Raw genomic sequence first — 57,671 nt, 5'->3', positions numbered from 1 at the left:
GAACTCCAACTTCTTTGTTTATCGCGTTTTTGAATACGGATTGCTGCCATGATTGTCGACCGGGCCCTTATTGCTGATCTCATCCCCAACCGCGCGCTGTTTTATGGCGGCGGCTGGCATGCGCCGATCGCGGGAGGCAGTTTCGTTTCGACTGACCCGGCCACCGGCAAGGTGCTTGGCGATGTGCCAGAAGGTCGTGCCGAAGATGCCGATGCCGCCATCGCTGCGGCGAAGTCCGGGTTTGCCGCATGGCGCAAGGTCGCCCCGCTGGAGCGGGCGAAAATCCTGCGCGAGGCGGCCCGCATCATTCGCGCCAATATCGACGATCTCGCCCTGATCGATGCAGCCGATGGCGGTAACCCGATCACCAAGGTGCGCGCCGACGTCATGCAGGGTGCCGACCGGTTCGATTTCTTTGCCGGGCTGGTCACCGAAATGAAGGGCGACACCATTCCCGGGCGCGATGGCACGCTGACCTTCACCCAGCGCGAGCCCTGGGGGGTCGTGGCCCGCATCGTTGCGTTCAATCACCCGTTCATGTTTACAGCGAGCCGGATGGCCGCGCCGCTGGCAGCGGGCAATGCCTGCATCGTCAAACCGCCGGAGCAGGCGTCCCTGTCCGGCCTCAAGCTTGCCGAACTGATCGGCCATCTGTTCCCGGCGGGCACGTTCAGCATCCTCACCGGCGGGCGCGAGCTGGGCGAGGCGCTTTCAAGCCACAATGACGTGGCGATGATCGGCCTGGTCGGCAGCGTCCCCACCGGCAAGGCGGTGATGCGGGCTGCGGCGGGCAATCTCAAGCCGGTGTTGCTGGAGCTGGGCGGCAAGAACGCACTGGTGGCGTTTCCCGATGCCGACCCGGATGCGGTGGCCGAAGCCATGATCGATGGCATGAATTTCACCTGGTGCGGCCAGAGCTGTGGCTCCACCAGCCGGGCCTTCTTGCACGAGGACATTCACGACGCGGTCGTTGCCCGTGTGGCCGAGCGAATCGCAAAGGTCCGCCCCGGACTGCCGCTCGATCCGGCCACGACTATGGGCTCTCTCATCAACCGCACCCAATATGACCGCGTGATGGCGTTCATCGCAGCGGGCAGGGAGGAGGGGGCCAGTCTTCTGGTCGGGGGCAAGCACCCCGAAGGTCCGGACCTGGCGGATGGATGCTTTATCGAGCCTACGGTTTTCACGGGCGTCACTCCCGATATGCGCATCGCGCGGGAAGAAATTTTCGGGCCGGTGCTGTCGGTGCTCAAATGGACGGACGAAAACGAGGTGCTTGCCGAGGTCAATGCCCTCGATCTGGGACTCACCTGCGCGATCTGGACCCATGATCTCGCCACAGCCCACCGCATGGCGGCTGCGGTCGAGACCGGCTACGTCTGGATCAATGATGTCTCCAAGCATTTCCCCGGAGCGCCGTTCGGAGGCTACAAGCTCTCGGGCATCGGGCGCGAGGAAAGCCTTGGCGAGCTGTTCGAATTTACCCAGGAAAAGACCATTCACGTCAATTTCTCGGGACGGCGCTGAGCAAATAACGCGCTGATCCAGGGCGGAGGATTTTCGGCGGGCATACCTCGATGGGGTGTGCTCGCCGATTTGCTTTTTACAGAGTACCTGGCTGCAAGGTCCCTGCTTCTTCAGCATTTTGCCATCATTCGGGATTTATCGGCATGAAAAGGGCAGGCGGGCGCCGCCCTGTGTCGGCGTGAGCGCCCGGATTCGCATGTAGTTCAGTCGTTATCAGCCATTTTCGGGATTGCCTGCCATAATGACACGGCTTCTGCATAATTTCTCATAATAAGGGATTTACTTCATAATTTCTCTTGACGCAGGCGGCGGGTTGCGTCCTACTGCGCTCGGAAATCGGGTGGTGGATCTCGTCCGCTGCCCTATTGGGAGGAGACTTATGAAACATCAAGTGAGGATGGGCGGAGCCTTGGGGCTTGCCCTGGCGGCACTATTGGCTGGCAGCCCGGTCTGGGCGCAGGATAGCGTCGAAGATTTCTATCGCGGCAAGTCTATCGACATGATCATCGGCTATTCGCCCGGTGGTGGATATGACCAGTATGCCCGACTCGTGGCGCGCCATCTGGGCAAGTATATTCCCGGCAATCCCGAGATCGTTCCGCGCAACATGCCCGGGGCCGGCGGATTGCTGGCTGCGAGCTTCATGTACAACGTCGCGCCGCAGGATGGCACCATTCTGGGCACGTCGGACCAGTCTCTGGCGGTGTCGCAGGCGATGGGCGATCCGCGTATCACCCTCGATACCAGCGAATTCGGCTATGTCGGTTCTCCGGCCATGGAAAACAACGTTCTGGTAACCTGGCACACCTCCGGCATCGACACGGTCGATGCTGCACGGGAGCAACCCAGTGCTATCGGCGCAACGGGCGGATCGACCTCCTGGCAGTATCCCACGATCATGAACGCCCTTCTGGGCACCCAGTTTGAGATCATCACCGGATATCCCGGCGGCAACGACATCAACTTTGCCATGGAGTCCGGAGAGGTCGACGGGCGCGGTTCGGTGAACTGGGCCTCGGTCAAGCCGCTGGGCTGGGTGGAGCGTGGTCTGGTCAATGTGCTGGTGCAGATCGGCTTGCAGCGCGAGTCGGAATTGCCTGATGTCCCCCTGCTTTTCGAACTTGCCGAAAACGAGGATGACGAGCAGCTCCTGCGCCTGCTGTCCGCCCCAACCGCCATCGGACGGCCGATCTTCACCACTCCGAACGTCCCCGAAGAGCGCCTGAAGGCGCTTCAGGATGCGTTCGACCAAATGGTGGCCGATCCCGAATTCATCGCGGCGGCCGCGCAGGAAAATCTCGGGATCATTCCGGTGTCGGGCGAACAGCTTCGCGCGACGGTTGAGGAAATCCTCGCAATGCCGCCCGAGGTTACATCGCGGCTGGCCGAGTTCATTGCCACTGAATAGCTGGATTGCACGGCGGCGCCCGTTCGCGCCGCCGTTCGCCACTCCAACAGAGAAAGAATTATGAGCCAGAACACGAAAGCGATCGCGGCAGAACAGGTTGCCGCCGCCACGCGCATGCTCGTCATGGAAGGCATTCTCGATTATAGCGGTCACATCGCGGCCCGGCTGCCCGGGGGCGACCGTTTCATGATTCAATCGGCGACGGATTCGCGCGCCGAACTCGATCCGTCCCGCATTCTTGTCGTCGACATGGACGGCAATGTGGTCGAGGGCGGTCTCAAGCCGCCGCTCGAACTGGCCTTGCACCTGGAAATCCTCAAAGCCCGTCCGGACGTGCAGGCGGTTCTGCACTGCCACATGGAACTGGCCATTTCCTTTACGCTGATGCGGGACGTGCAACTGCTTGCCCTGCGCTCGCGCGCCGTGCGCTGGGCTGACGGCATTCCCACGCATCCCGATCCGAGCCTGATCCGTTCGACGGAACAGGGCCAAGCGCTGGCCGAAACGCTGGGCAGCCACAACGCGGCGCTGATCCGTTCGCACGGCATGGTGCTGGTGGCGGAATCGGTTCCGGCGCTGTTTGTCGATGCGGTGCATTTTCTTGAAAATGCGCGCCAGCAGATGACCGTGATGCAGGCCGGACAGGAGCCCGTTCCGCTCACCCCTGAAGAGATCGCGCTGATCGACAGCCCACGCCAGTTCCACATCGACAAGCTGTGGAATTTCTATGTGCGGCAGGGAAAAGCCCGCTCAATCATTCCACAGGACTGGTCGGCGGGGCTTTGAGCCTTCGCCGGATGACCGGTTTTTGATTTTCTGGACACAACTGGACACGTTTGATCATGGACATCAGTGTACTGGGTGCTGCGACCGATGCTCTGATTGCATTGGCGGACCCGTTCCGCATGATGATGCTTGGCCTCGGCGTATTGCTGGGGCTGTTTCTCGGCATCGTGCCGGGCATTGGCGGATTGGCGGGGATGGCCCTGCTGCTGCCGTTTACCTTCACCATGGATTCCTATGCCGCCTTCGCCATGCTGTTGGGCATGTCGGCGGTGACGGGGACCAGCGACACCATTCCTGCGGTGTTGTTCGGCGTTCCCGGATCGGCCGGGGCGCAGGCCACCGTCATGGATGGCAATCCGATGGCCAAGCGGGGCGAGGCGGGCAGGGCGCTGAGCGCTGCCTATACCGCGTCGCTGATCGGCGGACTGGTCGGTGCGCTCATTCTGGCGTTGACCATCCCGGTGCTGCGCCCGGTGATGCTGCATGTGGGCTCGCCCGAACTGCTCGGGTTCTCGGTGTTCGGCATCGCCATGGTCGCGGTGCTGTCAGGTACGGCCCCGTTGCGCGGGCTGGTCGCCGCCGGTCTTGGCATCCTGCTCTCGATGATCGGTGCCGATCCGCAGACCGGTACGCTGCGCTACACCATGGGCAGCTTCTATCTCTGGGACGGTTTGCCCATCGTGCCTCTGGTGCTGGGCCTGTTCGCTCTTCCGGAACTTGCCGATCTGGCGATCAAGCGAATGGCGATCACCGACAAGACTTCGTTTGATACACGCGCCGGCATGCTGACCGGTTTCAAGGACGCGATCCGTAACTGGTGGCTGGTGGTGCGCGGTGGCGCATTGGGCGCTGGCGTCGGTGCGGTGCCAGGGCTTGGTTCCTCGGTCGTGGACTGGATCGCTTATGGCTGGGCCTCGCAGACGGTCAAGGGCGCTGAAAAGACCTTTGGCAAGGGCGACGTGCGTGGCGTGATTGCTCCGGAATCGGCCAATAACGCCATCACCGCCGGTTCGCTTGTCCCCACCATTGCCTTCGGTGTGCCCGGTTCGGCCTCCATGGCCATATTGTTGTCGGTGTTCCTGATCCATGGCCTTGTGCCGGGGCCGGAGATGCTGACCACGAATCTGTCCATGAGCTACGCCATGGTGTGGTCGATCGCCATCGCCAATATCCTTGGCGCGGGCATCTGCTTCTTGTTCTCGGGCCAGTTGGCCAAGATCGCAACCCTGCGCTACACGCTGATCCTGCCTGCGGTGCTGGTGTTTGTGTTCGTTGGAGCCTTCCAGTCCTCGCGTAACTGGGGCGATCTGTATGCCCTCCTGGGCTTTGCCGTTCTGGGCTGGGTGATGAAGCAGCTCAAATGGCCACGCCCACCGCTGATGCTGGGCTTCGTGCTCGGTGCGCTGATCGAACGCTACATGTTCATCTCGACCACACGCTATGGCTTTGACTGGCTGACCCGTCCTCTGGTCATCATCCTGCTCGGTGGTTCAGCGCTGCTGCTCGTCGGTCCGCTTTACAAGCAGGTCAAGCGCTTCGGCGGCGTGCAGGGGCTTGTCAGCCATATCGGCAAGCCGCAGTTCCGCACGGGCGATCTGTTCTACGTCGCGGTGATCGCGGTGGTCGGATATGCCCTCGTGCAGGCTATGGCCTGGCCGTGGGGCGCACGGGTGGGCCCGATGGCAGTCGGTGTGATCACCATCGCCTTCTGCGCGGTGAGCCTCATCAATATCGTGTTTTCCCGGACGATCCTGGAGGCACGCGAAGCGGCTGGCGAAGTGCCCGAAGGGCTCTTCATGGACACCAGCACCGACTATTCGGAGATGAGCCAGAAGACCCTCCTGGCCCGGTCGGGACTTTTCTTTGGCTATCTGGTGCTGTTTCTGGTGCTGATGGCGCTCATTGGACTGTTGCCCACCATCGGGGTGTTCGTGGTCGCCTATATGCGGATCGAAGGACGCGAGAAGTGGCGCGTGGCCCTCGCCAACGCCGTGGTTCTCATGGGCGTCTGCTACGTGGTCTTCGATCAGCTCCTGCGTATTCCGTGGCCTCAGACCGTCATTGGTCAATGGATTCCCGCGCTGACCGTCATTCCCACGGTCTGACGCAACAAAGCGGAGCGGGCCTTGTCCGCTCCACCTCCATCCTCCCCAAAAGGCGCCGGCCCGCGGTTGCGGCCGGACGGGTCGGCGCTGCCTGATTTTGTACGAAAGAGAGCGAAAGATGCAGTATATCGACGCCTTCAACCACTTTTTCCCAAAACCCCTGTGGGAAAAAATCCAGACCTTTGAGGGAGCCGGCAAGAATATCGGCAAGCGCATGCAGAATATCCCCTGCATCTTCGATCTCGACGAGCGCCTCAAGGTCATGGACCGGTTCGAGAATTACCGCCAGATCCTGTCACTGGGCATGCCGCCGATCGAAGCCATGGGCACGCCTGAAGCAACCCCTGAACTGGCCCGGCTGGGCAATGAGGGTTTTGCCGATCTGTGCGCCAAATTCCCCGAGCGCTTCCCCGGCTATCTCGCCGCGCTGCCGATGAACAATCCCGATGCGGCGGTCAAGGAACTGGAGCGGGTGTTCTCGGCCAATGATGGTGCGGTCGGCGTACAGATCCACACCAACGTCAACGGCGCTCCGCTCGATGACGAGCAGTTCTTCGGCATTTTCGAGACGGCGCAGAAGTTCGACCGTCCGGTGTTCCTGCATCCGTCGCGGGGCGAGGACATGCCCGACTACCTCACCGAGGACAAGTCGCGCTACGAGATCTGGTGGACTTTTGGCTGGCCCTATGAGACCAGCGCCGCCATGGCGCGGATCGTGCTCTCGGGCATGATGGACAAGCTGCCCAACCTCAAGATTCTCGCCCACCATCTTGGCGCGATGGTTCCCTATTTCGAAGGCCGCGTCGGGCCGGGGCAGGATCAGCTGGGCAAGCGCACCTCGACCGAGGACCTCTCGCACGTCCTTCCCGGCCTCAAGAAGCGTCCCTTCGATTACTTCAAGGATTTCTATGCCGACACCGCCGTGTTCGGCTCTCGTGCCGCCACCGTGTGCGGCCTTGAGTTCTACGGCGTCGACAAGGTCCTGTTCGCGTCCGACAGCCCGTTTGATCCCGAACGCGGCCCCGGCTATATCCGGGACACCATCGCCGTGCTCAACTCCCTCGACCTGCCCCAGGGCGACATGGAGAAAATCTGCTTCAAGAACGCCCAGGCGCTGTTCCGCATCGAATAGCAGAACCTGCGCAATCAAAGATCGAAGGCCGGCCAATGCGCCGGCCTTTTTGCTTTTAAAAGGGATGGATCAGCAAGAGGACCAGCGCCAGGAAGCCTGAAACAAGCGGCAGAATCCACGAGGATGACAGGCGCACCAGCACGAAGCGCGGCCCAAGGAAGGGTAGTTCGTAGGAGATGACCCGATGCACCGCAAACACCGACCACGAGGCCAGCAGCGCCACCATCTGGGCTTCTCCGGCTCCGGCGCGCCACAGCACCAGCGCCATGGGAAAGGTGAGAATAGGGCCTCCGGGGATGAAGGCACCGAACAGGCTGGCGATCAGCACACCCTGCCAGCCGCTTTCCGCCCCGATATAGGGCACGACATATTCCGCCGGCACGATCAGCGACAAAAACGCTGCGGCCAGCAGGGCAGGGGGCAGGCGCAGGCCGAACATCAGCATCTGGTTGCGCATGTCGACCAGCGCGCCGGGAATGCCCTCGGGCTTGCGCAGTATGGCAATGACCCCCAGCAGGGCGGCAATCGTTGCGATAATCAGCAGGCTCATGGTCATTGGGCGTTTTCCCAGTCGATCCTGAACACGGCAAAACCGTTCGAGAGCCGGTCGGCGAGGAGGCCCGCAATCACCGGGACCGGCAGGCTGGTGATGAAGCGCAGCGCAGCAAATTCACCACCCATGAAAGGCAGTTCCCAGACAAACAGCCGGTGCAAACCAACGGCGGCCCAGGCGGTGAGAAAAGCGACCAGAGCGCCGATAGCCGCGCCCGAACGGCCCAGCGCCAGCACGATGGGAAATGCCGCGAACGGTCCGGCCGGCATCACGGTTCCGACGAAGCTGGCGATCAGAATGCCCTTGATGCCGGCCTGTTGCCCGAGATAGCGCGATACCGCTTCTCTTGGCACCAGCAACGTAAAGAGTGATCCCACCACCACCCCCATGGCGATCAGCGGCAGGATGAACAGCGCGTCGGAAAAGACGATGCCCACCGCCTCGCCGATCGCCGAGGGACCCCTGATCACCACCGCCAGAACGCCCGCCCCCAGAGCGATCGCCGACAAAAACAGAAAACCGCCATCAACAAAGGGTGAGCGTTTGGGGGTGGGAGAGGACATCACGGGACTCCGGGAGAGCAGGGCAGGAGAGAAATAAAATTATCCCGTATTATGGGTTTTTCTGCAATAACGATTCCGCCTATCCGTTCAAAGCGTCCCGATATGATTGCGCGTCCGATCGACGGGGTGTCGATATTAATGTCTTGCATTGTGAGACAAAAATTCTTTATGCCCCTGGCGGCGAGGACTGGCGTCACAGATATGCCGGAATTATCGGGCCACCCCCGCGCGTATGCCCATTGATGCGAACCGAATGGCAGGAGTTTCATTGACCTGCCACACCCCTCTGGCGAATATGGCCCCATGATCAGCGTTGCGTCGTACAATATCCGCAAAAGTGTCGGCACCGACTGGCGGCGCGACCCTGCGCGCATTCTCGACATCCTCAACGAGGTCGACGCCGATATCGTCGCCTTGCAGGAAGTCGACCGGCGCTTCGGCAGCCGCAGCGCGTCGCTGTCGCCGGAGATGATCACCGAACGCACCGATTACAGCGCCATCAGCTTTGGCGTTCGCGCCCAGAGCCTGGGGTGGCACGGCAACACCATCCTCTATCGGCGCGGCATCGAGGTGCTCTATACGCGCTCCCTGACCTTGCCGGCGCTGGAGCCGCGCGGCGCAGTACTCGCTGATTTCCGCATCGGTGAGGAAAAGTTGCGGGTCATCGGCCTGCATCTGGGGCTTGTCGATCTGTGGCGGCGGCGGCAGGCGCAATCGGTGCTCAACCAGCTCGACGTGCTCGATGAGGCGCTGCCCACGGTCATCATGGGCGATCTGAACCAGTGGACGACCGAGGGCGGGTGCCTGTCGCATTTTGCCGCCAGCCACCGGGTCATCGAGCCCGGCCCCAGCTTCCACTCCACCAAGCCCGTGCTCAATTTTGACCGCATCATCACCACCATGGATGTCGAGGTGACCGGGTCTGGCGTGCATATGTCTGATCTGGCCCGCAAGGGCTCCGATCACCTACCGGTCTGGGCGCGCCTCAAGATTGATCAGCAAGCCGCGCAGGTCTCGCGCACGGCATAGCCCGTCCCGCAAGCCGTTCACGCGGTGGGGCTTGCATCGGGCCTCAATTTTCGCCACATCTGGCGGCATTCATCCCTTTCCCCAACCCGACCCGGAATTTTCATGGCCGCGCCACTTCTCGCCCTGCAATCGATTCGCCTCATTATGGGGTCGACCCTGCTGCTGGATGGGGCAGAACTGTCGGTGGGCCCCGGCGACAAGATCGCGCTGGTCGGGCGCAACGGGTCCGGCAAGTCGACGCTGCTCAAGATCGCCGCCGGGATTATCGAGCCCGATGCGGGCGAACGCTTCCTCCAACCTGGCGCCACTGTGCGCTACCTGCCCCAGGAGCCGGACCTGTCGGGCTACGCTTCGACGCTTGATTATGTCGAGGCGGGTCTCGAAGGGGCCGATGAGCCGTATCGCGCGCAATATCTGCTCGAACAGCTCGGCCTCACCGGCGAGGAAGATCCAAAATCGCTCTCGGGAGGTGAAGCGCGCCGCGCTGCGCTGGCGCGGGTTCTGGCACCGCAGCCCGATATCCTTTTGCTCGACGAACCGACCAACCACCTTGATCTGCCGGTCATCGAATGGCTGGAAAGCGAGCTCAAATCCTTACGTTCAGCGCTGGTTCTGATCAGCCACGACCGGCGTTTCCTGTCCGATCTCACCCGCTCCACCCTGTGGATCGATCGCGGCGCGACACGGCGCATCGATCAGGGCTTTGCCGGATTCGAGACCTGGCGCGACGATTTCCTCGAACAGGAGGAAAAGGACCAGCACAAGCTGGCACGCAAGATCGCGGCAGAGGAACACTGGGTCCGTTATGGCGTTACCGCCCGCCGCAAGCGCAATGTGCGCCGCATGGGACTTCTGGCCGGATTGCGCCAGCAGGTGCGCGACTATCGCGGTCCGCAAGGCACAGTGAAGATGACGGTTGCCGAGGGGCGCAGTTCCGGGGCCATGGTCGTTGAGGCCGAAGCCATCTCCAAGGCATTCGGCGATCGGGTCGTGGTCAAGGAGTTCTCCACCCGCATCATGCGCAACAGCCGGGTGGGCATCGTCGGCCCCAACGGCGCGGGCAAGACGACGCTGATCCGCATGCTCACCGGCGATCTGGAACCCGATTCCGGCACGGTGCGGCTGGGCACCCGGCTCGAACTCGCCGTGCTCGATCAGCGCCGGGCCTCGCTCGACCCGGACGCGACCCTCAAGGATGTTCTCACCGGCGGCGGCAGCGATACGCTCACCATCAATGGCGAGCCCAAGCACGTCATCGGCTATATGAAGGAATTCCTGTTCACCCCAGAACAGGCGCGCACCGCCGTGGGCAAGCTCTCGGGCGGGGAGCGCAACCGGGTGACGCTGGCCCGCGCGCTGGCGCTGCCCTCCAACGTTTTGGTGCTCGACGAGCCCACCAACGATCTTGATCTCGAAACCCTCGACCTGCTCGAAGAGATGATCGCCGACTATGCCGGCACCGTGATCGTGGTCAGCCACGACCGCGACTTCCTCGACAAGGTCGCCACCTCGATCATCGTTGCCGAGGGCGACGGGGAATGGGCCGAATATGCTGGTGGCTATTCCGATATGGTCGCCCAGCGGGGCGCCGGGGTATCGGCCCGCCGCGTGGATAAGGCCGCCGCTCCGGAGCGCAGCAAGCCCGCCACGCAGGCGGCCCCGCCACAGCAGCGGCGCAAGCTGTCGTTCAAGGACAAGCACGCCCTCGATACCCTGCCCAAGGAGATGGACAAAGTGCGCGCCCGCATGGCCAAATTGCAGGAAAAACTCGATGATCCGAGCTTTTACACCCGCGATTTCGAAGGGTTCGAAAAGACCACCGCCGAGTTTGTCGCCGCGCAGGAGAGCCTCACGGACCTCGAAGACCGCTGGCTCGAACTGGAAATGCTGCGCGAGGAGCTGGAAGGCTAGGAGCGTTTCCAGCAAAAGTGGACACCACTTTTGCGGTTCGGAAACGTGACACCAGGAACTTTGAGCCTTTCCCGGTCTGGTTCAGTCAGATCAGGGAAGGCTAGCCCCGCACAATGGTAACGAAGTCGCGAGCGCTGATCAGGCTTACCCGATTGTAAACCATTGTCCCGTTATGGTCGGCCCGGAACTTGAGGGTGCTGCAAGCCGCTGTTTTCCCGGGCCTTTTATGGCTCCTTTTCGGATGCGCGTGGATCGCGGGGGACCATCCGGACATCGCCACGCCGTGATGCCCAAAGGCCACACACGGCTCTGTCGGTGCCAGCGAAGGGGAACAATGTCGGCCTGCCACACTTCAGACCTCACGGACATGACCGCCGCGTAACCAAGAAGCAGACAAGAATGACTTCAGCGACTTTCACTCTCCCCCGCCGCCGTTTTCTCGTCGGGGCCGCCAGCCTTTCGGCGCTCGCTTTGGCCGGGTGCTCCAGCACCAGGCCGCAGCCGCAGGTGCCGCCCACCCCGCAATTCGATCCGTTCTACGTCGATATGTACCGGGCCGTATCCGATGGCGGGCACCACATCCCGGCCGTCGATCTGGGCTATGTCGACCCGGTCTATTACCGTCAGGTCGTTCCTGATCCCACGGGCGAGCGCCCCGGCACGATCTATATCGATACCGGCTCGCATTTTCTCTATCACGTGCGCGAGGGCGGGCAGGCGATGCGCTATGGCGTTGGCCTGGGCCGCGACGGGTTCAGCTGGTCGGGGCGCGGCGTCATCCAGTTCAAGCGCGAATGGCCGACCTGGACGCCCCCCTCGGCGATGATCCAGCGCCAGCCGGAACTGGAACAATGGCGGCACGGCCAGCCCGGCGGCATCGACAACCCGCTCGGCGCGCGCGCGCTTTACATCTTCCAGAATGGCCGCGATACGCTCTACCGCATTCACGGCACCCCCGAGCCCTGGACCATCGGCACCAATGTGTCTTCGGGCTGTGTGCGGCTGATGAATCAGGACATCATGGACCTCTACAGCCGTGTCGCTTCGGGTTCGACCCTGATCGTCGGCTGACCGGTTCCGCCCTTCGGGGTATGGATCAAGCACAAGACAACAAGACCATGCCCGTCCGGGTGTCACCGGGCGGGCCTTTTGATTGGGAGCGGGCATGCGCCAATATGATGTTGTGGTGATCGGGGCCGGGGCGGCGGGCATGTTGTGCGCTGCCACTGCGGGACAGCGGGGCCGCTCGGTCCTGATCCTCGATCATGCCGAGGCGCCGGGCAAGAAGATCCGCATTTCCGGGGGTGGGCGGTGCAATTTCACCAATATCAACACCACCCCGCAGGCCTTCCTGTCGCAAAATCCCAAATTCGCCATTTCCGCCCTGCGCCGCTATCGGCCTGCCGACTTTGTCGCGCTCGTCGAGCGCTACGGCATCGCCTATCACGAAAAAACCTTGGGCCAGCTGTTCTGCGATGGGTCGGCGCAACAGATCATCGACATGCTGCTGGCGGAAATGCAGGCTGGCGGTGTCACCCTTGAGCTCAATACTGCGGTGGAAACAATAGAGCACGGTCCCGACGGCTATCGGCTGCGGCTGACCAATGGCGAGGTCATCTGTCGCGCTCTCGTCGTAGCGAGTGGCGGCAAATCCATTCCCAAGATGGGCGCGTCCGGGTTTGCCTACCGGGTGGCCGAGCAGTTCGGCGTCCCCGTCACTGAAACGCGTCCGGCGCTGGTTCCGCTGACCTTCGAGCCGGGCATGCTGGAGCGCATACGGCCTTTGGCCGGGGTGTCGCTCGATGCGCGAGTGAAGTGCGGCAAGACCGGCTTTCGCGAAGCGCTGCTGTTCACCCATCGCGGACTGAGCGGTCCGTCGATCCTTCAGATTTCGTCCTATTGGCGCGAAGGCGAGGCGATCGCCATCGACATGGCCCCCGATACCAATATGGCCGATTGGGTGGCCGATGCGCGATCGAAGCATGGGGCGCAGGCGGTCGCGACCGCCTTGGGCGAAATCCTGCCCCGCCGGGTGGCCGATCTGGTTGTCGAAGAGGCCGAGCTCAAAGGCCGCCTCGCCGATCTCGACCGCAAAGCCATTGCAAGGCTGATCGAGACGGTCAGCGCCTGGCGCATCAAGCCGGTGGGCAGCGAGGGATATCGGACAGCCGAAGTCACCCTAGGCGGCATCGACACCGCCGCGCTCGATTCAGCGGATATGCAGGTGAAGGCGGTGCCGGGCCTTTATTTCATCGGCGAGGCGGTCGATGTCACCGGGTGGCTGGGCGGGTACAATTTCCAGTGGGCCTGGGCCTCGGCCCGTGCCACGGGTCTGAGTCTCTGATCCCGCGAGATCTGCCCCGGCCCGCTGGCGGCGATCGATGAAAACGACCCCATTTCCGAAATTGTTCCAAAGCCCCGTTTTGCGGGGCTTTCTCGTTTTCTGCCGGAACCAAGCAAAGTCGAGGGCGTTCAAAAACCATGGTGGCGGCGACGAAGGGCCCACGCGATTGGCCCCGGCGACACCGCCCGGAAACTTGAAACAAGCGATTTCAGGAGAATTCTAATGTATAAGCTACTTGCCTCGACCGCCTTGGCGCTGGTGCTTTCCGGTGGTGCCTATGCTCAGGACGTGGCCCCCGCTACGCCTATGGCTCCCGCCGAAAACGTCGAAGTGCCCCAGACACCGCTGGTGACCCCGGCAGACCGCGGCATCAACGCCGATGGTTGGCTGGCGACGGAAATCATCGGTGAGACCATCTACAATTCCACGGCAGCCGATGCTGACTCCATCGGTGAAGTGAACGATTTCGTTCTCGACCATAATGGTGAAATCGGTGCCGTCATTGTCGGGGTGGGTGGCTTCCTCGGGATCGGCCAGAAGAACGTCGCCATCAATTGGGACGAACTCGAACTTGCCACGGATGTCGACGGAAACAACCGTCTCGTGTCCAGCATGACCCGCGAGCAGCTTGAAAACGCCGCCGAATTCAATCGCGAGGACTGGCTGGCCAGTGCGTCGGCTAATGCTGTCCCGGCGGCCGAGCCGATGGCGCCTGCCGCCGAGCCGATGGCGCCTGCGGAACCCGTCGTCCCCGCTGCACCCATGGCCCCGGCCGCTCCTGCGCCCGCTGACGGGGCTGTCGTCCCGGATGCGACGCCGGTGGTTGTGGCGCCGATCGGGGACTGGTCCGCCTATCAGGAGGTTGCGACCAGTGAAGTCACTGCTGACGAGTTGACCGGCACCACTGTTTACGGTGCGGGCGACGAGAATATCGGTCACGTGGGCGATATCATCCTGTCCGATGACGGTCAGGTCGATGCTGTTGTGATCGACTTTGGCGGGTTCCTGGGGATCGGAACCAAGCCCGTTGCCGTGGCCTTCGACAATCTGAACTTCCTGCGCAATGAAAATGGCGATCTGGTTCTGCGCATCGCGTTGACCTCCGACCAGCTTGATGCCGCGCCTGAGTACGATGCAGAGGCCTATCGCGCCGCCCCGGACGCAAACAGGCTGACCATCAACTAATCGCTACCAGCACAGATTGAAAAAGGGCCGGCCAAGCGTCGGCCCTTTTGCCATGTGCGGCATCCACACAGGTCAGTTGCGGGAACCGCCAGCGCCGGCATGCCGTTTTCTCCTGTGAAAGGAGAGAGCCATGAGCGAGAAGACCGTTTCGACCTATTTCGATGTCGGCGCCGTGGTGCGCAGCCCTGCGCTGATCGCCAGCGATCCCACTCTTTCCAACGCCCGCAAGATCGAATTGCTCAAAAGCATCAAGGAACATTATTGCGCGCCAGAGCATAGCGGGATGTTGCGCGACGCGGATCTTGAACTGAGCAAGCTGCTGCGCCTCACTTCCCATCCCCAGCAGCATTGATCGTTGAGCGACACCGGGCCACAAAAAAAGGGCCGGTCAGAACAACCGGCCCTTGTCGTGATGAAATATGGGCATCAATCGTGGTTCTGCCGCCCGAAATACCAGCCGGCGGCAATGGCCGCGATGGCGGGCCAGAACATCGGGCCCTTGGCCCGTGAGGCTATCCGCAGGCCGACACTGGCCAGCGAAGCCGTGGTGGCCAGCAGCGCCGTATCGGCGGCGGCGCGGCGGCGTTCCTCTTTCTTCTTGTTGGCCTGGGCGACGACGATGGCCAGCATGATGATGGCCACCGCCAGAAACCCCAGGCCAATGAACAGCGTTGCGGCCAGCGGGCTGGTCGCTTCGGCAAGCCACAGGTAAAGCGCGGCGATGAGAAAGCCTGTCCCGATCAGACTCAGCAGACCGATTGCAGCATAGAGCGCAACCGATTGGCCCATGGACCGCGCAACCGAGCCAGCCCGGTTCGCAGCCGCGGCGAAGGGTGCGGTCAGCGCCATACCGCTGCTCCTACATGATTTTCGAAATGATGTAGCCGACACCCGCGGCGATCAGCACCGATGAGATGGGCCGTTCGCGAATAGCTGCTTTGAGGTCGCTTTCGGCGGATTCGAAGCTGTCCTGTACCGATTCCAGCGCTTCCTCACCTTTGCGTTCCATTTTCTTGCCGATGCGAACGGCTTCGTCCTTGGCATCGCCGGCGCGGTTCTTGACCACGTCGCCCAGGGTGGCGGTGATGGAGGCGATATCTTCGCGCAGTGCGGCGATTTCGGCGTTCAGGTCGTTGGCAGCGTCGTCGCCATTCTCATTGTTGCGCGATGTGGGTGTTGCGGCTCGGGCCATGCTGGCCTCCCATGTTGATGTTGCAAGCCTATCCTAACGCCCTCAAACAAAAGAAGTTCCGGAACGAATGCTCCGGAACTCCCGCAAATCAGGGCTTTTTCGTATATTCAGGCCGCGGGGGAAGTGAAGTTCATCACACCCACCGCCACAGCGTCGGGCCCGAATTCGCCATCGCCTTCCAGCTTGAGGATCACCGCCAACTGGCTGCGCGCCCGGCTCACCCGGCTCTTGATCGTGCCTACCGCGCAATCGCAGATTTGCGCCGCTTCCTCATAGGAAAAGCCCGAAGCACCGACGAGGATAAGCGCCTCGCGCTGGTCTTCCGGAAGCTGGTTCACGGCGCGCTTGAAATCTTCCATGTCCAGCTTGCCCACCTGTTCGGGGTGGCTCGACAGCCGCTCGGCCATCAGTCCCTCGGGATCGGGCACCTCGCGTTTGCGCTTACGCATCTGGCTGTAGAATTCATTGCGCAGGATGGTGAACAGCCAGCCCTTGAGATTGGTGCCCGGCGTAAAGGACGACCGCTTGTCCCAGGCCCGGACAAGCGTTTCCTGCACCAGATCGTCGGCCTTGTCGGCGGCCCCGACAAGCGACATTGCAAAGGCGCGCAGATTGGGAATGACCGCGAGCAACTCTGCTCGGAAATCGTAACTCGACATCGCCTCCCTCCTACTCGGGCTTGGTCTTGTCTTCGTCTTCTCCAAGCTTGCCGAGCAGCTGAAGAAGTCGATCCGGAACAGGCTCCGACACGACGTCGTCGTAAAGTTCACGCAGCTTCAGGCCGATAAACGCCCGGGAGTCCGGGCTCAAGCTGGGCATGCGCGTCTTCTCCGGCGTTTCATCGTCGTGATCGTGGCTATCCATCTTCCTGCTGCTGCTGAGTTGCGTCATTTTTGCCCCATGATGCATCCTGGTATAGTGGCCAAGGGAACGCCGGAGTGCAAAAATAGTTCCGCGATCCGGAACTTATTATCGAAGTTTCGCGTTTAGGGCTCATTGAAGCCGAGCGCGTGCATGGAGCGACCGGCTGTTCGAGGGAGTTTTGTTTTATGAATCTTGCCCAGTTGATTGCGCCGCATATTCCCTATCTGCGCCGCTTTGCCCGCTCGCTGACTGGCAGCCAGACCAGTGGCGATGCGTATGTTTCCGCAACGCTCGAAGCGCTGGTCTCGGACCGGTCCATCTTCCCGGTCGAACTCGATACCAAGGTGGCCCTCTATAAGGTGTTTTCCCAGCTTTGGCGTTCGGTGGATATCAACCTGAGTGAATTGCCCCCCGCGTCCGATGCGTGGGAAGAGCAGGCGCGCCGCAGCCTCAAGGCCATTGCCCCGCTGCCGCGGCAGGCGTTCCTTCTCGTCGCCGTCGAGCGGTTTTCGCCGCAAGAAGCCGCCGAAATCCTCGGGGTCGGGCAGGCCCGGTTCGAGGAGCTGATCGAAACCGCTTCGGTGGAAATGGCGCAGCAGGTGGCCACCACCGTCCTCATCATCGAGGATGAACCGCTGATCGCCATGGATATCGAGCAGATGGTGGAATCGCTGGGCCACACCGTCACCGGCGTCGCCCGCACGCATCGCGAAGCGATCGACCTGTTCAACCGGCGCCGTCCCGGCCTGGTGCTCGCCGATATCCAGCTGGCCGATGGCAGCTCGGGCATCGACGCGGTAAACGACATGCTGCGCACGGTGAGTGTCCCGGTCATTTTCGTCACCGCTTTCCCCGAACGCCTGTTGACCGGCGAACGGCCCGAACCGGCCTTTCTCGTCACCAAGCCGTTCCAGCCCGACATGGTCAAGGCTCTGGTCAGTCAGGTTCTTTTCTTCTCCGAGCAAATGGAGCAGGCCGCATAAAAATGAAAGGGCGAGGGAACCAGGCCGCGCCCTTTTCGTTTTTTCCATGTTCAATCCGGTGGATGGCCGGCTGGTGCTACGCCGCGACACATTTTTCCTGGATCAGGTTCCGATTTTGCTTTTGACGGACCAGTCGTGGCATCGCTCCTCCATCCTCCGGGAAATCGGGCCACCTCGCCAGTGGCCCAAGTGGGGCTCGTGGACTATTCAAGTAAACATGCTTCTCCTATGACTGTGCAGGACAATGGAAGGGCGGGAGGCAACGGTCCGGAACACTCCCGCCGCCTCCAGTTCGCCATGCGCGCTCTGGGCCGCACCGCTGTTACCCTTGGCTATCAGGCGGTGGACTTGACCTATGAGTGGGCCGAGAACCTGCCGCGCGGCATCGATGCGGCCGATGTGATCGGCCATCGGGACGCCAATTTTCTTCCCCCCAGGGCGGCCGAGCGCTTGCAGGTCGCCAAGCAGCAGGTGATGCGCAGCGGCGAAACCCGCCGGATCGAGTTGCCGGTGACCATCGCCGGCGAATTGCGCTGGTTCGACATCTGGATCGACCCGGACACCGGCGAGGATGGTGATGCCGGGGTGATCGGCGTGTTCTCGACCATCATCGATATCAGCGCCCAGAAGCAGCGCGAGGTTCAACTGAGGAACCTGCTGCGTGAGGTCAGCCATCGCTCGCGCAATCTGTTGGCCATCGTGCTGTCGCTGGCGTCGCAGACCGCGCGCAGCGCCACCACGATTCCCGGGTTCATCAGCGCCTTTTCAGGCCGCTTGCAAGCCATCGCCCGCGCGCAGGACCTGATCACCGACCGGGACTGGCAGGGGGCGCTGCTCAGCGATCTCATCTCGCGGCAGGTGGCCCTGTTCCATAAGGACAGCGGCCTGCCGGTCGAGTTGCGGGGCGATGATCTGATGGTTTCGCCCAACGCGGCGCTGTATGTGGGGCTGGCCATTCACGAATTGGCGGCCAACGCCGTGCGTAACGGGCAACTGGCCGCCCCGGACGGGGCCATCGACATCGCCTTTGATCTGGACGCGGATCAGGACGGCAAGCGCAGTATCACCGTCACCTGGTCGGAGCAGCTTGACGATGGCGCGGACGCCGAACCCATTGAAGACCTCACCCGCAAATTCCTCGAAAGCGTCGTGCCGCTGGCGGTCGATGGCGCCGGCAAGCTCACCGTCGATAGCGGGAGCATCGCTTATACTCTCAGGATCGATGGCAGCCACATCACCTAGGCTGCCAATACCCGAAATCGAAGAAAGGCCGAATGCCAGGGGCATCCGACCTTTCTTGTGGTAAACGCGCTTGGGGGAAACACGTTCGCCGCACCCACAATGCGCCCGGGTTGCAATTGGTTCCAAAGAAAAACAAAAAAAGAGGATTGCGAGAAAGCAATCCTCTTCAGGGTCAGGGCTTGGCACGATGAAGGTAGGGGCGCCTTCACCGGCTGTCAGGTAAACGCGCCCGGCGCCGTGTGGTTCCCGCTTGGCGTTTTTTTATTTCGCTTCGGATTTTTCCGCCTGCCAACAGGCGCTTAAAGCAACTGGCAAGCGGATGACACTCGTGTCACACTGGTCGGTCCGAGGGGCGACAGACGTGAGTCATGGATTACAATATGGTGCAAAAGCCGTTCGTTTACGATGCTCCCACGCCCCAGCCCCGGGCCAGCGATGCCGAAACGCTGCGCAATGAAATCGTCGAAAAGCTGACCTATGCGGTGGGCAAGGACCCGATCATTGCCCGCGATACCGATTGGCTGACCGCCACCATCCTCACGGTCCGGGACCGGGTGATCGATCAGTGGATGGAATCGACGCGCGATACGTGGCGCACCTCGAAAAAGCGCGTCTATTACCTCAGTCTCGAATTCCTCATTGGCCGCCTGATGCGGGACGCCATGTCCAATCTGGGTCTGATGGAGACGATGCGCGAGGCGCTGGCCGGGTTCAACGTCGATATCGACGAATTGATCGAACGCGAACCCGACGCCGCGTTGGGCAATGGCGGGCTGGGGCGGCTGGCCGCGTGTTTCCTGGAATCGATGTCCACTCTCAAGGTCCCGGCCTACGGCTACGGCATCCGCTATGTGCACGGGCTGTTCCGGCAGGAGATGAGCGACGGCTGGCAGGTGGAGTTGCCCGAGACCTGGCTCAACCACGGCAATCCGTGGGAGTTCGAGCGTCGGGAAAGCTCATATGAAATCGGCTTTGGCGGCACTGTCGAGCCGCGCTCGCAACCCGATGGCACCGTGCGGCAGGTCTGGCACCCCGCCGAACATCTCAATGCGGTGGCGTTCGATACGCCGGTGGTCGGCTGGCGCGGGGCGCGGGTCAACACGTTGCGGTTGTGGAGCGCCCAGGCCATCGACCCGATCCTGCTCGACCGGTTCAATTCGGGCGACCACATCGGCGCGCTTGAGGAAAGCGCCCGGGCCGGGGCCATCACCCGCGTGCTCTATCCCGCCGATTCCACGCCCGCCGGGCAGGAATTGCGCCTGCGGCAGGAGTTCTTTTTTTCCTCGGCCTCATTGCAGGATATCGTGCGGCGGCATTTGCAGCAGTTTGGCGATCTGCGCAGCCTTCCCGACAAGGTCGCCATCCAGCTCAATGATACCCATCCGGCCATTTCCATCGCCGAAATGATGCGCATTCTGATGGATGTGCAGGGTCTTGGCTGGAAACAGGCCTGGTCGCTCACCCGCCGCACCTTTGCCTATACCAACCACACCCTGCTGCCCGAGGCGCTGGAGACCTGGCCTGTCTCCCTCTTGGAAAGATTGCTGCCGCGCCAGATGCAGATCGCCTATGCGATCAACGCCATGGTTCTGGAGGAAGCGCGGGCGAAAAATCTGGGCGACGATGCGATCAAGGCGATTTCCCTGATCGACGAAAACGGGGGCAGGCGACTGCGCATGGGGCAGTTGGCTTTTGTCGGCTCGCATTCGATCAACGGGGTTTCGGCGCTGCATACCGAACTGATGAAAGAGACGGTGTTTGCCGATCTCAACCGTCTCTATCCGGGCCGCATCAACAACAAGACCAACGGGGTCACGCCGCGCCGCTGGCTGATGCAGTGCAATCCCGGGCTCACCGGCCTGATCGGCGATAGTATCGGGCTGGGGTTCGAGGACGATATCGAACAGCTCATCCGCCTCGACCCTTATGCACAGGATCAGGGCTTTCAGGACCGGTTCGCGGCGGTCAAGCGCCAGAACAAGGAGCGGCTGGCCGCCCTGATCCTCGATCGCACCGGCATCGAGGTTGCCCCCGATGCCCTGTTCGATGTCCAGATCAAGCGCATTCACGAATACAAGCGGCAATTGCTCAATGTCATGGAGGCGGTGGCGCGTTACAATTTGATCCGTGCCCACCCCGAAAGGCCATGGGTTCCCCGGGTCAAGATTTTCGCGGGCAAGGCCGCCCCCAGCTACTGGAACGCCAAGCTGGTCATCAAACTGGTCAATGACGTGGCCCGCGTCATCAACAATGATCCGGCGGTGCGCGGGCTTTTGAAGGTGGTGTTCCTGCCCAATTACAACGTGTCGCTGGCCGAAACCATCATCCCCGCCGCCGATCTGTCCGAGCAGATTTCCACCGCAGGCATGGAAGCCTCGGGGACCGGCAATATGAAGTTCGGCCTCAACGGGGCCATCACCATCGGCACTATGGATGGGGCCAATGTGGAAATGCGCGAACGGCTGGGGCCGGAAAACATATTCATCTTCGGCATGAGCGCCGCGGAAGTTGAGGCCACTCGCATCGACAACCGCTCGCCGCGCGAGACCATCGAAGCCCATCAGCCGCTGCGCGAGGTGGTGGACGCGATCGCGGCAGGGGTATTCTCCCCCGACGACCGCAGCCGGTATCGCGGGCTGATGGAAGGGCTTTACGATCATGACTGGTTCATGGTCGCCCGCGATTTCGAGGACTATTGCCGGGCGCAGGAGCAGGTCGATGCCTGCTGGTCCGACCGCTCCCAATGGAACGCCATGGCCATCCGCAATACGGCGCGCATGGCGTGGTTCTCCTCGGATCGGACAATCCGCGAATATGCCGACGAAATCTGGAACGCAACGCATGTCTGATCAACGGGGCTTGCGTCGGGAAACAATTGTTGTCCTGATGGGCGCATAAGGGGGACGGGAATTGGCAAGGCAGGCTGGCTGGCAGACCGACACCGAACAGGTGACCCGCATCGCCGAGGGCGTGCATGACGATCCGTTCGCGGTCCTGGGCCTGCACCGCAGCGGCGACCGCTGGATCGCGCGGGCGCTGGTTCCCCATGCCGAAACCCTCGAAGCGCATACGTTGGACGGCAAGGCCCTTGGCCGGCTTGAACCGCGCGGCGAGGGGTTCTTTGAAGGCGAGGTCGCGTTGGATACGCGCCAGCCCATCGCCTATAGCGCCGCCAATTCGGGCGGGGAGTGGGACCTGATCGACCCCTATTCCTTCGGTCCGGTTCTCGGGCCGATGGATGACTATTACATCGGCGAAGGCTCGCATCTGCGCCTGTTCGACAAGCTCGGCGCGCATTTCATGACGTTCGAGGGTGTCGAGGGCACCCATTTCGCCGTCTGGGCCCCCAATGCGAGGCGGGTCAGCGTGGTCGGCCCGTTCAATGCGTGGGACGGACGCCGCCACCCCATGCGGCGGCGCACTGATACCGGCATCTGGGAAGTGTTCCTTCCCGATATCCGCCCCGGTGCCCAGTACAAATACGAGATCATCGGCGCGGACGGCACCTTGCTGCCGCTCAAGGCCGACCCGTTCGCCCAGCAATCGGAACTGCGCCCGCAGACCTCCTCGGTGGTCGCCGATCCGACCCCGTTCGAATGGACCGACGCTGCCTATATGGAGGCGCGCAAGGCCCGCGATCACCGCCGCGAGCCGATGACCATCTACGAGGTGCATCTGGGGTCATGGCGCCGCCGCCCCGATGGCGGGTTCCTCAGTTACGATCAGCTTGCCGAGCAACTGGTGCCCTATGTCGCCGATATGGGGTTTACCCATATCGAGCTGCTCCCGGTTTCCGAGCATCCGTATGACCCGAGCTGGGGCTATCAGCCCACCGGGCTCTATGCGCCCACCGCGCGGTTTGGCGATCCGCGTGGCTTCGCCCGCTTTGTGGATGCGGCCCATGCGGCGGGGCTTGGGGTGATCATCGACTGGGTCCCGGCCCATTTCCCCACCGACGCCCACGGCCTCGCCCGCTTCGATGGCACCGCGCTTTACGAGCACGCCGATCCGCGCCTTGGCCATCATCCGGACTGGGACACGGCGATCTACAATTTCGGGCGCAGGGAGGTGTCGGCTTTTCTCACCAACAACGCGCTGTACTGGCTGGAGAAATTCCATATCGACGGCCTGCGCGTGGATGCGGTGAGCTCCATCCTCTATCTCGATTATTCACGCCGCCCCGGCGAATGGGTGCCCAACAAGTTCGGCGGCAACCACAACATCGAGGGCATCGCCTTCCTGCAACGGGTGAACGCGGAGACCTACCGCCAGCATCCCGGCACCTTCACCGCCGCCGAAGAATCCACAAGCTGGCCCGGGGTCAGCGCGCCCACCCATGCCCAGGGGCTGGGGTTTGGCTTCAAGTGGAACATGGGATTCATGAACGACACCCTGCGCTATATGCAGCGCGATCCGGTGCACCGGCGCTTCCACCACAATGACGTGACGTTCGGCCTGCTCTACGCCTTTTCCGAGAATTTCACCCTGCCGTTCAGCCATGATGAGGTGGTGCACGGCAAGGGCTCGCTGCTCGGCAAGATGCCCGGCGACGAATGGCAGAAATTTGCCAATCTACGGGCGCTTTATGCGTTCATCTGGGGCTATCCGGGCAAGAAGCTGTTGTTCATGGGGCAGGAATTCGCCCAGCGCAGCGAATGGAGCGAAGCCCAGGCGCTGGATTGGTTCGTGCTCGATGAACCCGCCCATGAGGGCGTCCGCCGACTCGTTTCCGACCTCAACGTGGTCTATCGCGACCTGCCGGCGCTCCATGCGCGCGATTGCGAGCCCGAAGGGTTCGAGTGGATCATCGCCAACGATCAGGTCAATTCGGTGTTTGCCTGGGTGCGCAAGGCGCCCGGTGTGCCGCCGGTGGTGGTGATCGCCAATTTCACCCCCACGCCTCATGATACCTACCGCCTGCCCATGCCCGCCGCCGGGCGCTGGATCGAGCGCATCAACACCGATGCGCTGTGGTATTCGGGCACCAATATGGGCAATCAGGGGGTTGTGGTCGCCACGCAAGGCAATGAATTCGGTTACCCGGCCACGGCAGAAATCGTCCTGCCGCCGCTCTCGACACTCATCCTGCAATTCGAGCCCGAGGAGGTTCCGCCCGACACATAAAGCGGCCAAAAACAAATTCGTCTGCACAAAAGGCGTTAAAGGAGAGGACCATGTCTGAGAGGATCAACCCGGCACCGCTGGCGCGAGATGCCGTGGCATATGTTCTTGCGGGGGGGCGGGGTACGCGGCTGATGGAATTGACCGACCGGCGCGCCAAACCGGCGGTCTATTTCGGCGGCAAGTCGCGCATCATCGATTTTGCCCTCTCCAATGCCATCAATTCCGGCATCCGCCGCATTTCCGTCGCTACCCAGTATCAGGCCCACAGCCTGATCCGGCACCTGCAACGGGGCTGGAGCTTCCTGCGCACCGAGCGCAACGAAAGCTTCGATATCCTTCCGGCCAGCCAGCGGGTCAAAGAGGACATGTGGTACGCCGGCACCGCCGATGCGGTCTATCAGAACATCGACATCATCGAGGATTATCATGCCCGCTACATTGTCGTTCTGGCGGGGGATCACATCTACAAGATGGATTACGAGATCATGCTGCGCCAGCATGTCGATACCGGGGCCGACGTGACCGTGGGGTGCCTTGAAGTGCCCACCGCAGAGGCGTCCGCCTTTGGCGTCATGCATGTGGACGGGCGCGACCGTATCGTCGATTTTTTCGAAAAGCCCGCCGATCCGCCCTCGATCCCTGACAAGCCGGGCATGTCGCTGGCCTCGATGGGCATCTATGTGTTCCGCACCGAGTTCCTGATGGACCAGTTGCGCCGCGATGCCGCCACCGAAGGGTCGAGCCGCGATTTCGGCAAGGATATCATCCCCTATATCGTTAAGAACGGCACCGCCTGGGCGCACAGGTTCCCGCGGTCCTGTGTGCGCTCCGAGCACGAGGACGTCTCGTACTGGCGCGATGTGGGCACCATCGATGCCTATTGGGAAGCCAATATCGATCTGACCGACATCACCCCCCAGCTCGATCTTTATGACCGCGAATGGCCGATCTGGACCCATGCGGAGATCACCCCGCCGGCCAAATTCGTCCATGACATCGACGGGCGGCGCGGACATGCGATTTCTTCACTGGTTTCGGGCGATTGTATTGTGTCGGGAGCGGAACTGCGCAACGCGTTGCTGTTCACCGGCGTCCGGGTCAATTCCTATTCCGAACTGACCGGGGCGGTGATCCTGCCCCATTGCATGATTGGGCGGGCAGTGAGACTGAACAAGGTGGTGGTCGATGCGAGAGTGGATATTCCCGAGGGCATGGTGGTGGGCGAGGACCCGGATTTCGACGCAAAATGGTTCCACAGAACGGAGAACGGCGTGACCCTCATCACCCAGCCCATGATCAACCGCTATCTCGCCTCGCGTTAGGGCCGAGACTCTAATGGACGTACTATCAGTCGCCTCTGAAATTTATCCGTTGGTCAAGACCGGCGGGCTGGCCGACGTCGCCGGTGCGCTGCCGCTCGCTTTGGCCGGGCACGGGGTCGCCATGCACACGCTGGTGCCCGGTTATCCGCAGGTCATGGGAGCGGTTACAGACGGGCGCGTCGTCGCCCGGTTCGCCGATCTGTTCGGCGGCCCGGCCGCATTGGTGGCGGCCCGGGTCGATGGCCTCGATCTGTTCGTCCTCGATGCCGACCATCTTTATGATCGCGGCGGCGGCATCTATGTCGATCAGGGCGGCATGGACTGGGCCGACAACTGGAAGCGGTTCGGCGCGCTGTCGCAGGTGGCGGCGCATCTGGGGGCGGGGCTGGTCGAAGGCTATCAGCCCTCGGTCATCCATGCCCATGACTGGCAGGCGGCGCTGGCGGCGGCCTATGTGGCGTTCGGCAGCGCGCCGCGTGCTAAAGTGGTGGTTACGGTTCACAACATCGCCTTCCAGGGGAAGTTCGGGGCCGAAATCTTCCCCCATCTGGGCCTGCCCGATGCCGCCTTCGACGTGAACGGGGTCGAGTATTACGGCGGGGTCGGGTTTCTCAAGGGCGGCTTGCGATGCGCCGATGCGATCACCACCGTCAGCCCCACCTATGCGCTGGAAATCCGGACACCCGAATTCGGCATGGGGCTGGAGGGGCTGCTCAACGAACGCAGCCCCGATCTCTATGGCATTCTCAACGGGATCGACGGGGTTGCGTGGAATCCGCGGGCCGATCCCAACCTTGCCGCAAACTATTCCGCCACCACCCTGGGCAAGCGCCGCAGTAATCGCGAGGCGCTGGCGGCGCGGTTCGGGCTCGACCCGTCCGATGGTCCGCTGTTTGCGCTGGTGTCACGCCTCACCTGGCAGAAGGGCATCGATATTGTTGCCGATAATGTCGATTGGCTGGTGTCGTTAGGCGGGCAACTGGTGGTTCTTGGGTCGGGCGATGCCCATCTGGAAGCCGCGATGGAACAGGCCGCTGCGCGCCATCCGGGCCGGGTCGGGTTCATCGGCGGGTATGACGAGGCGCTTTCGCATCTGATTCAGGGCGGGGCGGATGTCGTTCTGGTGCCCTCGCGGTTCGAGCCGTGCGGCCTCACCCAACTCTATGCACTGCGCTACGGCGCGGTGCCGCTGGTCAGCCGGGTGGGCGGACTTGCCGATACCATTGTCGATGCCAATGAGGCCGCGATCGAGGCGGGAGCCGCCACCGGTATTCAGTTTTCCCCCGTCGATGGCCCCGTGCTGGGCGCCGCTATTGCCCGGGCGGTCGCGCTTTATCAGCACAAGGCAAATTGGTCGCGCCTCCAGCGCCGCGGCATGAAGACCGACGTGTCGTGGACCGCGAGCGCCGGCAAATATGCCGCCCTCTATCGCGACCTTCTCGGGCGCTGAAAATGACCCTGCCTTTCCGCCTTCTTTCTGTTCTTCTCCCCCGGTGGGAGAAGGTGGCCGCGAAGCGGTCGGATGAGGGGTGGGCGGAGCAGGTTATCGTCGCCCACGCCAGAGAATTTTCACATCACCGCCCTAGTGCTGTCCGCTCCTCCGTCCACTTCCTGTCATCCCGGGCGAAGACCCGGGATCCAGTAACCGGCGGAATTGGCGATCCACCCTCATCGCTTCCGCATACTGGAACCCGGCTCAGGGCCGGGATGACTCGCTGGGAATTTTTCCTGCTCTGCGCACCCCTCACCCCCGTTCCCTCTCCCTCATGGGGAGAGGCGGGCTCACTTTGCAAGTGTTCGCGTTGGACCCTGCGCTCCACCAAGCCCCCCTTCTCCCCCGGTGGGAGAAGGTGCCCCGAAGGGGCGGATGAGGGGGGCCACAGGCGAACACCACAAAGACAAGCGCCGGATACGGAGTTCGGACAATGACAATAAAAACAATCCCCACCACCCCCTATGACGACCAGAAGCCGGGCACGTCGGGGCTGCGCAAGCGGGTCGCCCATTTCCAGCAGCCCCATTATGTCGAAAATTTCATCCAGTCGCTGTTCGACAGCCTGCCCGGCAAGGGCGGCCAGACCCTGGTGATCGGCGGCGATGGCCGGTATTTCAACGATATTGTCATCCAGATCGCCATTCGGATGGCTGCTGCCAACGGGTTCGGTCGGGTGATGGTCGGGCAGGGGGGCATCTTGTCCACTCCCGGCGCGTCGCACATCATTCGCCACTACGGCGCGTTCGGTGGCATTGTGCTGTCGGCCAGCCATAATCCCGGCGGACCGAACGGCGATTTCGGCATCAAGTACAATGCCTCCAATGGCGGACCGGCACCCGAAAGGATCACCGATGCCGCCTATGCCCGCTCGAAGGTGATTGATCGCTACAAGACCGTCGATGCCCCCGACATCGACCTGTCGCGGCTTGGCGTGCACGATGTGGCGGGCATGAGCGTCGAGGTGATCGATCCGGTCGCTGATTACGCGGCGCTGATGGAGACGCTGTTTGATTTCGATGCCATCGCCGCCATGTTCCGCTCCGGCTTTTCCATGCGGTTCGACGCCATGCACGCGGTCAACGGCCCCTATGCCGTTGCAATCCTCGAAAAGCGGCTCGGCGCGCCAAGGGGCACCGTGGTCAACGGCGTTCCGCTGCCCGATTTCGGCGGCGGTCATCCCGATCCCAATCTGGTCCACGCCAAGGGTCTTTATGACCTGATGATGGGGCCGGACGCCCCCGATTTCGGGGCGGCGACCGACGGGGACGGCGATCGCAACCTCATCATTGGCCGCAACCGCTTCGTCACGCCCTCGGATTCGCTGGCCATGCTCGCCGCCAATGCGCATCTGGCACCGGGATACGCGCGCGGGCTGGCGGGGATTGCCCGCTCCATGCCTACCAGCGCCGCCGCCGATCGCGTCGCCCAGCATCTGGGCATCGAAATGCACGAGACCCCAACGGGCTGGAAATTCTTCGGCAATCTGCTCGATGCCGGGCGGGTCACCTTGTGCGGCGAAGAGAGCGCGGGCACCGGGTCTGACCATGTGCGCGAGAAAGACGGATTGTGGGCCGTCCTGCTGTGGCTCAACATTCTCGCCGTCCGCAAGCAGAGTGTCGATGAGATCGTGCGCGCGCACTGGGCGCAGTTTGGCCGCAACTACTATTCCCGCCACGACTACGAAGAGATCGACACCGCTGTTGCCACCGCCCTGATGGATGATCTGCGCGCCAGCCTGCCGGGTCTTCTGGCCGATGGGCTAGGCGGGCGCGAGGTGATCCTCGCCGATGATTTCGCCTATACCGATCCGGTCGATGGCTCGGTGACCAGCGGGCAGGGCATCCGCATCGGCTTTTCCGATGGATCACGCATTGTTTTCCGCTTGTCCGGAACCGGAACGGTCGGCGCGACTTTACGGGTCTATATCGAGCGGTATGAGCCTGCCGGTGGCGCCCATGAGCGGGACACGCAGGAGGCTCTGGCCGATCTCATTGCCCTGGCCGATACCGCCGCCGGCATCACATCACGCACCGGTCGGGACGCACCCTCGGTCATTACATAACGGAATCCCAGCATGGACGCGAAAAGACCTGCTCCCGCCTCGCCGCCTCTCGGAGCGACGGTGACCGAAAACGGAGTGCGCTTTTCCGTCTATAGTGAGACGGCGGACGCCCTTTGGGTGTGCCTGTTCAACGAACAGGACGAAGAGACCGATCGCATCGCGCTGGACAAGGGGGAGGGGGCGGTCTGGTCGGCCCATGTTGACGGCCTTGCCGCAGGTGCCAGCTATGGCCTGCGCGCCGATGGCCGGTTCGATCCGGCGCAGGGCTATTATTTCGATCCCAACAAGCTGCTGGTCGACCCTTACGCCAAGCGTATCGACCGCACCTTCGTGCGCAGCCCCCGGCTGCGCCTGCCGCGCTCGGAGTCGGTCGATACCGCCCCGATCGTCCCCAAGGCGCTGGTGCATGAGCCGTTCGGAGACACCGGCTTTCAGCCCGACACGGCCCGTCCCAATCTGATCTATGAGCTCAACGTCCGCCCCTTCACCATGCGGCATCCCTCGGTGCAGGGCCCGCTGCGCGGCACGGTTGCGGGCATGACCACCGGTTTCGTGGTCGATCACCTCAAACATCTGGGCGTCGATGTGGTCGAGCTCATGCCCGTGGCCGGGTGGATCGACGACGGCCATCTTCCGGCGCTCGGGCTCACCAATGTGTGGGGCTATAACCCCATCACCTATTTCGCCACCGATCCGCGCATCATCCCGCGCGGCCCGCAATCGCTGCGCCATCTGGTGGAAACCTATCGCGAGGCGGGCATCCGGGTGGTGCTCGATGTGGTTTATAACCACACCGGCGAGGGGGATTCCCAAGGTCCGGTCGTCTCCATGAAGGGCCTCGATGCGCGCACCTATTACCGTCATGTGGAGGTGGATGGGCAACTCCATCTGGTCAACGACGCGGGCACGGGCAACACGCTGGCCTGCGATCATCCGGCGGTGCAGAACCTCGTTATCGACAGCCTGCGCTATTGGGTCACCGAGTTCGGCATTGCCGGGTTCCGCTTCGATCTGGCCACTGTGCTGGGCCGCTCGCTCGACGGGTTCTCGCCCAACGCCGTCCTGCTCGACCGCATCCGTTCCGATGATATCCTCAAAGACTGCCTGCTGATCGCCGAACCCTGGGATCCGGGGCCGGGCGGCTATCAGGTCGGGCAGTTCGGCGAGCCGTTCCTGGAATGGAACGATCGCTACCGCGACGATATCCGAAAATTCTGGAAGGGCGAGGCCGGCACCATGGGCGGGCTGGCCGGGCGGCTTGCCGGCTCGGCGGACCTCTTTGACCATGACGGGCGAGAGCCCTCCGCCAGCGTCAATTTCCTCGCCGCCCATGATGGGTTCACCCTTGCCGATCTGGTGTCCTACGAACACAAGCACAACGAGGCCAATGGCGAAGACAACCGCGACGGGCATGGTGCCAATTATTCGTGGAACAACGGGGCGGAAGGGCCGAGCGAGGATGCCGCCATCCTCACTGCGCGCCGCAATGATGTGCGGGCGCTGCTCGCCACGCTGTTCGTCTCCCACGGCACGCCCATGCTCACTGCGGGTGATGAGTTCGGGCGCAGCCAGGGCGGCAACAACAACGCCTACGCCCAGGACAATGACATCACCTGGCTCGACTGGGAAAACGCCGATGGCGATCTGGTCAATTACGTCGCGGCGCTGAGCGAAATCCGCCGCAACCATCCGGCCCTGCGCAGCGATCGATTCCTCTCGGGCAAGGAGCAGGACGGGGTTCGGGACGTGGTGTGGTTGCGCCCCGACGGACAGGAAATGAGCGAGGGGGACTGGAACGCGCCGGACGCCTCGGTGCTGGGCATGTTCCTGCACGAAGCGGGTGAAATCCTTCTGGTCTGGCTCAATCGCCTGCGCGAGCCGGTGGGCGTGACCCTGCCTCCCGACCAGCACGATACTCTCACCATCGCGCTGGTTTCAGCCATCGATGCCGAGGTGGCGATCGCCGATGGCGGCCTCGTATTACCCCCGCGCAGTGTGGTGGTCCTAACCCGCGATAGCGACAAGTCTTAACAATCCGATAAGCAAAGGTTAACCGTCCGGTTAATGGGCGGGCAACCCTTTCATCAATGCGGCGTTGGTCATGCGGTAGGTGGCCACCTTCCATGTGGGGCGTCGAATGCGCAGCATTCGGGCGCCCGTTTTGCAACCTGCGTTTTCAGCAAAGGCGGAGCCGCATTTGCGGTCGAAGACGCGACTGACTGGTCCGGTTTCCCGGGCCTGTGATGCATTGCATGGAGGCAATAATGCATAAACTGATCGGAATTTCCGCCACGGCACTCATGGTGGCGTGTCTTGCCACAACCCCGGCATCTGCCCAGTTGGGCGGACTGCTCGGCATCAATACCGACAATGGCCTTGAGCTCAACGTTCTCAACGATACGGCCAAGGTGCGCCTCGGTGGCAGCGGCCGCAACATCGTCGATGCCGATGTGGGCAATGGCATTGTCCGCGCCGATGTCAACGCCAATGACGGCATCAATGCCAATGCGGGCGTTCTGCGCGACACGGTCGACGCCAATGTCAGCGTCGGCGGCAGCCGCGGTCTGATCGATGCCGATGTCAATGTCGGAGGTCGTCGCGGGGGCGGCGATAATGGCGGCGGCAACAACGGGGGCGGCAACAACGGTGGTGGCAATAACGGCGGTGGTAACAACGGCGGCGGCAACAATGGCGGTGGCGTCATCGGCGGCGGCGGGGGCGGCGGCACCCAGACAGCCGGCCTGGGCGGCGGGTTCACCTGCATGGGTGAAGGCTCGCCGATCTTCAATCAGCTTTCGAGCATAAACTATTCGGCCAACACCGTGTCGCGCTGGGCCAATGCCTCAAACGTGCAGTTCATCCCCATTTCGGTCTGCCCCGGCCTGGATGGCCAGCTCGGCTCGGGCCTTCTCGCCTATGTCGCGCCCTCGGTCCCGGCGTTGCAGATGGCGCTGGCAGGCTCGCGCTATTCGGCCAGCAACATCGTGGGCATCATCCATTCCGGTTCGACGCTCCACGTCTATGTGAACTAAAGCAAAGACTTTGAGCTCCTGTTTTGAGTCCATAAAAACAGGAGCTCTCATCCAACCTGTCCGGCAGCAAAAGGCATCATCCCCTTTGCTGCCGGATCATCGAGCGCTCAGCGCTTCTGGGTCAGGCTCATCCCGGCGATGATCATGGCCACGCCCACCACGCTGGTAACGATATTGTCCTGCGCGCCCCGCACCAGGTCGAGCAGCACGCCCGACACCATCTGGCCGCCGATCACCAGCATGGCGGTGTTGACCGCACCGATCCGGGCGATCAGCCAACTGCCTGAGGCGACAAAGATTACGCCCATGGTGCCGCCCAGATAGGCATGCCAGGGCGCGTCCAATGCGCCCTGTGGCCAAAGTCCGCCCAGCGCCAGCCCGAGCACGGTGAGCACGGCAAGTCCGACGATATGGTTCCAGAACGAAGCGGTCAGCGCTGAAGTCGAGAGCGACAGCCGCCCGTTGATCTGCCGCGAGAGCGACACCAGCACCCCGGCGAGAAGGGCATAGAGGATGGCGAGGGTCATCGTCTCACCCCTGTCCGAAGATGATGATCATCGAACCGGCAAAGATCAGCGCCAGTGCTGAGAAATCGCGCAGGCCCGGGATGCGCACCTGCATGCCCAGAAGCCCCCAGCGGTCGGCGGCAAGCGAGAATAGCACCTGTCCGGCCAGCCCGAGCGCAAGCGTTCCCGATAGGGCCAGGGCGGTGTTGACCGTATGCGATGTCAGCATCACCGTCACCGCGCCCGATACGCCGCCCAGATAGGCCCAGAGCGGCGCGCGGGGTTTTTGCGGTGTGTCGGTCTTTCCATCGTCCCGGCTGGCGAGGCGCAGGACGCCGAGAAAGATCAGGGCGGCCACTGTACCGGTGCCGTGGGCGACCCAGGATGAATAGAATGGCCCGGCATGCAACGCGACAAGGCCGTTGAAATCTACCATCAGGGTCAAGAGCCCGCCACTGGCAAAGGCCAGCAGTAGGTGGAACGGGGCAGGGCGGGTCAAAGCGGGCATGGCAAATCCGGACTTTCCTCACAAGGGTCGTCACCATTGTTACGGCAACTGCCGCCCCGGGGATACGCTGTCCCGTGGTTCCATTGTCGAGTTGCAACAGCGCCTGACCCATGGCCATATGCGGACGAGGAGATAACTATGTCGCATTCGCACCAGATCGTTGGGGGTGGCCCCAAAAAGGTCCTGTACACCCTTCAGACCGTCGCTCGCATGGGTGTCGGCAAGGCCGCCAAGGCTCTGACCGCCAAGAACACCTGCAAGGCGTGTGCCTATGGCATGGGCGGGCAGATGGGCGGCATGACCAATGAGCTGGGCGAGTTTCCGTCAGTCTGCAACAAGAGCGTGCAGGCGCAATCGACTGACATCCAGCCCGCCATTCCCCATGCAATCTTCGAGCACCCGCTCAGCGATCTCAAGGAACTGACCGGCCGCGAGATCGAGCATCTGGGGCGGCTGGGCGATCCTGTGTATAAACCCGCCGGCTCGGATCGCTATCGGGTCGTCGATTGGGATTGGGCGCTTGCTCACGCCGCCAGCCGTCTGCTGGCCACGACGCCGGACCGGACGTTTTTTTATTCCTCCGGCCGCTCGTCCAACGAGGCCGGGTTCATCTTCCAGTTGCTTGCCCGCGTGTTCGGCACCAACAACGTCAACAACTGTTCGTATTACTGCCATCAGGCGACCAGCGAGGGTTTGGCCTCCACCATCGGCAGCGGCACCGCGACGGTGGAGTTGGCCGACCTCAAGGGCGCCGACATGATCTTTGTGATCGGGGCGAACCCGTCATCCAACCATCCGCGCTTCATTCATATGCTCAAGCACTGTCGCGACCGGGGCGGGGAGGTGATCGTCATCAATCCGGCCAAGGAGCCGGGGCTGGTCAAGTTCGCGGTTCCCAAATCGCCCGGCTCGATGCTGCGCGGTGGCGATGAGATCGCTTCCGACTATCTCCAGCCCAAAATCGGGTCCGATGTGGCGCTGTTTCTGGCCCTCTCCAAGGCGGTTCTGGAGCTGGGTCTGGAGGACACAAAGTTCATTTCTGATTATTGTGCCAATTGGGATCTGATGAAGGCACAACTCCATACATTTCCTTATCAATATTTGGAGCAGTTGACCGGCATTTCCGAGGCCGATGTCAAGCGCGTCGCCCGCAAATATGGCGCGGCAAAAAACGTGGTTTTCGCTTGGGGCATGGGGATGACCCATCATGTCCATGGCGTTGAAAATGTTGAGTCAATTGCCAATCTTGCCCTGCTGCGCGGCATGGTGGGGCGTCCCAATGCGGGCCTTTTGCCCCTGCGCGGTCACTCCAATGTACAGGGGATCGGCACCATCGGCGTCAAGCCGGTCCTCGCCGAGGATGTGATGGCGGAAATGGAGCGGCACTTCTCCATTTCTCTCAGTCGTACCAATGGGTTAGACACCATGGCCTGCCTCCACGCCGCTCATCGGGGTGACATGGATGCCGCCGTCATCATGGGGGGCAATCTCTACGCCGCATCCCCCGACACCGCCTGGGCGGAGCGTTCTCTTAACTCCATAGGATTCAAGCTCTTTTTGACCACGACGCTCAATCTTGGGCACGTCCACGGACACGATGACAGCGAGAGCCTGATCCTTCCTGTCACGGCCCGCGACGAGGAATGGGAGCCGACCACCCAGGAATCCATGTTCAATTTCATACGGTTATCGGATGGGGGCATCAATCGTCTCGCCAATGTGCGACCCGAGAGCGTGATCCTCACCGACCTCGCCGCCCGCATTCTTCCTGATTGCCCGATCGACTTCAAAACCTTCGGCAAGCACACGGAAGTCCGCAAGGCGATTGCAGAAATTGTCCCTGGACTCAACGGGTTGGCCGATATCGACGTGGCGAAGCGCGAATTCCACATCGCCAATCGCATCCTGCATGAACCGCAGTTTCAGACCCCGGATGGCAAGGCCCATTTCCGCGCCTTCCCGCCCCCCGAGCCGGTGCGGGCCCCCGACGGCAAAAAAGGCCTGACCCTGGCCACCATCCGCTCGGAAGGTCAATTCAATACAATCGTTTACGAGGAAACCGACAGCTATCGCAAGAAGGCCCCGCGCTGGTCGGTTCTGCTCAATGAGCGAGATATGGACGAATTGGGCATTGCTGAGGGCGATCTGGTCGATATCGCGTCGGAACAGGGAAAGATGCGTAAACTCAAGGCGTTGAGTTTTGATATCCCCCGTGGGTCCGCGCTGGCGTATTATCCTGAGGCGAATGTTCTGGTCGGCACACAAATCGATCCGCGATCGAAAACGCCAGCATTCAAATCGGTCCCGGTGTGGATCGAAATGCCCACCGACGCCTGATTTCGGATTTTTGCTGCTTTCGATCTGCGTATTTTTCCCACCATGGGTGATTCTTGAAACATCACTTATGGTGTGTTTAAATGCAATCTACATAGTTTGAGGGTCATTGTTGATGATTACGGCGGCACAATTGCGGGCTGCGCGCGCGCTTTTAGGCATGGACCAGAAAAAGCTGGCCCAACTTGCCGGCGTTTCCGTCCCTACCATCCAGCGCATGGAAGCCAGCCAGGGCAATGTCCGCGGTGTGGTCGAAAGCCTGACCCGTGTCATCGATGCACTGGACGGTGCCGGGGTCGAGCTCATTGCTGACAACAGCCCAAGCGCCGGTCAAGGGCGGGGCGTGCGCCTCAAGGACCCGGAAAAAAGCAGGATTTAGAGAGACTTACGCGACGACAACCGCCGCGTTGATCAGCAGCGGAATTTGACAATTGAGCACCAGGACACCTCCCACCGCACCGAGTTACGCCGAACTGTTCACGCCTAAACTCGTCACCGTTTTGCGCGAAGGGTATGGGATCGGCAACTTCCGTTCGGATGTGATCGCCGGTCTCACCGTGGCCATTGTCGCGCTGCCGCTCTCGATGGCCATCGCCATCGCGTCCGGCGCATCGCCAGCGCAGGGCCTCTATGCTGCGATCATCGGCGGCTTCATCGTCTCGGCGCTCGGCGGCAGCCGCTTCCAGATCGGCGGCCCGGCAGGGGCGTTCATCGTCCTCGTGGCCGCAACCGCCCAGACTCACGGCATGGACGGGCTCATTCTGGCGGTGCTCCTGTCCGGCCTGATGCTGATTGCCATCGGGCTGCTGCGATTGGGCACCTATATCAAATTCATCCCCTATCCGGTGACCGTGGGCTTTACCGCGGGCATCGCCGTCATCATTTTCTCCAGTCAGATCAAGGACCTGCTGGGGCTCCAGCTTGATGTTCCCGAGCCCGGCCCGTTGCTCGAAAAGCTGCCGGTGATCTGGACTGGCCTGCCCAGTTTCACGCTATCCGCCGTCGCTATTTCGGCGATAACGATCCTGGTTATCGTCGGTGTGACGCGTTTTCGCCCTCACTGGCCGGGCATGCTGATCGCGGTTGCCGGCACCTCGATTCTGGCAACGCTTATGGGGCTCGATGTCGAAACCATCGGCACGGCCTTTGGTGGAATTCCCAACAGTCTGCCCGCTCCGGTTTTGCCCGCATTCAATCTGGACAAGGTTGTGGCCGTCCTGCCCCATGCGGTCGCCTTCACCCTGTTGGGGTCGATCGAATCGCTGCTTTCGGCGGTGGTTGCCGATGGCATGACCGGGCGCCGTCACCGGTCCAATTGCGAGTTGGTGGCGCAGGGCGTCGCCAATATCGGGTCGGGCCTGTTTGGCGGCATCTGTGTCACCGGCACCATCGCCCGCACCGCAACCAATGTGCGCGCCGGGGCGCATGGCCCGGTTGCCGGGATGCTCCACGCCTTGTTTTTGCTGGCATTTATCTTGGTGGCAGCGCCGCTCGCGAGCTATATCCCGCTGGCCAGCCTTGCCGGTGTCCTGGCGGTCGTTGCGTGGAACATGATTGAAAAACAAGCCTTTGCCACGCTGCTGCGCGCCTCGAAAGGCGATGCTGCGGTGTTGTTGGCGACATTCCTTCTGACCATTTTCCGCGATCTGACCGAAGCGATCGTCGTGGGGTTCGCGCTGGGATCGGTGTTGTTCATCCACCGCATGTCACTTACCACCGCCGTCGCCCGCTACAGCCCTCTCGTAGCCGAGGATCAGGCCGATACCGCCGAAGGTGACCGAGTGCCCTATGACGAGGCATCAACGAACGATCCCGATATTGCGGTCTATCGGATTTCGGGAGCGCTGTTTTTTGGCGCGGCATCGTCGATCGGGTCGGTGCTTGATCAGATCGTGAGCACCCATCGCACGTTTGTGGTGGATTTCTCAGATGTGCCGTTTCTGGATTCTACCGGCGCCAACACGCTGGAATCCATGGCGCGCAAGGCGCAGCGCCGGGGTGTAGAGGTCGTTCTGACCGGCACGACATCACGGATGCGCGCGGACCTGCATCTCCACGGGCTCAAGCCGCCGCTTGTATCGTATTTGCCCACCATCGACAGCGCTCTGGCCGAGGCGCAAAAGCCCAAGGGCCTGCAGACCGTCCCGGCCTGACAGGTCAATGTCAGGCGAGACGCCGTTGCACGGCGTCGAGCGTTGGCCTACATACGGCGCCAACGGACTCTTTCCATTTTTGTTTTTCCATGAGGCTGTCGCTCTATGGCGCGTCAATTCATCTATCACATGCATGGCATGTCGAAGGCCTATTCGGGCGGCAAGAAGGTGCTCGATAACGTCAACCTCTCGTTCTACCCCGACGCCAAGATCGGCGTTCTGGGCCCGAACGGGGCCGGTAAATCGACTCTGCTCAAGATCATGGCCGGCATCGACACCGAGTTCACCGGCGAGGCCTGGGCAGCGGATGGCGCCACGGTCGGCTACCTGCCGCAGGAGCCCAAGCTCGACGAACAGCTCGACGTCAAGGGCAACGTCATGATCGGGGTGAAGGAAAAACAGGCCGTCCTCGATCGCTACAACGAACTGATGATGAACTATTCGGACGAAACCGCCGATGAAGCCGCCAAGCTTCAGGACCGGATCGATGCAGAGGACCTCTGGGATCTCGATTCCAGAGTCGAAATGGCTATGGAAGCCTTGCGCTGCCCGCCGGGCAGCGAGGGTGTGGCCAACCTGTCGGGTGGTGAACTCCGTCGCGTGGCGCTGTGTCAGTTGCTGCTCAGCCAGCCTGATCTGCTACTGCTGGACGAGCCGACCAACCACCTCGACGCCGAGACCACTGCGTGGCTGGAAAAGCACCTGCGCGAATATCCCGGTGCCGTGCTCATCATCACGCACGACCGCTACTTCCTCGACAATGTGACCGGTTGGATTCTCGAACTCGACCGCGGGCGGAGCATTCCCTACGAGGGCAATTACACCGCCTATCTCGATGCCAAGGCCAAGCGCCTGCGGCAGGAAAAGAGTGAAGATGCGGCGCGGGCCAAGGTCTTGGATCGCGAAAGGGAGTGGCTGGGGCAATCCCCCCAGGCGCGTCAAACCAAGTCGAAAGCGCGTATCCGGGCCTATGACGAACTGGTCAAGGTCAACGAAGCGCGGACGCAGTCGTCGAGCGCCCAGATCATCATTCCTCCCGGGGAGCGGTTGGGCCAGAACGTCATCGATGCGGAAAACCTGCGCAAGGGCTTTGGCAATCGCCTCTTGATCGATGATCTGTCGTTCAGCCTGCCGCCCGGTGGTATCGTTGGTGTGATCGGGCCGAACGGCGCGGGTAAGTCGACCCTGTTCAAGATGATCACCGGCCAGGAACAGCCCGATGGCGGTTCGATTACGGTGGGAGAGACGGTGCAACTGGGCTATGTCGATCAGAGCCGCGATACGCTCGATCCGAAAAAGAGTGTGTGGGAAGAAATTTCCGACGGCAACGACATCATCCGTCTGGGCAAGCGCGAGGTGAACTCTCGCGCCTATACGTCCTCGTTCAACTTCAAGGGCGGCGATCAGCAGCAGCCGGTAGGTACGCTTTCAGGCGGTCAGCGGAACCGTGTGCACCTGGCCAAGATGCTCAAATCGGGTGCCAACGTTCTGCTGCTTGACGAACCGACCAACGATCTGGACACGGAAACCCTGGCGGCGCTCGAAGAGGCGCTGGAAGAATTCGCCGGTTGCGCTGTTATCATTTCGCACGACCGCATGTTCCTCGACCGTCTCGCGACCCACATTCTGGCGTTCGAAGGCGACAGCCACGTGGAGTGGTTCGAGGGCAACTTCCAGGACTATGAGGCGGACAAGATCCGTAGGCTTGGTCAGGATGCGGTCAACCCAAGACGGGTGACCTACAAGCCGCTGACACGATAAGCTACTGAAAGCGCTTATTGAGAAACCGGGCGTAATGTCCGGTTTCTCTGTTTTTACACAGGGTAGGTCGATGGTCGTTCCGTTCGTTTTGCCGGTTGATGACACGGAGTTTGCGGGTCTGGAGGCCGGGGAAGGCATACCTGTCGTCTTTCTCCACGCGGGCGTTTGTGACAGCCGGATGTGGGCCGCGCAGATCGCTGCTGTAGCCGAAGCGGGATTTTGGGGCGTTGCCTACGACCGGCGTGGCTATGGTGAAACCACAACAGTGGATGAAGGGTTTTCGCATCTCGAAGACCTTGAGATCGTTTTGGAAGACCTGGGCATTCACGCCGCGATCTTCGTCGGCGCGTCGCTGGGCGGCGCTTTGGCGATCGACTTTGCGTTGGCCTATCCCGAGCGCGTTGCCGGGCTGGTGCTGGTCGCCACCTCAATCAGCGGCGCCAAGGTCGCCGACCTGCCGCCGGACATCATGCAAATCGCCAATGCCATGGAAGCCGTTGAGGAAAGCGGCGATCTGGACGCGATCAACGCGGTCGATACCCATGCCTGGCTTGACGGTCCCTTATCGGAGAGCGGGCGGGTGACGGGCGAGGTGCGGGCGCTGTTTCAGGCGATGAACGGGAATATCTTGCGTAAACCTGAGCTTACGCGCGAGGACAGGCCGCCATCGGTGGTCGATAAGGTCGGCGAGATCGATACCCCCGCGCTGCTGATTGTCGGCGATCTTGATTTCCCCCATATCGTCGCCCGGCACGAAGACCTCTCGGAAGAGATGGATAACGCCTTTGGTGCAGTAATCGAAGGCACGGCCCATCTTCCAGGGTTGGAGCGGCCCGACCTGTTCAACCCGCTACTGCTGGAATTTCTGTCCATGCTGACCGGGACTGAGGAGGAGGAAGCATAGACGCCGAGGCGTCTATGCTGGTGTCGGAGAATAGCCGGGGCTAGAGTGTGCATTTGCTGTGTGCTCTTGAGGCTTCCCCATGACATCGATCGAAGGCGCTCCTGCCGTCAGCGGCGCGCGGTCTCCACGGCCTACAGGGCCGGATGACAATGTGCGTCTCGGCGTGACTGCCGCCCTCGTGACGTATTTCCTGTGGGGCATATTACCCATCTTTTTCAAGATGATAGAACATGTCGATCCGGTGGGCGTCGTGGCCAATCGGATTGTATGTTCACTGCTGTTCGTCGGCGCCATCATCTGGTTTCGCAAGCAGTTCGGCGAAGTCAAAGTGGCGCTGCGGGACCGGCGCACGGTTCTGGCCATGTGCGTTTCGGCCGTGCTGATCGCGGTGAACTGGCTGGTGTTTGTCTGGGCCGTGGCCAACCAGCACGTGCTTGAGGTGAGCTTTGGCTACTTCATCAACCCGCTGGTCAGTGTTGCCATTGGACTGCTTCTGCTCTCGGAACGGCTGACGCGGACGCAGGCGCTGGCCATCGGTATCGCCGGGGTTGCGATTGCCATTCAGGCGATCGGTCTGGGCAGCATCCCGTGGATTTCCCTCGCGCTGGCCTTCAGCTTTGCTTTTTACGGCTATGTGCGCAAAACGGTGAATGTGGGTTCGGCGGCGGGGCTGGCGATCGAAACGATCGTACTGTTTCCGATCAGCGTTGCCTATATTTTCTACCTGCTGGCCGGGCCCATCCCCGATTTCTATGCCGATCCGATGACCACGTTCCTGCTGATCCTGACCGGGCCGCTGACCGCGATCCCCCTGGTGCTGTTCGCGTTTGCCGCGCGGCAATTGAAGCTCTCCACCATCGGGATGTTCCAGTATATCGCGCCGTCGATGCAGTTCCTGACGGCTGTGTTTGTGTTCGGTGAGGAGCTTTCGACGGCGCGTCTCGCCAGTTTCGGACTGATCTGGGTCTCGCTCATCGTCTTCACCTATGGTTCGTGGAAGAACCGGCCTCTTAAGCCGGCATAGCGCCGCGCAGATCGGGGCAAAGGTCTTGCCGGCTCGCCGAAGCCCGGTCTTGATCATCGGTAAATCCCAGTTATCGCCTTTTAATTAAATCGAGCGGGCCGCATTCAGGCCGGGGAAATGGAGATTCGGGCAGGGTAAGGCACATGGCGGATATATCGCCGAGGAGACCAGAATGACCGAAGCAGGTGAAGGCTTGAGGGCGTTTGCGAATTTCAGGGTTTTGAATGGTGAGGCCGACGAGGGCGAGCGCGATCACCTGATCCGCAATCTGGCGCAACTGTTCTCCTATGTCTCCGACCGGTGCGATGACGAGCAGGTCGCCCAGTATGACGAAGTGCTGTGCCAACTCGCCGATATCGTTGAAACGGAAGCGCGGGCACATGTTGCAAAACTGATGGCGCCGCTGGAGCGCGCGCCGGGGTCGGTTGTGCTCAAATTGGCCAACGACGTGATCGAGGTTGCGGCCGACCTGCTGGAATTCTCCAATGTGCTGACCGATGACGACCTGATCGAAATTGCCCAGCATCAGAGTGAAGATCACCGGGTCGCCATTGCGAGCCGCAAGGGGCTGACGGGCCGGGTGGGTGAGGCAATCGCGGTCTATGGAGCCGAACCCTCGATTGTCCGTCTGTTGCGCAACGAGCAGGCGGTCATCAGCCATCGGGCTGTGGAAAAGATCGCCGAGCGGGTGCAGGAAAACGAGGACTTTGCCCGGATGCTGCGCGAGCGCAGAGATATCGACTGGGCCGAGGTGCGTGCCGAAATTTCCGATCTCGGAGCGAAGGCTCTGGAAGAGACCGGGCTGTTGCCGCGTTCTGAGGAGACACCGATCACGGCACGGGTCCAGGCCGTTGTCTATAACCGGATCAAGAATCAGGCGGGCTTTTCGGCGCAGGAATGGAAGCTGGCCTGGAACCAGGTGAAAGCGCTGGCAGACCGCCGCCGTTTTGATCTCAAGGCACTGCACAGATTTACCCGCTTTGGCTATGGCCACCATACGGCGGCGGGGATGACCATGCTGCTGGAAGTCCGTCCGGAAATCGTCGTCAAATGGCTTGCCATGCAGGACTATGTCGCCTTCACGGTGGCAGCGCGCGCGATCGGGCTGGATGCCGATCTGTTCGAGGCGGTGGTGGCGGTCTTGCCCTGGCGCGACATGCCCAGTCCTTCCGATATCACCAATGTGCGTTCGCGCTACGAAGCCTTGAGCGAGGATGAAGCGGCGGGCATATTCGAGTTGTGGCGCTCGCACGCCTTCCGGCGGCGCAGCGAAGTGGCGGTTGCCTGATCACCCAACGGGCAAGAAGCGAGATAGAGTATCGCTGCGTTGTCGCGCAAGCATTCCAAGCTGCTTGACAAAAAGACATAAAGATATCTTTATGTGCCGTGCAATCACGAGGTTGCGGAACGGAACTGTCTTATGGCGGGGAATGGGATCGTGCGGCACCCGCAGGATATGGTTTTGCTCTTGAAGGCGGCGGGGGAGGTTACCCGGCTGCGCCTGTTGGCCCTGTTGGCGCAGGGTGAATTGAGCGTCAAGGACTTCACGGAAATTCTGGGCCAAAGCCAACCGCGAATCTCGCGCCACCTGAAACTGTTGGCGGATGCGGGGTTGGTGACGCGACACGCCGAGGGGGCCTGGGCTTATTATCGGCTCTATCGCGAGCCGGCCAGCGATGGGCTGGTGGACTGGCTGACCGGCAATGTCGATCCGCAAGCAACCGAACTGCTGCGCGATCGGGAAAAGCTGGCGGCGTTGCGCCAGGCGCACCGTGATCGTGCCGCAGATTATTTTGCGACCATCGCACAGAGCTGGGACAAGCTGCGCAATCTGCACGTCGCCGACGAGGCGGTCGAAGCGGCGATTATCGATGCGATCGGCTCAGAGCTGGTGGGGCAGTTTCTCGATCTTGGTACCGGTACCGGGCGTATGCTCGAATTGCTGGCCGGCCATTATGAGAATGGCATTGGCCTTGATTCCAGCCGGGAGATGCTGGCGGTTGCCCGCGCGAAGCTGGACGAAGGCGAGGTCGCGCATGCGCAGGTGCGGCTGGGTGATATCACCGATCTGGGTGACTATCGCGGGCAGGCCGATCTGGTGATGTTGCACCAGGTTCTCCATTATTTTGACGACCCGGGGGTCGTCCTCGGCCATGCCGCAGCGTGTTTGCGGGCCGATGGGCGTATGCTGATCGTCGATTTTGCGCCGCATGATCATGAATTCCTGCGGACGGAACAAGCACATCGGCGTTTGGGCTTGTCCGATCAGCAGGTGGAAATGTGGGCACGGGCGAGCGGATTGAACGCAGTCTGTCGCCAGAAATTCCCCTCGGCAAAAGAGGGTGGTCTCACCGTTTGTCTATGGGTCCTCGAACCCGCTGAACTAAGAAATGTAAAAGGAGTTTGATGGTGGTGTCTGCGACGGCCGAGAGCCGGACGAGCCCGCGAACGGGACGATCCGATGTTGCGGTGAGCTTTGAGTTTTTCCCCCCCAAGACCGACGCGATGGAAGAGCGGTTCTGGGACAGCCTGTCGCAACTGGCTCCGTTGCAGCCGCGGTTTGTGTCCGTGACCTATGGGGCGGGCGGATCGACGCGCGAGCGCACCTTGCGGATGGTCTCGCGCATCACCAGCGAAACCGGGGTTCCCGCCGCCGCGCATCTGACTTGTGTGGGTGCGTCGCGCGATGATGTCGATGCCGTGGTGCGCGGCTATGCCGATGCGGGCGTCACGCGCATTGTTGCGCTTCGGGGCGATCCGCCGGAAGGGGTGGGGCATCCGTTCACGCCACATCCTGAGGGCTATATCAACGCGGCTGATCTGGTCGCGGGGATTCGCAAGCTCGGCGATTTCGATATTTCGGTTGCGGCCTATCCCGAAAAGCATCCCAACAGCGCCGACTGGGATGATGAGATAGACAATCTCAAGCGCAAGCTCGACGCGGGTGCGGATCGCGCCATTACCCAGATGTTTTTCGATAACGATGATTACTGGCGCTTCATTGAACTTGCACGAAAGGCCGGTATCGACGCTCCCATCGTACCCGGAATTCAGCCCATCCACAGTTTTGGGCAGATATCAAATTTTGCGCAGCGGTGCGGCGCGTCCATCCCGGACTGGTTGGCAAAGAAGTTCGAAGGTCTGGAAAATGATCCGGAGACTCACGCAAAGGTGGCGCTCGATGTCGCCGGGGAGCAGGTCAGGCAGTTGCTCGATTCAGGCGTGAGGGAGTTCCATTTCTATACCCTCAACCGCTCGCACCTGGTGCTGGAGTTGACGCGGCTTCTCGATATCGAGGTCAGCGCATAACGCAGGCACATGGGCTGTCGATGGCAAGGATGTGATCGTTGGTCGCGTCCTTCAGTCCCCGTTCACCAAACTGCTGCCATTTTCGCGGGCAAAGAGGGTGGCTGTGCGGGGGCACATTGGCCGCCATGGCCGAACGGAATGCGAAAATGATGTTCTCCAGACCCATCGTATCGGGAGCGATGCTCGTGCTGCTGATCGCCGTAGTTGGTGGCGCTGCGTGGCAAGGGCGCGACGAAATACCCGATGCCCGGATAGCTGACGTTGCCGACCCGGCACCGGCTTCTGCCGACGAAGTGGTTGAACAGCCCGCGACGGCCCCGGAGCGTGTGGTCGATGCAGCCGGGTTTCCGGCTGTCGCGGCAATACAGGATGCGGAAAACGAGACGCAGGAACCTTCTCCCATCGTCACCGTTAATGGCCGACCCCTGGGGGCGGAGGAAGCTTCCGAGCCCACAATTCCGGCACCCGATAAGCTGGACGAGGCAATACCAGACAATGGCATCGCTCAGAGCGAGGTCAAAACCGAAGTGGCGGTTGCGGCACCGCCTTTGCCCAAACCACGCCCAGAGGGACTTGCGGTGCGGACCGCTGCGCCCGCGATCGATTATGACGCGATAGCGGAAGCCGCTTACGGCGGAGAGACAGGCGACTATTTGATTGCGCCGCCTGAGCCGGATGTCCTGGCCCCGATGGCGGGTGTCTATGACTATGATCGGACAGAGGGCGCCGTGCCGCATGACGACGAATTGGTGGGAGTCGTCGGGCCCAATGGAGAGGTGATCTGGGTTTATGAGGAGCAGGTTCCGGCTTTGAACAGCCGAGTTACCGTCCAGAGGCAACAACCGGCCAACCCGTTCGGCTTCATCTACGAATAAGTCGCAGTCGCCGCTTTCTGAAAACACGGGTATCGTGGTGCGCAGCGTGTCGTGGCTACCCGACAACGCGGCTGGGCAGGCGAAGAACGGGAATAGACTATGTCGATCTGGCAAAGAATTGCTGCGTTTTTGGGCTCGTTCTCGGAAGGGACGGGGCTTGCTGGCGGCCTGGCTGCCATTTTCGATCCCGACAATTGGCTCAAGCGGGAACGTGAGACGGCTTTCACCATGTCGATCATCGCGCTTGCGGCCAAGATGGCCGTTGCAGATGGGGTAGTGAGTCGGCGTGAAGTGATCACGTTCCACAAGCTCGTCGATATTCCCGAAGGCGCCGATGTGCATGTGGATCGGTTCTTTGCCCTTGCGCAGCAGGATATTGCGGGGTTCGACAGCTACGCGAAAAAGGTGCGCAAACTGTTCGCCGACAGCCCGGCCACGCTGGAGCACGTGCTCGACGCCTTGTTCGAGATCGCGACTTCCGATGGTTTTGTTCACGATGATGAACTGGCCTATCTGATGGCGGTGAGCGATATCTTCGGCTTCGATGCCGTGCGGTTTGAGCAGATTGCGTCCCAGCATGTGTTGCTGCCGAGCGGGCAGCGCGATCCTTATGCGGTGCTGGGACTCGCACCTGATGCGACAGACGATGAATTGCGCCGTACCTATCGGCGTCTGGTGGCCGAGCATCACCCGGATCGGATGATCGCCAAGGGGGTGCCGGACGAGTTGATGGGGCTGGCGTCTGCCAAGATGGCCGCGATCAACGTCGCGTATCGCGACGTGACCCGAATTCGCCAACCGCGTCCAATGCTCATTCCCAGCGAAGCGACTTGACCGACCTGCCATGCGCACCCTACATCAGCCCGTCACCAGTTGGCCGGGCGGCCGCCGCGTGTTGAGCGTGGAGGAAAGTCCGGGCTCCATGAAAACACGGTGCCGGGTAACGCCCGGCGGGGGCGACCCCAGGGAAAGTGCCACAGAAAGCAAACCGCCCCGGTTCTGTCCGGGGTAAGGGTGAAAGGGTGCGGTAAGAGCGCACCGGGGGCCTGGCAACAGGCGTCGCACGGTAAACCCCACCGGGAGCAAGACCGAATAGGGACGACGGGAGTTTCGGCTCCAGCCGCGTTTTCACGGCCGGTCGTCCGGGTTGGTTGCACGAGGCGTCTGGCAACAGGCGTCCCAGATGAATGGTCGCCACGTCTGTCTCGCAAGAGGCAGGCCTTACAGAACCCGGCTTACAGGCCGACTGGTGTCGTTTTTCTTTCCTAACAGGTTTGGGAAACAGAATCTTAAAGACTGGGATGCAATGTGGCTCGAAGTGGAGCATTCCCACACACTTTAAGAACAGTTCCAGCCGGCCGGACGGCTGGCAAAGGGAGCGCCGGGCGCGGGTATCCAAACAGATGGGTGAGCCAGAAACCTTGCATGAACCTGTGCTGCTGGAAGAAGTGCTGGAGGCACTGGAGCCGCTGGGGCACGCGTGCATCGTTGATGGGACGTTCGGTGCGGGCGGATATTCGCGCGCCCTTCTGAAGCGGGGTGCGCGTGTTCTTGCCATCGACCGCGACCCGACTGTCATGCCGTTCGTCGAGGGTTTGAGAGCGGAGTTCCCGGATCGAATCGACTTTTCAGCCGGATCGTTTTCGCAGCTGGAAACGCTTGTCGGGGAGCGCGATGTGGACGGGGTGGTGCTCGATATCGGGGTCAGCTCCATGCAACTCGACCAGGCAGAGCGCGGGTTTTCGTTCATGCGCCCGGGGCCGCTGGATATGCGGATGAGCCGGGACGGCACCAGTGCCGCCGATCTTGTCAATGCGTTGTCGGAAACCGATCTGGCCAATCTGATCTTTGCATATGGCGAAGAGCGGGCGTCGCGTCGAATCGCGCGGGCCATCGTTGCGGCTCGGGACGTTGCGCCGATTGCCGATACGCTGGAATTGGCCGGGGTGATCGAAAAGACCATCGGTCGCCGTCCGGGCGGGCCGCACCCGGCGACCCGAACCTTCCAGGCGCTGCGCATCGCTGTTAACAGCGAGTTCGATGAGTTGGTCTCTGCGCTGTTTGCAGCCGAGCGGCTGTTGCCTGAGGGCGGGCGACTGGCGGTGGTAACGTTCCATTCGCTTGAAGATCGAATCGTCAAACGGTTTTTCGACCAGTCCAAGACGTCGGCACCGCAGTCGCGGCATCTGCCGCAAACGGAGCCGGAGGAAAAGCGCTGGGTGCCGGTACGCAAGTCCGTCAAGGCGAGCAAGGCGGAACTGGATCGCAATCCGCGCGCCCGGTCCGCGACATTGCGCAGCGGCGTGCGGGCATCCGCCCCGGCACGTCCGATGCAAACTACGGGTCTCGGGGTCCCCGGCTTTCGGCAGGGTGCGCTATGATCCGGTTCGTGCATCGCCTCAATATCGTTCTTGCCATCGTCGCGGTGATCGCGGTGGTGGCGGTCTATTCGCAAAAGCATGTGGCGGAACTGACCGCCGATGAGATCGTGCGCATCGAGCGGGCCATGGCGCGTCAGCAGGCCGATTTGTCGATCCTCAAGGCCGACTGGGCGTATCTCAATCAACCCACTCATATCCAGCCCATCGTCGATCGGCACAACGAGGTGCTCAATCTGCAAGTGGCCAAGGTCGCGCAGTTCGGGAACTTTGCCGACCTGCCCATGCGTCCGCAGCAACGCCTTGATACCGATGCTCTCGATGCGCTGTTTGAAACCATCGAAGCGGGCGAAGACCCGATCGGCTCGTTGCTGGAGGACTTGCTGTGAGCGCTATCATCCATGATCAGGGGACGATCGCAATCGATGGCGCCCGCAAGGCGCGCGGCAATCTCACCGGAGCCCGGATCCGGTGGGCGATGGTCTTTGTGCTGCTGGTCTTTTCGGTCATGGGGGCACGACTTATCTGGCTGGGCAATGTCGTGGTGGACACCACCATCGAAGGACAGGCGCGCGATGCGATCATGGCGTCGCGGCCCGCTATCCTCGACCGCAACGGACTGGAAATGGCGGTCGATATCCGCGTGCCGTCGCTGTTTGCGGAGCCGCGTCGGATCATCGATGTAGACGAAGCGGCGGATGCCATTCTCACCGTTCTGCCCAATCTCGACAGCACCTGGCTGCGGCAGCGCCTGACCGGGGATCGGGGATTTGTGTGGGTGTCGCGGGAACTGACTCCGGCCCAGCAGGAACGCATCATGCGACTGGGTATTCCCGGGCTCGATTTCCTTGAGGAGAGCAAGCGGTTTTATCCGGGGGGCGCGGTCGCCTCGCACATTCTGGGCGCGGTCAATATCGACAATGTCGGCATCGCAGGCGTGGAAAAGCATCTCGATGACGACAATCTCGCTCTGCTTCAGGATCTTGGTCTGGCGCGCGATAGCGCGTTGACGCCGGTGAACCTGTCCATCGATCTGCGCGTGCAGCACATCCTGCACGATGAACTGCTCGATTCCCTCGAACGCTATCAGGCGATCGCGGCGGCTGGAGCGATCATGGACGTCAACACAGGCGAAGTCATCGCGCTGGCCTCGCTGCCCGATTTCGATCCCAACGTGCCGGCGGGCATGTTGCAGGAGGGGCACTTCAACCGGATCACCGCCGCCAAGTTCGAGGTCGGATCGATCTTCAAGACGATCACCTTCGCCGGAGCGCTCGATAGCGGCGCGGTGCGGATCACCGACGATATCGATGCGCGCTTCGGCGTGCGGTTCGGGCGCTACACCATCAGTGACTTTCACGGGAAATACCGCATTCTGTCGGTGCCCGAGGTCTATCAATATTCGTCCAACATCGGGACGATCAAGATGATGCAGGCGATGGGCAAGGACAATTTCCGGGCCTTTCTCACCCGTATGGGACTTGAAGGAGCGCCGGTGATCGAACTGCCCGAAGTCACCCGTTCGGCGATCCCGGCAACATTTTCCGAAGTGGGCGCGGCGACGGCCTCGTTCGGCCACGGGCTTAGCATAACGCCCATGCATATGCTTACGGCGATGAGTGCGCTGGTCAATGGCGGCAGGCTGATGGATGCGACGCTGTTTCCGCGCACCGAGGCGGAAGCAAGAGCGGTGTCCACTCAAGTGGTTTCCGAGCAGACCAGCGCCTATATCCGCTATCTGATGCGGCACAACGCCATCTCGGGATCGGGCAGCCGGGCCAATGCGATTGCCAAGGGCTATCGCTGGGGCGGCAAGACCGGGACCGCCGAAAAGGTCATTGATGGCCGCTATTCCAGCGCCAAGAGTCTTGCCCTGTTTGCGTCGGCTTTCCCACTGGACGATCCGCAATATGCCTTGATCGTTCTGGTGGATGAGCCCAAGCCCGAGAATGAAACCTCTGGGCGGACCGCTGGCTGGAACGCGGGGGAAATGTCGGGCCGGATCGTGACGCGCATCGCGCCGATGCTGGGCGTTCAGCCCAATCTGGATCCCATGCTGGACACGCAGCTGGTTCCTGCACAATTGCGGGCGGGAATGCTTTAGGGTCGAAATACAATTATTTCGCGCTCACGATGCGGGCGTGCAAACAAGGATTGACACGGTTGCGGTACTGGCTTGCTGAAGTTCTCGACGGTGTGGACGGCGCGTCCGAGGTGCCCGCCCTGGAGATAAAGGGGCTCAATGCGGACAGCCGGCTGATCGGCGAGGGCGAGGTGTTTTTCGCTCTTCCAGGCGCGCAGGGCCATGGCATCGCCTATGCCTATGAGGCGCTGGGCCGGGGAGCCTGTGCGATCGTCACCGATGTCGCTCCTCAGGATGATCCGGGTGTTCCCGTGATCGAAGTGTCCGATGTGCGGGCAGCCTATGCCGTGGCGGCCTCCCGGGTGTGCGGGCCGCAACCGCAATTTTGCGTCGCCGTTACCGGCACCAATGGCAAGACTTCGGTGGTCTCGTTCCTGCGCCAGATCTGGGCGACGGTCGGTATCCGGGGCGCGAGCCTTGGGACTCTTGGGCTGACGGTGGGGGAGACCCACATTCCCGGCGAGTTGACGACGCCCGACACGCTTTCGCTGCATAAGACGCTGGCGCGGCTCAAGGCCGAGGGCGTCGAGCATGTGGCGCTGGAAGCATCAAGCCACGGACTGCATCAAAGACGGCTCGACGGGGTAAAGTTCACCGCGGTGGCCTTCACAAACCTCAGCCGCGACCATCTCGATTATCACGAAACTATCGAAGCCTATCGCGACGCCAAGCTGCGGCTGTTCAGGGAGTTGATCGACTCTGATGGGACGGCAGTGATCGACTCGTCGAGCGAGGAAGGCCTCCCCTTCATGTTTGCCGCGCTCGATCGGGGCGCGACGGTGTTTACCGTGGGCGAGGGCGGTGCCCATATCGACATCGAAAGCGTGACGAGCGAGGGGTTCGGACAACGGGTGAAGGGCAAGCTGGTGGGCGAGCCGTTCGAATTCCTGCTGCCACTTGTCGGACGCTTCCAGGTGGAAAACGCCGTTGTCGCCGCCGGGCTGGCCATGGCCACCGGCGTCGAGAACCGGGCAGCGCTTGCGGCGCTGGAGACGATTGAGGGCGCGAAGGGACGGCTGGAGAAAGTCGCCGAACGGGGCAGTTCTGCAGTGTTCGTGGACTATGCCCATACGCCCGACGCCCTGGAAAATGCGCTGGAGTCGTTGCGTCCGTTTGCGGGCGGGCGGCTGATCGTGGTGTTTGGCTGCGGTGGAGACCGTGATCCGGGCAAGCGTCCGCAAATGGGCGCGGTGGCCGAGCGGCTGGCCGATCTGGTGATCGTCACCGACGACAATCCCCGCACTGAGGACGCTGCATCGATCCGGGCGCAGATATTGGCAGCTGCGCCGGAGGCCACCGAGATCGGCGACCGGGCCGAGGCCATCGGCCATGCAATTGCCGGAATGGGCGCAGAGGACGTCGTGCTCGTCGCGGGCAAGGGCCATGAGGATTACCAGATCGTGGGCACGACCAAGCACCATTTTTCCGACCACGAGGTCGTCCGCGCGGCCTTTGGAGACTAAGGTTTGACTACGTTTTTTTCGATCACGGATATTATCGCCGCCACCGGGGGCGAAGCGCGCAACATCAGCGCGGAGACCGTGACGTCGATTTCCATCGATTCCCGGGAGATCGACGCGGGCGGGCTGTTCGTGGCGATCCGTGGTGACAGCTTCGATGGGCACGATTTTGCCGACAAGGCGGTTGCGGCGGGGGCGGTTGCGGCGCTGGTCAGCCGGCAACGTGCGGACGGGCTTTCGGGATTGCCGCTTATCGTGGTCGAGGATGCGCTGGAGGGGCTGTATCAACTGGCGCGGTTCTCCCGTGAGCGTTCGAAAGCCCGCATTGTAGCGGTGACCGGAAGCGTGGGGAAAACCTCGACCAAGGAAGCGATCCGGGTGGCGCTGGAGCCGAGCGGAAAGACCCACGCGTCGATCAGGAGTTTCAACAATCACTGGGGCGTGCCGCTGATGCTGGCGCGCATGCCGCAGGATGCGCAGTTCGGCGTGTTCGAGATCGGGATGAACCATGCCGGGGAGATTACCCCGCTGTCGCAATTGGTCCGGCCGCATGTGGCGGTGGTGACCACCGTTGCGCCGGCGCATCTGGAGTTTTTTCCCTCCGTTGAGGCGATCGCGGATGCGAAAGCGGAAATTTTCGCAGGGGTGGAGCCGGGGGGATTGGCTGTGCTGGGCGGAGATCATCCCTACGCGGGGCGGTTGGTGAAAGCGGCAAAGGAAGCGGGGCTTTCGACGCTGACCTATGGCTTTGAGCCCGCGGATATGACGATTGTCGAATATCAGGCGACGCCGGAGGGTGGGGCAGGCCGGATCGCGGGCGACGGGATCGATCTGCCGATTGAGATTGCGACCGCGGGGCGGCATATGCTGGCAAATGCGGTTGCGGCGGTGCTGGTGGCGCGGGCTGTCGGGGCCGATATGGACAAGGCTCTGGCGGCGCTTGCGGCGCATGGCGCTCCAGAAGGGCGCGGGGCGGCGTATGAACTCGGAGACGCAGAAAACCCTGTGCGTCTGATCGATGAAAGCTACAATGCCAATCCGGTTTCCATGGAAGCAGCGCTCGATGTGTTTGCGCAGAGCGAGACGGGCGGAAGGCGGGTGCTGGTGCTTGCCGACATGCTGGAATTGGGCGCGGAGGCGGATGCCTATCACGCGAAACTGGCTCCGGCAGTAATAGCGGCGCGACCCGACGCGGTGTTTCTGGTCGGTCCGCACATGGCGGCGCTGGCGGCAGAGCTGCCGGTTGCGCTTGTTGCGGAGCAAGCACAAACTGTCGAGGATATTGCGGACAATTTTCTGCAAACGCTTGCCCCCGGCGACTCAGTTATGCTCAAGGGATCGAACGGATTGAGGCTGGGCACGCTGGTGGCCCGGATACGCGATCGCTTCGGCGCGCAAAACTAAAGGCACAGACCCAGGCCCATGCTCTATTACCTGCAACAGTTCGCAGACGCTTTTCCCGTCTTCAACGTCTTCCGCTACCTCTCGTTCAGGACCGGCGGCGCGATCATCACCGCGTTGTTTTTTGTGTTCCTGTTCGGGCCGGGAATGGTCAACTCGCTGCGGGTGCGGCAGGGCAAGGGCCAGCCGATCCGCGAGGACGGACCGCAAAGCCATCTGCTGACCAAAAAGGGCAAGCCCACCATGGGCGGGCTGATGATCCTTTCTGGCGCGCTGGTCTCGATCCTGTTGTGGGCCGACCTGTCCAATGTTTATGTGTGGGCCGTGTTGCTGGTGACCACCGGGTTCGGGCTGGTTGGGTTCTATGACGACTATCTCAAGGTCAAGCATCAGAACCATAAGGGTTTTGGCGGAAAGGCCAGGCTGACCATCGAGACGGTGATCGCCGTGATCGCCTGTGTGATGATTGCCAGCCAGGCACCGGAAGGCTACGGCACCGCGCTGCTGCTGCCCTTCGTCAAGGATCTGGCGCTCAATCTGGGGCTGTTCTTCTTTGTGTTTGCGGCCTTTGTGATCGTGGGCGCAGGCAATGCCGTGAACCTCACCGATGGGCTCGACGGGCTGGCCATCGTGCCGGTGATGATCGCGGCGGCGGCGTTCGGGCTGATTGCCTATCTGGTCGGCAACCAGGTGTATTCCGACTATCTGTTCCTCAACTTCGTGCCCGGAACCGGGGAGTTGTCGATCATCTGTGGTGCCCTGATCGGGGCCGGGCTTGGGTTCCTGTGGTTCAATGCTCCACCGGCGCAGATCATCATGGGCGATACCGGCTCGCTGTCTCTGGGCGGCGCGCTGGGCACCATTGCGGTGGCGACCAAGCACGAACTGGTGATGGCCATCGTCGGCGGGCTGTTCGTACTCGAAGCGGTCAGTGTCATCGTGCAGGTGGTCTCCTTCCGCCTGACCGGGAAACGCGTCTTCAAGATGGCTCCGATCCATCACCATTTCGAGCATCTGGGCTGGACCGAAAGCCAGATCGTGATCCGCTTCTGGATCATCGCTATGGTGCTGGCGCTGATCGGATTGAGTTCGCTGAAACTTCGGTAAGGTTCATTGTTTCGTCTCACGGCGCGCCTATGCCCTCCGCTGCGCCTCCGATGGGGCGGCGAAAACGTTCGCCGGGGTCGTCGTTGCGTCCGTCTGTTCGTGGCATCTTCTGATTCAACACGCGCAAAAGCGGCCGACAGCCATGGGCTTCGGGGCTGGGTCGGATGAACGGCATGGGGCGATGAACGCTCCGCACGATTTTTGTTTAGTATGAAGCGATCATCGCCCCACGCGTCCGAGATTTTGGGCCTGGTCGTCCACTGAGGCTGGGGCCAATCCCCGCCGGGTTTCCCCGGTTCACCCGCGGTCGTGCCGTGGGCTGGCACTCGGAACGTTTCTGCCTTCGCTGACGCGACCGCCAACGAACCCGAACCGACCCTGCCCAAACGTTCGTTGCGCTTGCGTCCATGTAAGCGGGGTCGTGAGGGAGAGTATGGGGGCGATTTGGGGCGCGGGGATAAGTGGGGCAGCGGTGGGTATGGAGTTGCTGGCGCTGCCGGTTACTGGATCCCGGATCAAGTCCGGGATGACGGGGGTGGATGGGGGGAACTGCGGACTTTACCCCAGCGTGTCATCCCGGGCGAAGACCCGGGATCCAGTATTCGCCAGGGGTGGGAATGAAGGCAGGCACTGCGAGGAGCGCTGAAGTTCAGCGCGCGCGGCGGTGAGCGAGGATGCTCAGCGCTCCCTCATCCGACTGCTTCTCGGCCACCTTCCCCCTCAGGAGAGAAGGGAAGTGCGGCGGCTCTACCGGTTACTGGATCCGGATCAGGTCCGGGATGACGTGGGGTGTGGGGGAGCGCCGGGGATAGCGAGGATGGGGAAAAATGGGGCTCAGGCTGTATGGTTGCGAAATGGTAACCAATGGGGTGGTAATTTTGCATTCTGCAACGTCGGCGTCGGGGTGAACTTTCGAGGGCGATGGCGCGGTGTCGGGTGGAAAAACCCGATGTGATGATCTGGCCGCGTATCGGAGTGCCGTCCCTTGACTGCTATTTCAGCCTGGTTTTCCCGAGAACGAAAGACCCCGCTCGCCGAGTGGTGGTGGACCGTTGATCGCGAGTTGATGTTTGCGCTGATCGCGCTGATGGGATTCGGCGTGTTGCTCAGCTTTGCGGCAAGCCCGCCGGTGGCCGAGCGGATCGGGCTGGGGCCGTGGCACTTTACGCAGCGCCATGTGCTGTTCTGCATTCCGGCGCTGGGCGTGATGTTTGCGGCCTCGATGCTCAATGCGCGCTGGACGCGGGTGGTGGCGCTGGTGACGCTGGTGGGGGGGATTGCCCTGCTGGCCATGACGCTGCGCTACGGGGTCGAGGTCAAGGGGGCGAGGCGCTGGATTTCGTTTCTCGGGCAGTCGCTGCAACCGTCGGAATTCGTCAAACCCGCCTATGCGATCATTGCCGCCTGGCTGATTTCCGAGAAGATGAAGCGCAAGGACGTGCCGGGGCAAATTCTGGCGATGCTGACGACGGGGCTGATCGTTGGGCTGTTGTTGCTGCAACCGGACGTGGGGCAGACGGCTTTGATGGTGGCGACCTATGGGGCGCTGCTGTTTTTGTCGGGGATTTCCTGGTGGGTGATCGGGACGCTGGGGGCGGGGGCGGTCGGGCTGATCGGGCTGGCCTATCTGGTGTTTCCGCACGTGGCGCGCCGGATCGACGCGTTCATCAACCCGGAAACCGGAGACAACTATCAGGCCGAACGCGCACTGGAATCGCTATTGGAAGGCGGGTGGTTCGGGATGGGGCCGGGCGAAGGCATCGCGCGCCGCTACCTGCCGGACGCCCATGCTGACTTTGTATTTGCCGCCGGGGCGAGCGAGTTCGGGATCGTTTTTTGCCTGATGCTGGTCTGCCTTATCGCGTTTATCGTGGTGCGGGCGCTGAATCTGGCGCTAGGACAGCAGAACCTGTTCAACCGGCTGGCTGCCAGCGCGCTGGCCGTGCAGTTCGCCGTGCAGTCGGCGATCAACCTCACGGTTAATCTCAATCTCATGCCCCCAAAAGGGATGACGCTGCCTTTTGTTTCGTATGGCGGCACATCGATGATTGCGATTGCGCTGGGCATGGGACTATTGCTGGCCCTGACGCGTCGCAAGCCGGAAGAAACCTTTGCCACCGGCCTGCCGATCCGCAGCGCCCTGCAGAACGGATAGACATGAGCACTTTCGCATTGATGGCGGGGGGGACCGGGGGGCATCTGTTTCCAGCCATGGCCCTGGCAGAGGAACTGCGCCGGCGCGGGCATGATATCCACCTTCTGACCGATGAACGGGTAACCGGATACGGCGCGGAGTTTCCGGCTACAGCGGTGCATGTGATTCCCGCAGCTACGCCGTCGATTCGCAATCCGGTGCGGTTCGCCAAGGCCGGGTTCACGATTTTGGGCGGGGTGAGCACGGCGATGGGCGTGTTGCGGCGTATCCGGCCCGACGCTGTTGTCGGGTTTGGCGGCTATCCGTGCTTTCCGCCGTTTCTCGCCGCGGCGCTGCTGCGGATTCCGGGAATTCTGCATGAACAGAACGCGGTGATGGGGCGCGCCAATCGGGCGCTGGCCCGGTTTGCGCGGGTGTTGGCCTTGAGCTTTCCCCAAACCGCTTATGCAGACCGGTTTCGGCTGGAAAAGGTGGTGACCGGTAACCCGGTGCGCGATCGGGTGCGCGAGGTGGCCGGGGCGCCGTATCCGGCGCTGGAACCGGACGGGCCGATCAACATTCTGGTGTTCGGCGGCAGCCAGGGCGCCAAGGCTTTTTCCGACATAGTGCCAGCGGCGATGGCGCTACTCGATGAGCCGTTGCGGCGGCGGATCAATATCACGCAGCAATGCCGGCAGGAGGACCTCGACCGGGTGGCCGATGCGTATCGCGGGGCGCGGATCAACGTGGAACTGGCGGCGTTTTTTGCTGATTTGCCCGAACGGATTGCGAAGAGCCATCTGGTGATCGGGCGGGCGGGGGCGTCGACGGTTGCCGAACTTGGGGTTCTGGGCCGGCCTGCCATTCTGGTGCCGCTGCCCGGATCGCTCGATCAGGACCAGAAGGCCAATGCGCTGGTGATGGAAAAGGCAGGGGGGGCCTGGGTGGCGGATCAGGCCACGCTTTCACCGCAATCTCTTGCCACGCAACTTCACGAACTCTTGAATGCTCCGGATCGTCTTGCCCGGGCGGCTGATGCAGCCCGCTCGGCGGGCATTGCCAATGCCGTGGAACGGCTGGCCGATCTCGTCGAGCGAACCGCCAAAGGACACTCATGAACACCAAGATGCCTCAGGATATCGGTCCGGTGCACTTTATCGGCATTGGCGGAATCGGGATGAGCGGAATTGCGGAAGTGCTGTACACGCAAGGCTATAGCGTGCGCGGGTCCGACGCGGCGATGAACGCCAATGTGAAGCGCCTGCAGGATATGGGCATTCCGGTGGCCATCGGGCAAACGGCCGAAAATATCGGCGATGCGGCCGTGGTGGTCGTTTCTTCGGCGATCAAGAAGGACAATCCCGAACTCAAGGCGGCGCGCAAGAAATTCCTGCCGATCGTCCGGCGGGCGGAAATGCTGGCCGAGATCATGCGGCTCAAGAACTGCATCGCTATTGGCGGCACCCACGGCAAGACGACGACCACCTCGATGGTGGCGGCGCTGCTCGATGCGGGCAATTTCGACCCGACCGTCATCAATGGCGGGATCATCAATGCCTATGGCACCAATGCCCGGCTGGGGCAGGGCGACTGGATGGTGGTGGAGGCCGATGAAAGCGATGGCACCTTCGTCAAGCTGCCCGCTGATGTGGCGGTGGTCACCAATATCGACCCGGAGCACCTCGATTATTACGGCGATTTCGACGGGGTGAAGACGGCGTTCCGCACCTTTGTCGAGAATGTGCCGTTCTACGGCTTTGCGGTGATGTGTCTCGATCACCCGACGGTGCAGGCGCTGGTCGGAGAGATCGAGGA

48 protein-coding genes and 1 other RNA gene are annotated in these 57,671 nt (G+C 61.9%); 41 read left to right on the top strand and 8 right to left on the bottom strand.

Going from position 1 to position 57,671, the window contains the following annotated elements:
* Window positions 1–48 precede the first annotated feature (48 nt).
* The 5 genes from VNS12_RS07785 (at window position 49) to VNS12_RS07765 (ending at window position 6,958) form a co-directional block, all read left to right on the top strand.
* On the top strand, window positions 49–1,527 hold the full coding sequence (locus VNS12_RS07785; protein WP_325487262.1) for an aldehyde dehydrogenase family protein: 1,479 nt from the start codon (window positions 49–51) through the stop codon (window positions 1,525–1,527).
* A 379-nt stretch (window positions 1,528–1,906) separates the two neighbouring features.
* Window positions 1,907–2,935 (top strand): Bug family tripartite tricarboxylate transporter substrate binding protein, encoded by a 1,029-nt coding sequence (locus VNS12_RS07780; RefSeq protein WP_325487261.1) that lies wholly within the window; start codon window positions 1,907–1,909, stop codon window positions 2,933–2,935.
* 60 nt (window positions 2,936–2,995) lie between these two features.
* Window positions 2,996–3,721 (top strand): class II aldolase/adducin family protein, encoded by a 726-nt coding sequence (locus VNS12_RS07775; protein WP_325487260.1) that lies wholly within the window; start codon window positions 2,996–2,998, stop codon window positions 3,719–3,721.
* A gap of 56 nt (window positions 3,722–3,777) precedes the next feature.
* Complete coding sequence (locus VNS12_RS07770; RefSeq protein ID WP_325487259.1) at window positions 3,778–5,826, top strand: tripartite tricarboxylate transporter permease; 2,049 nt, start codon at window positions 3,778–3,780, stop codon at window positions 5,824–5,826.
* Between the two features lie 118 nt (window positions 5,827–5,944).
* A complete protein-coding gene (locus VNS12_RS07765; RefSeq protein ID WP_325487258.1) occupies window positions 5,945–6,958 on the top strand; it encodes an amidohydrolase family protein in 1,014 nt (337 codons plus the stop codon).
* A gap of 55 nt (window positions 6,959–7,013) precedes the next feature.
* Here VNS12_RS07765 and VNS12_RS07760 read toward each other — a convergent pair whose 3' ends face one another.
* Together VNS12_RS07760 and VNS12_RS07755 are read right to left on the bottom strand one after the other, a co-directional pair.
* The gene (locus VNS12_RS07760) at window positions 7,014–7,514 is read right to left on the bottom strand and encodes a hypothetical protein (protein WP_325487257.1); all 501 of its coding nucleotides are present in this window, start codon (window positions 7,512–7,514) and stop codon (window positions 7,014–7,016) included.
* Entirely contained in the window at window positions 7,511–8,074 is a 564-nt protein-coding gene (locus VNS12_RS07755) for a permease (RefSeq protein WP_325487256.1), read from the bottom strand. Before VNS12_RS07755 ends, VNS12_RS07760 begins: the two co-directional genes overlap by 4 nt.
* A gap of 303 nt (window positions 8,075–8,377) precedes the next feature.
* Between VNS12_RS07755 and VNS12_RS07750 the strand changes: the two genes are divergently transcribed.
* The 6 genes from VNS12_RS07750 to VNS12_RS07725 all read left to right on the top strand — a co-directional run bounded on the left by VNS12_RS07750 (window position 8,378) and on the right by VNS12_RS07725 (window position 14,895).
* Entirely contained in the window at window positions 8,378–9,103 is a 726-nt protein-coding gene (locus VNS12_RS07750; RefSeq protein ID WP_325487255.1) for an endonuclease/exonuclease/phosphatase family protein, read from the top strand.
* A gap of 102 nt (window positions 9,104–9,205) precedes the next feature.
* The gene (locus VNS12_RS07745) at window positions 9,206–11,014 is read left to right on the top strand and encodes an ABC-F family ATP-binding cassette domain-containing protein (protein WP_325487254.1); all 1,809 of its coding nucleotides are present in this window, start codon (window positions 9,206–9,208) and stop codon (window positions 11,012–11,014) included.
* Between the two features lie 399 nt (window positions 11,015–11,413).
* Window positions 11,414–12,085, top strand: a complete 672-nt coding sequence (locus tag VNS12_RS07740; protein WP_325487253.1) for a L,D-transpeptidase — start codon at window positions 11,414–11,416, stop codon at window positions 12,083–12,085.
* A gap of 94 nt (window positions 12,086–12,179) precedes the next feature.
* Window positions 12,180–13,358 carry a BaiN/RdsA family NAD(P)/FAD-dependent oxidoreductase gene (locus tag VNS12_RS07735; protein ID WP_325487252.1) on the top strand — a complete coding sequence of 393 codons (1,179 nt, stop codon included), beginning with the start codon at window positions 12,180–12,182 and terminating at the stop codon, window positions 13,356–13,358.
* A gap of 222 nt (window positions 13,359–13,580) precedes the next feature.
* A complete protein-coding gene (locus VNS12_RS07730; RefSeq protein WP_325487251.1) occupies window positions 13,581–14,543 on the top strand; it encodes a PRC-barrel domain-containing protein in 963 nt (320 codons plus the stop codon).
* A gap of 130 nt (window positions 14,544–14,673) precedes the next feature.
* Window positions 14,674–14,895, top strand: a complete 222-nt coding sequence (locus VNS12_RS07725) for a hypothetical protein (protein WP_325487250.1) — start codon at window positions 14,674–14,676, stop codon at window positions 14,893–14,895.
* A gap of 74 nt (window positions 14,896–14,969) precedes the next feature.
* On the opposite strand, the gene VNS12_RS07720 is transcribed toward VNS12_RS07725, so the two are convergent.
* From VNS12_RS07720 to VNS12_RS07705, 4 genes are all read right to left on the bottom strand, one after another.
* Window positions 14,970–15,392, bottom strand: coding sequence for a phage holin family protein (locus VNS12_RS07720; RefSeq protein ID WP_325487249.1), 423 nt, complete (start codon window positions 15,390–15,392; stop codon window positions 14,970–14,972).
* A 10-nt stretch (window positions 15,393–15,402) separates the two neighbouring features.
* On the bottom strand, window positions 15,403–15,735 hold the full coding sequence (locus VNS12_RS07715; RefSeq protein WP_325487248.1) for an ElaB/YgaM/YqjD family protein: 333 nt from the start codon (window positions 15,733–15,735) through the stop codon (window positions 15,403–15,405).
* Between the two features lie 107 nt (window positions 15,736–15,842).
* Entirely contained in the window at window positions 15,843–16,394 is a 552-nt protein-coding gene (locus tag VNS12_RS07710; protein WP_325487247.1) for a sigma-70 family RNA polymerase sigma factor, read from the bottom strand.
* A 10-nt stretch (window positions 16,395–16,404) separates the two neighbouring features.
* Window positions 16,405–16,626 carry a NepR family anti-sigma factor gene (locus VNS12_RS07705; RefSeq protein WP_325487246.1) on the bottom strand — a complete coding sequence of 74 codons (222 nt, stop codon included), beginning with the start codon at window positions 16,624–16,626 and terminating at the stop codon, window positions 16,405–16,407.
* A gap of 158 nt (window positions 16,627–16,784) precedes the next feature.
* Between VNS12_RS07705 and VNS12_RS07700 the strand changes: the two genes are divergently transcribed.
* The 9 genes from VNS12_RS07700 to VNS12_RS07660 all read left to right on the top strand — a co-directional run bounded on the left by VNS12_RS07700 (window position 16,785) and on the right by VNS12_RS07660 (window position 31,859).
* On the top strand, window positions 16,785–17,582 hold the full coding sequence (locus tag VNS12_RS07700) for a response regulator (protein ID WP_325487245.1): 798 nt from the start codon (window positions 16,785–16,787) through the stop codon (window positions 17,580–17,582).
* A 228-nt stretch (window positions 17,583–17,810) separates the two neighbouring features.
* Entirely contained in the window at window positions 17,811–18,824 is a 1,014-nt protein-coding gene (locus VNS12_RS07695; RefSeq protein ID WP_325487244.1) for a sensor histidine kinase, read from the top strand.
* A 368-nt stretch (window positions 18,825–19,192) separates the two neighbouring features.
* Window positions 19,193–21,673, top strand: a complete 2,481-nt coding sequence (locus VNS12_RS07690) for a glycogen/starch/alpha-glucan phosphorylase (protein WP_325487243.1) — start codon at window positions 19,193–19,195, stop codon at window positions 21,671–21,673.
* A 61-nt stretch (window positions 21,674–21,734) separates the two neighbouring features.
* Entirely contained in the window at window positions 21,735–23,948 is a 2,214-nt protein-coding gene (gene glgB, locus VNS12_RS07685) for a 1,4-alpha-glucan branching protein GlgB (protein WP_325487242.1), read from the top strand.
* A 50-nt stretch (window positions 23,949–23,998) separates the two neighbouring features.
* On the top strand, window positions 23,999–25,270 hold the full coding sequence (glgC, locus tag VNS12_RS07680; protein ID WP_325487241.1) for a glucose-1-phosphate adenylyltransferase: 1,272 nt from the start codon (window positions 23,999–24,001) through the stop codon (window positions 25,268–25,270).
* A gap of 13 nt (window positions 25,271–25,283) precedes the next feature.
* Window positions 25,284–26,720: a glycogen synthase GlgA gene (gene glgA / locus VNS12_RS07675; RefSeq protein WP_325487240.1), complete on the top strand. Its 1,437-nt coding sequence runs from the start codon at window positions 25,284–25,286 to the stop codon at window positions 26,718–26,720.
* A 475-nt stretch (window positions 26,721–27,195) separates the two neighbouring features.
* The gene (locus VNS12_RS07670) at window positions 27,196–28,827 is read left to right on the top strand and encodes an alpha-D-glucose phosphate-specific phosphoglucomutase (RefSeq protein ID WP_325487239.1); all 1,632 of its coding nucleotides are present in this window, start codon (window positions 27,196–27,198) and stop codon (window positions 28,825–28,827) included.
* Between the two features lie 12 nt (window positions 28,828–28,839).
* On the top strand, window positions 28,840–30,858 hold the full coding sequence (gene glgX / locus VNS12_RS07665) for a glycogen debranching protein GlgX (protein ID WP_325487238.1): 2,019 nt from the start codon (window positions 28,840–28,842) through the stop codon (window positions 30,856–30,858).
* A 233-nt stretch (window positions 30,859–31,091) separates the two neighbouring features.
* Window positions 31,092–31,859, top strand: coding sequence for a hypothetical protein (locus VNS12_RS07660; protein WP_325487237.1), 768 nt, complete (start codon window positions 31,092–31,094; stop codon window positions 31,857–31,859).
* Between the two features lie 107 nt (window positions 31,860–31,966).
* On the opposite strand, the gene VNS12_RS07655 is transcribed toward VNS12_RS07660, so the two are convergent.
* Together VNS12_RS07655 and VNS12_RS07650 are read right to left on the bottom strand one after the other, a co-directional pair.
* Window positions 31,967–32,386 (bottom strand): DMT family transporter, encoded by a 420-nt coding sequence (locus tag VNS12_RS07655; protein ID WP_325487236.1) that lies wholly within the window; start codon window positions 32,384–32,386, stop codon window positions 31,967–31,969.
* A gap of 4 nt (window positions 32,387–32,390) precedes the next feature.
* Entirely contained in the window at window positions 32,391–32,873 is a 483-nt protein-coding gene (locus tag VNS12_RS07650; protein WP_325487235.1) for a DMT family transporter, read from the bottom strand.
* A gap of 138 nt (window positions 32,874–33,011) precedes the next feature.
* Between VNS12_RS07650 and VNS12_RS07645 the strand changes: the two genes are divergently transcribed.
* The 21 genes from VNS12_RS07645 to VNS12_RS07545 form a co-directional block, all read left to right on the top strand.
* Window positions 33,012–35,210: an FdhF/YdeP family oxidoreductase gene (locus tag VNS12_RS07645; RefSeq protein WP_325487234.1), complete on the top strand. Its 2,199-nt coding sequence runs from the start codon at window positions 33,012–33,014 to the stop codon at window positions 35,208–35,210.
* Between the two features lie 112 nt (window positions 35,211–35,322).
* Window positions 35,323–35,586, top strand: coding sequence for a helix-turn-helix domain-containing protein (locus VNS12_RS07640; protein WP_325487233.1), 264 nt, complete (start codon window positions 35,323–35,325; stop codon window positions 35,584–35,586).
* Window positions 35,587–35,638: 52 nt separating this feature from the next.
* Entirely contained in the window at window positions 35,639–37,360 is a 1,722-nt protein-coding gene (locus VNS12_RS07635) for a SulP family inorganic anion transporter (protein ID WP_325487232.1), read from the top strand.
* Window positions 37,361–37,465: 105 nt separating this feature from the next.
* Complete coding sequence (gene ettA, locus VNS12_RS07630) at window positions 37,466–39,121, top strand: energy-dependent translational throttle protein EttA (RefSeq protein WP_325487231.1); 1,656 nt, start codon at window positions 37,466–37,468, stop codon at window positions 39,119–39,121.
* A gap of 70 nt (window positions 39,122–39,191) precedes the next feature.
* A complete protein-coding gene (locus tag VNS12_RS07625; protein ID WP_325487230.1) occupies window positions 39,192–40,025 on the top strand; it encodes an alpha/beta fold hydrolase in 834 nt (277 codons plus the stop codon).
* Between the two features lie 79 nt (window positions 40,026–40,104).
* Window positions 40,105–41,049, top strand: a complete 945-nt coding sequence (rarD, locus tag VNS12_RS07620) for an EamA family transporter RarD (RefSeq protein ID WP_325487229.1) — start codon at window positions 40,105–40,107, stop codon at window positions 41,047–41,049.
* Window positions 41,050–41,221: 172 nt separating this feature from the next.
* Complete coding sequence (locus VNS12_RS07615; RefSeq protein ID WP_325487228.1) at window positions 41,222–42,337, top strand: DUF2336 domain-containing protein; 1,116 nt, start codon at window positions 41,222–41,224, stop codon at window positions 42,335–42,337.
* A 132-nt stretch (window positions 42,338–42,469) separates the two neighbouring features.
* Window positions 42,470–43,456, top strand: a complete 987-nt coding sequence (locus VNS12_RS07610; RefSeq protein WP_325487227.1) for an ArsR/SmtB family transcription factor — start codon at window positions 42,470–42,472, stop codon at window positions 43,454–43,456.
* Window positions 43,456–44,358, top strand: coding sequence for a methylenetetrahydrofolate reductase [NAD(P)H] (metF, locus tag VNS12_RS07605; RefSeq protein WP_325487226.1), 903 nt, complete (start codon window positions 43,456–43,458; stop codon window positions 44,356–44,358). The genes VNS12_RS07610 and metF overlap by 1 nt, the downstream gene beginning before the upstream one ends.
* 146 nt (window positions 44,359–44,504) lie before the next feature.
* The gene (locus tag VNS12_RS07600) at window positions 44,505–45,233 is read left to right on the top strand and encodes a hypothetical protein (protein ID WP_325487225.1); all 729 of its coding nucleotides are present in this window, start codon (window positions 44,505–44,507) and stop codon (window positions 45,231–45,233) included.
* 99 nt (window positions 45,234–45,332) lie between these two features.
* A complete protein-coding gene (locus VNS12_RS07595) occupies window positions 45,333–46,067 on the top strand; it encodes a DnaJ family molecular chaperone (RefSeq protein ID WP_325487224.1) in 735 nt (244 codons plus the stop codon).
* A gap of 35 nt (window positions 46,068–46,102) precedes the next feature.
* Window positions 46,103–46,487, top strand: an RNA gene (rnpB, locus tag VNS12_RS07590) — RNase P RNA component class A.
* Between the two features lie 149 nt (window positions 46,488–46,636).
* Window positions 46,637–47,614 (top strand): 16S rRNA (cytosine(1402)-N(4))-methyltransferase RsmH, encoded by a 978-nt coding sequence (gene rsmH, locus VNS12_RS07585; protein ID WP_325487223.1) that lies wholly within the window; start codon window positions 46,637–46,639, stop codon window positions 47,612–47,614.
* Window positions 47,611–48,000, top strand: coding sequence for a cell division protein FtsL (gene ftsL / locus VNS12_RS07580; RefSeq protein ID WP_325487222.1), 390 nt, complete (start codon window positions 47,611–47,613; stop codon window positions 47,998–48,000). Before rsmH ends, ftsL begins: the two co-directional genes overlap by 4 nt.
* Entirely contained in the window at window positions 47,997–49,715 is a 1,719-nt protein-coding gene (locus VNS12_RS07575; protein WP_325487221.1) for a peptidoglycan D,D-transpeptidase FtsI family protein, read from the top strand. Before ftsL ends, VNS12_RS07575 begins: the two co-directional genes overlap by 4 nt.
* Window positions 49,716–49,774: 59 nt before the next feature.
* The gene (locus VNS12_RS07570; protein ID WP_325487220.1) at window positions 49,775–51,217 is read left to right on the top strand and encodes a UDP-N-acetylmuramoyl-L-alanyl-D-glutamate--2,6-diaminopimelate ligase; all 1,443 of its coding nucleotides are present in this window, start codon (window positions 49,775–49,777) and stop codon (window positions 51,215–51,217) included.
* Window positions 51,218–51,220: 3 nt separating this feature from the next.
* A complete protein-coding gene (locus VNS12_RS07565; protein WP_325487219.1) occupies window positions 51,221–52,618 on the top strand; it encodes a UDP-N-acetylmuramoyl-tripeptide--D-alanyl-D-alanine ligase in 1,398 nt (465 codons plus the stop codon).
* A gap of 18 nt (window positions 52,619–52,636) precedes the next feature.
* Window positions 52,637–53,722 (top strand): phospho-N-acetylmuramoyl-pentapeptide-transferase, encoded by a 1,086-nt coding sequence (gene mraY, locus VNS12_RS07560; protein ID WP_325487218.1) that lies wholly within the window; start codon window positions 52,637–52,639, stop codon window positions 53,720–53,722.
* 985 nt (window positions 53,723–54,707) lie between these two features.
* The gene (locus VNS12_RS07555; RefSeq protein ID WP_325487217.1) at window positions 54,708–55,877 is read left to right on the top strand and encodes an FtsW/RodA/SpoVE family cell cycle protein; all 1,170 of its coding nucleotides are present in this window, start codon (window positions 54,708–54,710) and stop codon (window positions 55,875–55,877) included.
* Between the two features lie 2 nt (window positions 55,878–55,879).
* Entirely contained in the window at window positions 55,880–56,974 is a 1,095-nt protein-coding gene (gene murG / locus VNS12_RS07550; RefSeq protein WP_325487216.1) for an undecaprenyldiphospho-muramoylpentapeptide beta-N-acetylglucosaminyltransferase, read from the top strand.
* The coding region (locus VNS12_RS07545) for a Mur ligase domain-containing protein (RefSeq protein WP_325487215.1) at window positions 56,971–57,671 on the top strand (701 nt) is incomplete at its 3' end. The genes murG and VNS12_RS07545, both read left to right, overlap by 4 nt.

Origin of the sequence: Pelagibacterium sp. (assembly GCF_035555455.1) — a bacterium.
GTDB lineage: Bacteria > Pseudomonadota > Alphaproteobacteria > Rhizobiales > Devosiaceae > Pelagibacterium.
The sequence above is the reverse complement of the archived record's forward strand: the minus strand, read 5'-3'. Positions and strand labels throughout refer to the sequence as shown.

What these genes read in the sequence shown, in the direction of transcription:
- metF (WP_325487226.1), top strand. Translation starts at nt 43,456, where the DNA reads ATGGTGGTGTCTGCGACGGCCGAGAGCCGGACGAGCCCGCGAACGGGA.
- VNS12_RS07725 (WP_325487250.1), top strand. Translation starts at nt 14,674, where the DNA reads ATGAGCGAGAAGACCGTTTCGACCTATTTCGATGTCGGCGCCGTGGTG.
- VNS12_RS07750 (WP_325487255.1), top strand. Translation starts at nt 8,378, where the DNA reads ATGATCAGCGTTGCGTCGTACAATATCCGCAAAAGTGTCGGCACCGAC.
- VNS12_RS07710 (WP_325487247.1), bottom strand. Translation starts at nt 16,394, where the DNA reads ATGTCGAGTTACGATTTCCGAGCAGAGTTGCTCGCGGTCATTCCCAAT.
- VNS12_RS07735 (WP_325487252.1), top strand. Translation starts at nt 12,180, where the DNA reads ATGCGCCAATATGATGTTGTGGTGATCGGGGCCGGGGCGGCGGGCATG.
- VNS12_RS07600 (WP_325487225.1), top strand. Translation starts at nt 44,505, where the DNA reads ATGATGTTCTCCAGACCCATCGTATCGGGAGCGATGCTCGTGCTGCTG.
- VNS12_RS07765 (WP_325487258.1), top strand. Translation starts at nt 5,945, where the DNA reads ATGCAGTATATCGACGCCTTCAACCACTTTTTCCCAAAACCCCTGTGG.
- VNS12_RS07720 (WP_325487249.1), bottom strand. Translation starts at nt 15,392, where the DNA reads ATGGCGCTGACCGCACCCTTCGCCGCGGCTGCGAACCGGGCTGGCTCG.
- rsmH (WP_325487223.1), top strand. Translation starts at nt 46,637, where the DNA reads ATGGGTGAGCCAGAAACCTTGCATGAACCTGTGCTGCTGGAAGAAGTG.
- VNS12_RS07745 (WP_325487254.1), top strand. Translation starts at nt 9,206, where the DNA reads ATGGCCGCGCCACTTCTCGCCCTGCAATCGATTCGCCTCATTATGGGG.
- VNS12_RS07700 (WP_325487245.1), top strand. Translation starts at nt 16,785, where the DNA reads ATGAATCTTGCCCAGTTGATTGCGCCGCATATTCCCTATCTGCGCCGC.
- ftsL (WP_325487222.1), top strand. Translation starts at nt 47,611, where the DNA reads ATGATCCGGTTCGTGCATCGCCTCAATATCGTTCTTGCCATCGTCGCG.
- VNS12_RS07760 (WP_325487257.1), bottom strand. Translation starts at nt 7,514, where the DNA reads ATGACCATGAGCCTGCTGATTATCGCAACGATTGCCGCCCTGCTGGGG.
- VNS12_RS07610 (WP_325487227.1), top strand. Translation starts at nt 42,470, where the DNA reads ATGGCGGGGAATGGGATCGTGCGGCACCCGCAGGATATGGTTTTGCTC.
- VNS12_RS07670 (WP_325487239.1), top strand. Translation starts at nt 27,196, where the DNA reads ATGACAATAAAAACAATCCCCACCACCCCCTATGACGACCAGAAGCCG.
- VNS12_RS07595 (WP_325487224.1), top strand. Translation starts at nt 45,333, where the DNA reads ATGTCGATCTGGCAAAGAATTGCTGCGTTTTTGGGCTCGTTCTCGGAA.
- VNS12_RS07695 (WP_325487244.1), top strand. Translation starts at nt 17,811, where the DNA reads ATGACTGTGCAGGACAATGGAAGGGCGGGAGGCAACGGTCCGGAACAC.
- VNS12_RS07660 (WP_325487237.1), top strand. Translation starts at nt 31,092, where the DNA reads ATGCATAAACTGATCGGAATTTCCGCCACGGCACTCATGGTGGCGTGT.
- mraY (WP_325487218.1), top strand. Translation starts at nt 52,637, where the DNA reads ATGCTCTATTACCTGCAACAGTTCGCAGACGCTTTTCCCGTCTTCAAC.
- ettA (WP_325487231.1), top strand. Translation starts at nt 37,466, where the DNA reads ATGGCGCGTCAATTCATCTATCACATGCATGGCATGTCGAAGGCCTAT.
- glgA (WP_325487240.1), top strand. Translation starts at nt 25,284, where the DNA reads ATGGACGTACTATCAGTCGCCTCTGAAATTTATCCGTTGGTCAAGACC.
- VNS12_RS07730 (WP_325487251.1), top strand. Translation starts at nt 13,581, where the DNA reads ATGTATAAGCTACTTGCCTCGACCGCCTTGGCGCTGGTGCTTTCCGGT.
- VNS12_RS07785 (WP_325487262.1), top strand. Translation starts at nt 49, where the DNA reads ATGATTGTCGACCGGGCCCTTATTGCTGATCTCATCCCCAACCGCGCG.
- VNS12_RS07775 (WP_325487260.1), top strand. Translation starts at nt 2,996, where the DNA reads ATGAGCCAGAACACGAAAGCGATCGCGGCAGAACAGGTTGCCGCCGCC.
- VNS12_RS07655 (WP_325487236.1), bottom strand. Translation starts at nt 32,386, where the DNA reads ATGACCCTCGCCATCCTCTATGCCCTTCTCGCCGGGGTGCTGGTGTCG.
- VNS12_RS07755 (WP_325487256.1), bottom strand. Translation starts at nt 8,074, where the DNA reads ATGTCCTCTCCCACCCCCAAACGCTCACCCTTTGTTGATGGCGGTTTT.
- VNS12_RS07715 (WP_325487248.1), bottom strand. Translation starts at nt 15,735, where the DNA reads ATGGCCCGAGCCGCAACACCCACATCGCGCAACAATGAGAATGGCGAC.
- VNS12_RS07740 (WP_325487253.1), top strand. Translation starts at nt 11,414, where the DNA reads ATGACTTCAGCGACTTTCACTCTCCCCCGCCGCCGTTTTCTCGTCGGG.
- VNS12_RS07645 (WP_325487234.1), top strand. Translation starts at nt 33,012, where the DNA reads ATGTCGCATTCGCACCAGATCGTTGGGGGTGGCCCCAAAAAGGTCCTG.
- VNS12_RS07770 (WP_325487259.1), top strand. Translation starts at nt 3,778, where the DNA reads ATGGACATCAGTGTACTGGGTGCTGCGACCGATGCTCTGATTGCATTG.
- VNS12_RS07640 (WP_325487233.1), top strand. Translation starts at nt 35,323, where the DNA reads ATGATTACGGCGGCACAATTGCGGGCTGCGCGCGCGCTTTTAGGCATG.
- VNS12_RS07705 (WP_325487246.1), bottom strand. Translation starts at nt 16,626, where the DNA reads ATGACGCAACTCAGCAGCAGCAGGAAGATGGATAGCCACGATCACGAC.
- glgX (WP_325487238.1), top strand. Translation starts at nt 28,840, where the DNA reads ATGGACGCGAAAAGACCTGCTCCCGCCTCGCCGCCTCTCGGAGCGACG.
- murG (WP_325487216.1), top strand. Translation starts at nt 55,880, where the DNA reads ATGAGCACTTTCGCATTGATGGCGGGGGGGACCGGGGGGCATCTGTTT.
- VNS12_RS07690 (WP_325487243.1), top strand. Translation starts at nt 19,193, where the DNA reads ATGGATTACAATATGGTGCAAAAGCCGTTCGTTTACGATGCTCCCACG.
- VNS12_RS07780 (WP_325487261.1), top strand. Translation starts at nt 1,907, where the DNA reads ATGAAACATCAAGTGAGGATGGGCGGAGCCTTGGGGCTTGCCCTGGCG.
- glgC (WP_325487241.1), top strand. Translation starts at nt 23,999, where the DNA reads ATGTCTGAGAGGATCAACCCGGCACCGCTGGCGCGAGATGCCGTGGCA.
- VNS12_RS07615 (WP_325487228.1), top strand. Translation starts at nt 41,222, where the DNA reads ATGACCGAAGCAGGTGAAGGCTTGAGGGCGTTTGCGAATTTCAGGGTT.
- rarD (WP_325487229.1), top strand. Translation starts at nt 40,105, where the DNA reads ATGACATCGATCGAAGGCGCTCCTGCCGTCAGCGGCGCGCGGTCTCCA.
- VNS12_RS07625 (WP_325487230.1), top strand. Translation starts at nt 39,192, where the DNA reads ATGGTCGTTCCGTTCGTTTTGCCGGTTGATGACACGGAGTTTGCGGGT.
- VNS12_RS07650 (WP_325487235.1), bottom strand. Translation starts at nt 32,873, where the DNA reads ATGCCCGCTTTGACCCGCCCTGCCCCGTTCCACCTACTGCTGGCCTTT.